The following is a 55,459-nucleotide window of genomic DNA, read 5'->3' as shown; positions in this document are numbered from 1 at the left end:
GTGGCCCTCAAGTCCCGGACCGCGCCCGTGGCGACCGCGGTGAGCGAGTCCGTGGGAGCGGCCACGCGCCTCCTCGGCTGGGGCGCCGAGAGGATCTACGCCAAGTACTGCTCGACCTTCGACTCAACCGACGAGGGGAACATCGGGCCGGTGCTCGACGCCCTGCGCTCGCTGCTCGAGGCCGACCGGGTCGTGGTCGTGCCCGCGTTCCCCGCCAACGGCCGCACGGTCTACCGAGGGCACCTCTTCGTCGGGGGTGACCTGCTCGAGGATTCCTCGATGCGTCACCACCCGTTGACCCCGATGACGCGGTCGCGTCTGCGCGACCTCCTCGCCCCGCAGACCGCGGCCGAGATCGGCGAGATCCCGCTGGCGACCGTGCGCCGAGGGGCCGGGCCGCTGCGCGAGGCCCTCGACGCCGCCGCGGCCGGCTACGTCGTGGTGGACGCCGTCGACGACGACGATCTGCGGACCATCGCCGCCGCCACGGCCGACGACCGCCTGATCAGCGGAGGGTCGGGACTCGCCCTCGGACTCGAGGGCCCCACCGGCGGATCGGGCGTCGACGCGGTCGGCTCGTACGCGGCCCGGCGACTCGTCGTCTGCGGGTCGGCGTCGGCGACGACGCGCGGTCAGATCGCCGACGCCGCCGGTCGTCATCCGGTCCGCCGGGTCGACGTCGCCGCGGCGACAGCCGACCCCGCGGCCGAGGCCGCCGCCCTCGCGACCTGGGTCCGCGGGCTCGCCCCCGAGGCCGTGCCGGTCGTCTACTCGGTCGGCGAGCCAGCCGACGTGCGCTCCGCCGACTCCCTCCCGGGAGCGGCCACGGCGGTCGAGACCGTCCTGTCGACGCTGGTCGCCGGACTCGTCGATCACGGCGACGTCGACCGGGTGATCGTGGCGGGCGGCGAGACCAGCGGGGCCGTCGTGCAGGCTCTAGGCGTCGGCGTGCTCGACATCGGACCGCAGCTCGCGCCGGGCGTCTGCTGGAGCGCAGCCACCACCCGCTCCGGCCGCGACGTCGCCCTGGTGCTGAAGAGCGGCAACTTCGGCGGCGTGGACCTCTTCTCGAGCGCCTGGGGCGCTCTCTCGCCCGAGGTCGGCGCGTGAGCGACGCCGGGCCGACGCGGGACGTCGATCGCCGCGACGACGCGGATCGCCCGGCCGACGCCGACCGACGGGCCGACATCGACCGCCTGGTCGCGGCAGGGCGGGCGCTGGTCGACGCCGGTCTCAGCCCGGGCAGTTCGGGCAACCTCAGCCTGCGGTCCGGCGGCCAGCTGCTCATGACGGGCACCGGCACCAGCCTGGGTTCGCTCGGCGGCGACGACCTGGCCGTGCTCGGCGCCGACGGTCGTCCGATCGTCGACGCCGAGGGGCAGCCGCTCGGGCCGCGTCCCTCGAAGGAGGTCGCGCTGCACGTCGCCCTGCTCGCGAAGAACCCCGCCCACCGGGCCGTCGTGCACGTCCACTCGCCGTACGCGGTGGCCCTCTCGTGCCTCGAGCCGTGGGCCGACCACAGCGCCGTGCCCCCACTGACGCCCTACTCGTTGATGCGCCTGGGTCAGGTGCCGCTCCTCGGCTTCGTCGCACCCGGCGATCCGGCCATGGGGGATCTCATCACCGACAGCCCCCACCCGTTCCGGGCCGCCCTGCTGTCGAACCACGGCGCCGTCGTCGGAGCCGAGTCGATCGAGGCCGCCGTGTCGAGCGCCGTCGAGCTCGAGGAGGCCTGCCGCGTGACGCTGCTCACGCAGGGCGGGGCGCGGAGGCTGATCGCGCCCGAGCAGGTGCGGGCGATCACGGCGTCGTGGGGCACGCCGTGGACCGATGCCGCCGCACTAAGCTGACGCCGCGAGAAAGGCCGGGACGATGCCGCAGACGACACCCCTGATCCCCGAGCAGCGCCGCGAGAGCATCGTGGGCCACCTCGAACGGGAGCGGGTCCTGAGTTATCACCAGCTCACCGATCTGCTCGGGGTGAGCCAGATGACGGTGCGCCGCGACGTCGCCGTCCTCGAGGAGCAGGGCCGGGTGTCGGCGACGCCCGGCGGGGCCAAGCTGGCGTCGCGTCTGCTGGTCGAGCCGAGCCGAGCCGAGAAGGAGGCGGCCGACGTCGCCGAGAAGCGCGCGATCGCGCGGCGGGCCGCCGAGCTGGTGCACGACGACATGACCGTTTACCTCGATGCCGGCACGACGATCCAGGCCATGCGCCCGTTCCTCGACGACGTCGCCGGCCTCACGGTCGTCACGAACGACCTCGTGACGGTCGAGGCGTTCCTCGACCACCCGAGCGCGGACCTGATCTGCGTCGGCGGGCGGGTCGAGAAGTCGAACCGGTCGACGATGGGCCGGCTGACGCGTCTGATGCTCGACGAGCTCTCGCTCGACCTCGCATTCATCTCGTCGAGCTCGTGGGATCTCTCCCACGGGGTGACGACGCCGGTCGAGGCGAAGATCGACGCGAAGCGGGCCGCCGTGGCCGCGTCGGAGTCGTCGGTGCTCGTGGCGGACAGCTCGAAGTACGGCCGGTTCGCGAAGTACCGGGCGCTCCGACTCGACGAGCTCGACCTCGTCGTCACCGACGCGGGACTGACCGACGGCGTCGCCGGCACGGTCCGCGACGCGGGCGTCGACCTCGTCGTCGCACCGAGCTGAGGCGCACCCGCCCTCACACCGCGAGCGGTCGCCGCGCCTCGATCAGGTGCCGCGTCGAGTACGCGACGAACCGCTCGCCGCCCCGGAGCTGCGCGTCGAGCTCGACGAGCCGGTCGCGGTACCGCTCGACGCTGAAGTCGGGAACCCACCACACGCATTTCCGCAGGACCCAGACGACCGCTCCGACGTCGGAGAACTCCATGCGGCAGGTGGCCTCGCGCAGCTGCACGACCTCGAGCCCGGCCTCGCGCGCCTCGGCGGTCTCGGCCCGGGGGTCGCGGGCCCGGCGCTGCTCCGGCAGCGGCCCGAGGAAGTACTCGATGAGCTCGAAGGCGGAGGCCGGGCCCACGTGCTGTGCGAGGTACGCACCGCCGGGCGCCAGCACCCGGGCGATCTCGACCCAGTCGGGCCGGACCGGGTGCCGCGCCGTCACCAGCTCGAACGACGCGTCGGCGACCGGCAGGCCGCCGCCCTCGACCGTCTCGACGACGTCGACCCCGCGCGGCCCCAGGCGTTCGCGCGCCGCACGGGCGTTGGGCGGCCACCCCTCGGTCACGACCATGCGCGGAGGCAGCACGGGCGCCTCCGCGACGACCTCGCCGCCGCCCGTGTCGAGGTCGAGAGCGGACTCGACCCGGGCGAACCGCTCGGCCATCAGGTGCGCGTAGCCCCAGGGCGGCCGCTCCTCGGTCGCGCGGCCGTCGAGCCACCCGAAGCCCCAGCCCGTCACGTCGGCCGTCGCCGCCTCGCCCACCAGGTCGTCGAAACTCCGCATGCCGACATCCTGGCAGGCGCCTCCGGCGATGACATGCCGAGGAGGCGCGGCGTCCGTCCCCGACGCCCCGCGCCTCCCCGGCTCCCACGCACCGCACCGCACCGCACCGCACCGCACCGCACCGCGAAACGAGCACCGCACCGCGTCTAGTCCCGGTGCCGCGCTCGAAACGCGGTGCAACAAGCCCCGCGGCACACTGCACCGCGAAACGGACACCGCACCGCCAAACGAGCACCGCACCGCGTCTAGTCCCGGTGCCGCGCTCGAAACGCGGTGCGACAAGCCCCGCGGCACACTGCACTGCGAAACGGACACCGCACCGCGAAACGGACACTGCACCGCGAAGCGGACACCGCACCGCAGCTAGTCCCGGCGTGGTGCTCGAAACGCGGTGCGACAAGCCCCGCGGCACATCGCACCGCGAAACGAACACCGCACCGCAAAACAAGCACCGCACCGCGAAACGGACACCGCACCGCGTCTAGTCCCGGTGCGGCGCTCGGAACGCGGTGCGACAAGCCGCGCGGGGCCCGGCGTCAGTACTTGGCGGACTGCCCGCCGTCGATCGGCACGACCGCGGCGTTGACGTAGCTGGCGTCGTCCGACAGCAGGAACGCGACGACCGAGGCGATCTCGGAGGCCTCGCCGTAGCGCTTGGTCGGGTTGATCTGGATGAACTGCTCCGCCGCGCCCTTGGGGTCCTCGGCGTCGAGCTGGCGCATCGAGGCCTCGACCATCGGGGTCCAGATGGCGCCGGGGGCGATCGCGTTGATGCGGATGCCGAACTGGCCGTACTCGACGGCCGAGTTGCGGGTCAGGCCGACGACGCCGTGCTTGGCGGCGGCGTAGCCCGACTGGTTGCCGACGCCGCGGATGCCGCCGACGCTGGCGGTGTTGACGACGGTGCCGCCGTCGCCCTGGGCGCGCATGACGCCGAGCACCTTCTCGAGCCCGAGGAACACGCCGCGCAGGTTGATCGAGACGACCTTGTCGAACTCGTCGGCGCCGAAGTCCTCGGTGAGGTTCTGCTTCCCTTCGATGCCGGCGTTGTTGAAGAAGGCGTCGATGCGCCCGAAGCGCTCGACGGTGGCGTCGACGTAGCGTGCGACGTCGGTCTCGCTCGACACGTAGGCGACGATGGTGAGCACGTCGGCACCGGGCACGGCCTCGAGCACGGCGGCCTGCGAGTCGGCCAGGCCCTTCTCGGAGACGTCGACGAGGGCGAGCTTCGCACCCTCCTCGGCGACGCGGACGGCGGCGGCCCGGCCGAGGCCCGACCCTCCGCCGGTGATGAGGACGACCTTGTCGGTGAAACGCTCCATGAGCTGGCTCCGATTCTCTCGGTGACACGTCGGCACCGACTCGACGCCGGAGCCCGGTCGCACGTCCTTGCGCGACCGTTTCAGGCTACACCTGTCGTATTACTGCCCCCTGGGCGCGGGGGACCGAGCGAGCCGAGGAGGCGCGGTGCGAGACCTCCCGCACCGCGCCTCCTCGGCTGATCGCCCGCGCTCGGCGCCGCTCTCGCCCGGGGAGGCTCCACCCTCGATCACGACACCGACCCGCCGCCGTGCTGCGCCGGCCTCTCGGCCCGGCGTTCCGCACGTCGCCTGGCTCGGCGTCTCGCCCGCTCCGCACCCCGCCGCCGGGCCGCGCGCGTCTTCCGACGATCGGCGTCGGACGGGAGCCATCTGCGGCGCGACGCCTCCGCGCCGATGCCGAGGAGGAGGAACCCGGTGCCGACGAGCAGCTCGAGCCCGAAGGTCCACGCCCGCCTCTCGACGATCCGCCGGTCGGCCTCGCCATCGAGGACGACGTGAGTCGGATCCGCCGGGTCGAACCGGAGCGGGACCCTGTCGCCGACCGCCCAGTACGTCTCGTCGCGGACCTTGTAGGCGGTCCACTCCTTCGTGCTCTCCGCGCCGTCGAGCACCTGTTCGGTGACGGGGTAATAGACCGTCGGGCCGCTGCCGTACCGGGATCCGGGGTCGTGGGTTCGCATGACCTCGACGACCGTTCCCGTGCCGGTCTCGCCCGCGTCGACGAGCGTGTCCGAGGAGTGTCGGGCGAGGGCGGCCCCGGGGAGCATGATGACCCCCGTGGCGACGAGCGCGATCCCGATGACGAGAGGCAGGATGAGAGCGAGCTGCAGCCATTCGGTCGCCGTCCGCTTCGGACGCGGCCGCTTCGCGCGCGTCGTGCGTCGGCGAGTCGGTCGACGGCTCTTCCCCCGTGGTGCCCCCATGCGCTCAGTCTGCCGCACGGTCGCGCGGTGGCCCCGGCCATCGGGAGCATGAGCGGGTCCACGTGCCCCTGGACGGGCGCGCGAAGCGCGGGGCCGCGGGGGTTCGAGTCCCCCCAGGGGCACATCGGCGCGCAGCGGCGTTGGAAGTGCCCCTGAACGGGCGCGCGAAGCGCGGGGCCTCAGGGGTTCGAGTGCCTCCAGGGGCACATCGGCGCGCAGCGGCGTTGGGGTGCCCCTGGAGGGACTCGAACCCCCAACCCTTTCCTTAGGACGGAACTGCTCTTCCATTGAGCTACAGAGGCTGACCCGGCGAGTCTACCGAACCCGCGCCTCCTGACGCCCGCCGACCAGGGCTCCGCCCCGCGCCGCACCCCGGCATGAGCACGGAACCCCCGCACGACGAGGTTCTCCGCTCACGCCGGGGTTCGATCGACCCCCGCCCACACGATGAACCCCGTTCGCGACCATGAACCTCGCGAAAACGGGGTTCATCGTCGCGAACGGGGTTCATCGTCGCCCGACCGCCCCTCACGCAGCAGCCAGGAACTCGTCCCACTCGCGCTGCGGCCGCTCCACCCCGCGCACGACCCAGCCGACCCCGTGCGGCGCCTTCGGCGTCCAGCGCAGCACCCAGCCCATCTCGGCCGGCGTCCGGTCGCTCTTCAGGTTGTTGCACTTGAGGCAGCAGGCCACGAGGTTCTCCCAGCTGTCGGCCCCGCCGCGCGATCGCGGCTGGACGTGGTCGATGGTCGTCGCCGAGCGCCCGCAGTAGGCGCAGTGGTGCGCGTCGCGCCGCAGCACCCCTCGCCGGGAGACCGGGATGGTCCGCCCATGCGGGATCCGCACGTACCGGGTCAGCACGATCACCGACGGACGGTCGTAGGCGATCGTCGCCCCGAGCACCGGATGGTCGGCGTCGGCCGACACGACCGTAGCCTTCTGGGTCATGACGAGCACGAGGGCCCGCCGATCGGACACCACGGCCAGCGGTTCGAAGCCGGCGTTGAGGACGAGAGTGCGCATGCTTTCCCTTTCGAAGCACCCTGGACGGCTTCCAGGGATTCGATCCGTCTCGCAGCAGCCGGGCCCAGCAGTGCCCTGCGCACGAAAAAAGCACCGCCCCGAAGGGCAGTGCTCTAGCGTGCGGCGGGGTGTTGTCGTATGTGCTCGTGCGACCGCTCACCCATGGTGCGAGTGGCGGGCGTGCGAGGCATGTGACTCTCCTGGTCTCAGCGGTACTCCGAGATGGCCAGGTTAACCCCGGAAGAGCCGTGCTGCCAAGGGGCAGTACGGCTCTTCACAGAGTGTCGATGCGTCAGCCGAGGAGGCGCGGGTCGTCAGACCCCGAAACGCACGTAGTGCACAGCACTCGTCCACAGCGGACGGACGCTGACCACGCCGCCGGGCTTGGGCGCGTCGAGGATCATGCCGTTGCCGGCGTAGAAGCCGTCGTGCGAACCGTCGTTGAAGATGATGACGTCGCCGGGCTGCGCCTCGGCGGCCGAGATCGGGGTGCCGAGAGCGCCCTGCGCCGGCACCGAGTGCGGAAGCGAGATGCCGTACTGCGCGTAGACGAACATGATGAAGCCCGAGCAGTCGAAGCCCGCCGGGGTGGCCCCGCCGTAGACGTACGGCGTGCCGAGGTACTGCAGCGCGGTCTGGTAGACGGCGTCGAGGCTGAACTCGCCGGGCGTCGCCGTCGTGCCGGTCGCCGCGGCGGTACCGGTCGACGCGGAGGCGTCGGTCGTGGACGCGACGTAGTCGGAGGCGGTGGGTCCGGTGTAGCTCGCGTACTGCTCGGCGAGCTCGGCCCGCTCGGCCTCGCGCTGGACGGCTTCGGCGGCGGCCGCAGCGGCCTGGTCGAGCGTGGCCTGCGAGGTGGCGGTGTAACCGTCACGACCGGTGTCGGCCGCAGCGACACCGTCGGCGACCGAGACGGTCTGGGCGTCGGCGGTGCGCGACTGCGAGATCGCGGCGGTGGCGGTCGAGCCGGCATCGGTCGACGCGGGCGTCTGCGCGAACGCGGGGAGGGCCATCGTGCCGAAGAGCCCGGCGGTGAGCGTCATGACCGTGATCGAGACGGCGGTGCGCTTGCGGCTCGAGCGGCCACGAGGTGCGGGCGCCGCGGCAGCGGCTCGACGCAGGGAGGAACGAGTGGGGAGGTCGGCCGGCGTGGTCGGGGCAACAGGGGTCAGCTGCCCGCTCGTGGCGCGATCGTGGGGAGGTCGGGTCAAGGCGGTGGTTCTCCTGCGTCTCGGCAGCACTAGGGAGCTGCCCCATCCGTTCGTCAAGATCAACGACTCACGGCAAGAGACGGGATGGAGGAGACGTCTTGCCACGGATCCCCCGGCCTGCTTCCTGGCCTGGGGGACCCTGCGACTGTACCCGAGGGAGGGCCTGAAGTCATCCTTCAGAGGGATATTTGTAACAAATAGGTAACTGCCCGACCGGCACCCGACCGAGACCCGACCGGATGCTGGAGGTCAGCTCGAGACGTAGATGTGCTGAGCGACCTCGTTCGGCAGCTCGAGCCCCTCGTCACGACCCTCGACGTGGACGAAGACGTACGACCCGGCCGACGTGACCGTCGCCGTGTTGCCGGGGGTGACGCCGGCGTTCTGCAGCTGCTGCAGCAGCTCGGGCTCGAACTGCACGGGCTCGGCCAGCCGACGGACGGGCCGGGTGACGCCGTCGGGGTTCTCGGCCAGCACCTGAACCAGGTTGACGACGCCGTCGAGGAACCGGCCCGCGGGCGAGTCGCCGAGCTCGTCGAGACCAGGGATCGGGTTGCCGTAGGGCGACTCGGTCGGGTGGTCGAGCATCTCGAGGAGACGGCGTTCGACCTGCTCGCTCATCACGTGCTCCCACCGGCAGGCCTCGTCGTGGACGTAGGCCCAGTCGAGGCCGATCACGTCGGCGAGCAGCCGTTCGGCCAGGCGGTGCTTGCGCATCACGTGCGTGGCCTTGCTGCGACCGTCGTGGGTCAGCTCGAGGTGCCGGTCGCCCGACACCACGACGAGACCGTCGCGCTCCATGCGGGCGATCGTCTGCGACACGGTCGGGCCGGAGTGGCCGAGACGCTCGGAGATGCGCGCGCGCAGCGGCACGATGTTCTCTTCTTCGAGGTCGAGGATCGTGCGCAGGTACATCTCAGTGGTGTCGACGAGATCGGTCAACAGGGGCCTCCCAGTGGAACGCGTGGACTACCCGGCAAGCCTACCGGCTGGACGCTGGGCGTCTCGCCGCGTCACTAGGATCGACCCATGGCGGACATCACGATTCCCACGGACCTCCTGCCCACCGACGGCCGATTCGGCTGCGGCCCGTCGAAGATCCGCGGTGCGCAGCTCGAGCACCTGGTCACCGCGGGGGCGTCCCTCCTCGGCACCTCCCACCGCCAGGCCCCGGTCAAGGACCTCGTCGGCCGGGTCCGCGCCGACCTGGGCGAGCTCTTCCGCATCCCCGACGGCTACGAGGTGGTGCTCGGCAACGGCGGCTCGACCGCCTTCTGGGACGCCGCCGCGTTCGGCCTGGTCGAGAAGCGCGCCGAGAACCTCTCGTTCGGCGAGTTCGGCTCGAAGTTCGCCAAGGCGAACGCCGCTCCCTGGCTCGAGGCTCCCCACGTCATCACGGCCGACGGCGGTTCTCTCGCCGAGGTCGAGGTGATCGAGGGCGTCGACGTCTACGCCTGGCCGCACAACGAGACCTCGACCGGCGTCATGGCCCCGGTGACCCGCGTCGCCGGAGACGCCGGCGCCCTGACCGTGGTCGACGCCACCAGCGCCGCGGGTGGGATCGACTTCGACGCCTCGCAGGCCGACGTCTACTACTTCGCCCCGCAGAAGAACTTCGCCAGCGACGGCGGGCTCTGGCTCGCGCTCTTCTCCCCCGCGGCCCTCGAGCGGGTCGAGCGGATCGCGGCGAGCGGCCGGTACATCCCCGAGTTCCTCAGCCTGAAGAACGCCGTCGACAACTCGCGGCTGAACCAGACGCTCAACACGCCCGCCCTGACCACGCTGCTGCTCCTCGAAGACCAGACCCGCTGGATGCTCGAGAACGGCGGCCTCGCCTGGGCCGACGCGCGCACCCGCGAGTCGTCGTCGGCGCTGTACGACTGGGCCACCGCCTCGGAGTACGCGACCCCCTTCGTCGTCGACCCGTCGCACCGCTCGCAGGTCGTCGCCACGATCGACTTCGCCGAGTCGATCGACGCGGCCGCCGTCGCGAAGGTGCTCCGGCAGAACGGCATCGTCGACACCGAGCCGTATCGCAAGCTCGGCCGCAACCAGCTGCGCGTCGCGACCTTCGCGGCCATCGAGCCCGACGACGTCCGCCGGCTCATCCGCTCCATCGAGCACGTGGTCGGAGCGCTCTAGCCCGGACGCCCCGCACGACGGACGCCCCGCCACGACGAGATCGTGGCGGGGCGTCCGTGTCGTTCAGGGACCGGAGCCGAGGAGGCGCGGGTCGTCCCTCGCGGGCCGGGTCGCGTCAGCGACGGCGCCGCTCGAGCGGGTCCTCGTCCTCGCCGTCCCAGTCGTCGGCGTGCGAGTCGTCGTCGAGGTCGGCCTCGGGATGCGCGCCGGGAACGACCGGGGCCTCGTCGGCCTCGTCGTCGGCGGCCGGCTGATCGAGGTCGTCGATGTCGACGCCGTCGACGTCGCCGCCGTGCACGATGCTGCCGCGCGGAGCGTCGTCGTCCGACTCGTCGTCATCGTCGTCGTCGGAATCGTCGTCGTCCGACTCGTCGTCGTCCTCGGAGTCATCGTCCTCGTCGTCGCCGGACTCGTCGTCGTCCTCGTCGTCGGAGTCGCCCTCGGAGCCGTCACGCGCCTCCTGGGCCTTCATCTCGGCGAGGCGGTCGGCCCACGGCACCCAGTCGGGTGCGATGAGCGCGGTGTCGCCGGGCAGCAGCTCGGCCTCGAGCACCGAGGGCTCCTCGCCGTCGAGGTGAGCGACGCTGACCGTCCAGTGCCAGCCGGGGTAGCCGGGCAGCAGGGTCGCGAACCGGACGGACGTGACGCCGGGCTCGTCCTCGATCGCCTCGACCTCGGCGCCGATGGTCTCGTCCGGGGTGATCTCGAGCAGCGCGCGGCGGGCCAGCTCGGAATAGGGCGTCGTCACGGCGTCAGGCATCGAACGAGTCGGCGACGGTGCGGAGCAGCACGGCGATGCGCGCGCCGTTCTGCGGGTAGCGGCCGTGACGGAGGTCTCCGCCGGCCTTGTCGAGCACCTTCACGAGGTCCTCGACGATGACCGCCATGTCGTCGGCGGACCGACGGCTCATCTTCGCGAGACTCGGCGCGGCCTCGAGGACGCGCACGGAGAGCGCCTGAGCGCCCCGCTTGCCGTCGGCGATGCCGAACTCGAGACGGGTCCCCGCCTTGACACCCACGGTGCCGGCGGGCAGGGCCGACGCGTGGAGGAAGACTTCTTGACCGTCATCACTGCTGATGAAGCCGAAGCCCTTCTCGTCGTCGTAGAACTTGACCTTGCCGGTGGGCATGACTGGACTCCTAGAAGAGGTGTGGTGAAAGCGACCTCAGCTTAGAGCGCGAGGTCGGGGCGCGCCCCCGCTATCCTGGGCAGGTGGCCGAGAAGACCGAGAAGAGCACGCCGACGAGCGTCCATCGTACTGAACGCGTGCTGATCTTCATGATCGCCGCGATCGTCGTGCTGTCGATCGCCTCGTTCGCGGTCATCTTCATCGCCCGCGTGACCGGTGCCGTCACCGACTTCACGACGGGCGCATGGCCGGCGATCAGCGTGTTGCCGCTCATCGGGCTCCCCCTCGCCATCCTGCTGATCATCGCCTACGTCGTCGCCAGTGGCGTGCGACGTGTGCGAGAGAACCGGGGCACCACACGGTAGACGCAGCGCCCGGCTGCGCATTCTTCGGAGGTCGACCCCAATGACCAGTGCACTCGATCTGGCCGGCGTGCTCCGCGGCGCCCCGGCGGACGATCTCGTCCGCCGCCTCTCGGTGAGGCTGCTCCGCCCGTCGTCCGTCCACGACGCCTTCGACCTCGCCGACGCCCTGCTCGAGCCGGCCTCGGTGCGCGACGTGCTGTCGCGTCTCGATCGCACCGAGCTGCGCGTGCTGCAGGCCGCCCGCGTGCCCGCCGACGTCGCCGGCATCGCCGCCCGCCTCGACGACGGCGAATCGGTCGACGCCGCCGTCGCCCACCTGGTCGAGCTGTTCCTCCTCGTCCCGTCCGGCGATCTCGCGCTGAGCGACACCGTGGTCGGCACCCCCGACGCCGTCGGCGAGCGCCTCGACGACGACCCCCTGCTCGCGGCCGACCGTCTCGCGGCCGAGCGTCCGCCCGTCGTGCTCGAGGCCGTCGACGAGGTCGACCGCGACGCCGTCGACGCCCGCTCGGCCGAGCGCCTCTACGCGATCGTGATCGAGGTCGCCGAGATCCTCCGCGCTCTCGAGCAGTCCCCCGCCCGCGAGCTCGCCAAGGGCGGACTGGCTCTGCCCGAGACCCGCCGCCTGGCCGAGGCGGCCCGGGTCGACGTCGACGACGTCTCGACGCTGCTGGGCATCACCACCCGGGCCGGACTCGCCCAGACCAGTCCCGACGGCTGGGTGGTGACGCCCGAGGCCGCGCCCTGGCTCGCCTCGTCGTGGCCCGATCGCTGGCAGACGCTCACCGCCACCTGGCTCGACTCGCTGCCGCCCGAGATCGTCGCCGTCCTGTCGCAGCGCGTCGAGACCTCGTGGGGCGAGCCGCTGCGCGAGTTCACGCTGTGGTCGTACCCGGCCGGCGCGGCCTGGGTCCCGGACCGGCTCGCCTCGTTCGCCCGGGCGGCGGAGCTGCTCGGGCTGAGCTCGGGCGGCGTGCCGACGTCGGCCGCGCTCGCCCTGTTCCACGAGGGCGCCGACGCCGCCCGTGAGCGGGTGGCCGAGCTGCTGCCCGACGCCATCGAGCAGGTCTACCTCCAGCACGACCTGACCGTGGTGGCGCCCGGCCCGCTCTCCCCGGCGCTCGACGCGCGCCTCCGGGTGATCGCGACCGTCGAGAGCGCGGGCCTCGCCGCGACGTACCGCATCACCGAGGGCGGCGTGCAGCGGGCGCTGAGCGAGGGCGAGACCGCCGAGAGCCTGCGCGACTTCCTGAACGGGATCTCGGCCACCGGGATCCCTCAGCCGCTCGACTACCTCGTGCAGCAGTCGGCGGAACGGCACGGGCGGTTCCGCGTCTCGAGCGTCGATCCCGGCACGCCGGGCCTGCCGGCCGAGGCGATCACCCTGATCGAGGCGGACGACCACGCCGGCGTCGACACCCTCGAGGTGGACCACGCCCTGGCCCCGCTCGGACTGCGCCGCGTCGACGGTCTGCGGATCGCCAGCCGGTTCGAACGCGACACCGTCTTCTGGGCCCTGAGCGACGAGCGCTACCCCGTGGTCGTGCTCGACGGGTCCGGCACGTCGGTGGCCCCTCCGGTGCGACGCCGCCCGCGTCGCCCGGTGCCTGTCCCCCCGCGCGACACCCTCCGCGAGATGGTCGAGCGCCTCACCGCGGACGCCGACGGTTCGACCGAGACCACCGACCGCGCCTGGATCGCCCGTCAGCTCGACGCGGCGGTCAAGGGCCGACTCACCGTCACCATCGCGATCGCGATGCCCGACGGCTCGACGTCGAGCCTGCAGATGGAGCCCACGGGCGTCGGCGGCGGCCGGGTCAGAGGGCGCGACAAGAAGTCCGACGTCGAACGCACGCTGCCGCTGTCGCACGTGGTCTCGGTGTCGAGCGCGAGCTGAGGGAGCAGGCCGACCCGCGCCTCCTCGGCCGCCCGATCGCCCCCATGCCACCCGCCTGAGGACGACCGCAGGAGGCGCGCCTAGACTCGTCCCTCATGACCGGCCCCCTGATCGTCCAGAGCGATCGCACCGTCCTGCTCGAGGTAGCCCACCCGCAGGCCGAAGACGCACGCCACGACCTCTCGGTGTTCGCCGAGCTCGAGCGGGCCCCCGAACACGTCCACACCTACCGCATCACGCGACTCGGGCTGTGGAACGCCCGCGCCGCCGGCCACACCGCGGAGGACATGCTCGGCACCCTCGAGAAGTACTCGAAGTTCCCGGTGCCGCAGAGCGTCACGGTCGACGTCGCCGAGACGGTGGCCCGCTACGGCCGCATCGTGATCGAGCGCGACGGCGACACCCTCGTGCTGCGCGGCACCGACTCGACGGTCCTCCGCGAGGTCACCCGGGTCAAGAAGATCGGCGAGCTGCTCGGCGTCCGGCGCAGCGACACCGAGTGGGAGCTCCTCCCCTGGGCTCGGGGCGAGGTCAAGCAGCAGCTGGTGAAGCTGGGCTGGCCGGCGGAGGACCACGCCGGCTACACCCCCGGCACGCCCCACGCGATCGACCTCGACCAGACCGACTGGCAGCTGCGCGGCTATCAGCAGCAGGCCATCGACAACTTCTTCGACGGCGGGTCGGGCGTGGTGGTGCTGCCCTGCGGCGCGGGCAAGACCCTCGTCGGCGCGGGTGCCATGGCGGCCGCCGGCACGACGACGCTGATCCTCGTCACGAACACGGTCTCGGCCCGGCAGTGGCGCGACGAGCTCCTGAAGCGCACCTCGCTGACCGAGGACGAGATCGGCGAGTACTCGGGCTCGGTCAAGGAGATCAAGCCGGTCACCATCGCGACGTACCAGATCCTGACGGCCCGCCGCGGGGGCAAGTACACGCACCTGTCGCTGCTCGACGCCCTCGACTGGGGTCTCGTGGTCTACGACGAGGTGCACCTGCTGCCCGCCCCCGTGTTCAAGCTCACCGCCGAGCTGCAGGCCCGGCGCCGGCTCGGTCTGACCGCGACCCTGGTGCGCGAGGACGGCCGTGAGAGCGACGTGTTCAGTCTGATCGGCCCGAAGCGGTTCGACGCCCCGTGGAAGGAGATCGAGGCGCAGGGCTACATCTCGCCGGCCTCCTGCTACGAGGTGCGCGTCGACCTGCCCCAGGAGGCGCGGCTCGAGTACGCGGCCGCCCCCGACGACGAGCGCTACCGGCTCGCGGCCACCGCCGACGCCAAGCTCGACGTCGTCCGCGACCTCGTGGCCCGGCACGACGGCGAGCAGATCCTCGTGATCGGGCAGTACCTCGACCAGCTCGAGCAGCTCGCCGCGACCCTCGACGCCCCGACGCTGACCGGCGGCACCCCGATCGACGAGCGCGAGCGGCTCTACCAGGCGTTCCGCGACGGCGAGATCAAGGTGCTGGTGGTCTCGAAGGTCGCGAACTTCTCGGTCGACCTGCCCGAGGCGACCGTCGCCATCCAGGTCAGCGGCTCGTTCGGTTCGCGACAGGAGGAGGCGCAGCGCCTCGGACGCCTGCTGCGGCCGAAGAAGTCGGGCCTGCCGGCGTCGTTCTACACGCTGGTCAGCCGCGACACCGTCGACCAGGACTTCGCGCAGAACCGCCAGCGGTTCCTCGCCGAGCAGGGCTACAGCTACACGATCCTCGACTCGCCGGCCCTCGCCGCATGAGCGGGCCCGCCGACCCGCGCGACCCGTCCGACGACGGCGACCCGCGCCTCCCGGGCGATGCGCGCCTCCCCGACGACCCGCGCCTCCCCGACGGCTCGTCCGACCTGCCGCTGGGCGACGACGACCTCTGGCGCGACAGCCTGCGCCGGGTGTTCGCGGCCGACCAGGCCCCCTTCGCGACCTTCGGCCCGCTGGTGGCCTCGCTCGACCACGACGCGATGGAGTTCCGCGGTCAGAACGCCCGCCTCGCCGACTGGGACCCGTCGATCGTCGTCTCCGTCGAGCGCACCTACGAGGTGCAGGGCGGGCTGCACGCGGGCTCGTACCTCAGCGTGGTCACCTGGAGCCCCGACCCCGAGGTGATCGAGCGCAGCGACCTGCTGGCCGGCTCGCCGGTGAAGGACCACCTCTTCGCCGGCCTCACGGCGATCGGCGCCAGCGACGACGCCCAGGAGGCACGGGTCGTCGCCGCGACGGTCGAGGAGTTCCCGGGGTGGCAGATCACCCGCGCCTCCGGATACACCGCGGTGCTCGAGCACCGCGAGGGCGTGGCCTTCACGCTCGCCGTGCCCGACGAGCTGCTCGAGCTCACCACGCGCATCGCCCTCGTGCCGAACGTCGAGTGGCCCGACCCGGCGTCCTGAGGGGCGACGTGGCGCTGGCGTGCGGCTGACACGCGTTCCGCTCACAGGAAACGCCGAGGAGGCGCGCAGATACTTGGCGCATGAGTGACGGCCCCAAGATCCTTATCGTCGACGACGAACCGAACATCCGCGACCTGCTGACCACGAGCCTGCGCTTCGCGGGATTCGCCGTCCGCGCCGTCGGCAACGGAGCACAGGCGATCTCCGCCGTGCTCGAAGAAGAGCCCGATCTGATCATCCTCGACGTGATGCTCCCCGACATGAACGGCTTCGGCGTCACGAAGCGCCTGCGGTCGTCGGGCTACACCTCGCCGATCCTGTTCCTGACGGCGAAGGACGACACCGAGGACAAGATCACCGGGCTGACCGTCGGCGGCGACGACTACGTCACCAAGCCGTTCAGCCTCGACGAGATCGTCGCTCGCATCAAGGCGATTCTGCGTCGCACCATGAACGAGGACGAAGACGCGATCATCCGCGCCGGCGAGCTCACGATGGACCAGGACACCCACGAGGTCACCATCGGCGAGACCGCGATCGAGCTCAGCCCGACCGAGTTCAAGCTGCTGCGCTACCTCATGCTCAACCCCAACCGCGTCCTGTCGAAGGCCCAGATCCTCGACCACGTCTGGGAGTACGACTTCAACGGCGACGCCGGGATCGTCGAGAGCTACATCTCGTACCTGCGCCGCAAGCTCGACCAGTTCTCGGCCGAGCCGATCATCCAGACCAAGCGCGGCTTCGGCTACATGCTCAAGGCCTCCAAGAGCTAGAGCAGGGTCGCACCGTCACGAACGCCTCGGCTCCCAGGCGTTCCCGGTACTCTGACGCCCCTATGCACGCACGCCTCTCGCAGTGGTGGAACGAGATCTCCATCCGCACGAAGATCACCGGCATCACGGTGACCCTGGTGACCCTCGGCCTCCTCGTGGCCGGTCTCGGCACCATGACGGTGCTCAGCACCTACCTGTACGGGCAGGTCGACACCCAGCTGAAGACCTCGGCCGACAGCTTCACCGGCGCCTCGCGCAACGGCGACTCGTGCACCATCAACTTCGGCGACAAGTCGAGCTATCTGGCGATCCTCAACCCCGACGGATCGATGATCTGCGACACGAGCGACCTCCTCGAGGACGGCGTCGGACCGGTGCTCGCCGGTGTCACGGTCGCCGAGAGCGCGGGCGGCGAGGCGCAGAGCGTCGACAACCGCACGCACGATCAGGAGTGGCGCGTCTACGCCGTCGTGAAGCCCCTCACGCTGACCTCGACGAGCGGCGCCACGCAGACCATCGACGCGACGATCGTCACCGGCACGAACCTCGCGGCGACGAATGCCACGATCGGGCGCTTCGGCGGCATCTTCCTGGGCTTCGGCGTCTCGGTCGTCGTGCTCGGGGCCGCCCTGACCCGGCTGCTCGTCACCTCCACCTTCTCGCCCCTCCGCGACGTCGAGGCCACGGCCGCGCGCTTCGCCGACGGCGACTACAGCCAGCGGCTCGACTCGACGACGCCGAACACCGAGGTCGGCCGGCTCAACCGCTCGCTGAACACGATGCTGAACCGCATCGACGACGCCTTCGACGACCGTGCCAAGACCATCGACCAGATGCGGCGATTCGTGGGCGACGCCAGCCACGAGCTGCGGACCCCGCTGGTCAGCCTCCGGGGCTACGCCGAGCTGTACCGCATGGGCGCGTTGACCAAGCCGGAGGACGTCGCCCAGGCGATGGACCGCATCGAGAAGGAGGCGATCCGCATGGGGGTGCTCGTCCAGGACCTCCTGCAGCTCGCCCGCCTCGACGAGTCGAAGCCCCTCGAGCTGGGCCCCGTCGACCTCGTGCAGCTGGCCCGCGACTCCGCCCTCGACACCATGGCGTCGAACCCCGACCGCGACATCGAGGTCGTCGTGCTCGACCCGGTGCCGCCCAGCGAGCCGGTGCGCGACCCGTCCGAGACGGGCGAGCTCGTCGAGTCCGCCGAATCGGAGCCCGACGCCGGTGGGACCGCCTCCGCGCCCGCCCCGTCGGCCGTCCCGTCGACGTCCGCCTCCTCGCCGGCACCCGTCGCCGGCGCGACGGCCTCGTTCGCCGGGGCGACCCTCGCCCGCCTGCGCAGCCTGCGCGCCCGCGGGGTCCGGGGTGCGGACGGCAGCGCTCCCCTGCCCATCGCCGAGCAGACGCCCCACGACGAGGCGCCGGCGGTCATCCTGGGCGAGGAGAACAAGATCCGTCAGGTGATCACGAACCTGATGGGCAACGCCATGCGCTTCACCGAGTACGACAGCCCCATCGAGATCGTCGTGCAGTCCGACCCGAGCCGCGCTCTCGCCACGGTCGCGATCGTCGACCACGGCGAGGGCATCCCTCCGCAGATCCGCGAGAAGATCTTCCAGCGCTTCTGGCGCGCCGACTCGTCGCGCACGCGGGACACCGGCGGCAGCGGGCTCGGGCTGGCGATCGTCTCGGGCATCGTCGCGGCGCACGGCGGCACCGTCGACGTGTTCGACACCCCGGGAGGCGGTGCGACCTTCCGTGTCGCGCTCCCCCTGCTGCCCGCTGCAGCCGCCTCCGCGCCCGCCACCGCCCCGCAGCCCGCGTAGCAGCCCGCCGCGCCCTGCGCTGCTCTGCTCTGCTCTGCGTCTCTTTGCGCCGCACCGCGCCACACCGCACCACTAGGTGGGCACTGCACCACGAAGTGGGCACCGCACCACGAGAAATCCTGGCGCTGTGCCCACGCCGTGGTGTCGTGCGGTCTTGCGATGGGCCGTGCCGCCCCGCCCGCCGTCGCCGAAGGCCACCTCGCGTCGACTGTCGCCCCGCCCGCACCGCGCCACACCGCGCTACGACGTGGGCACCGCACCAGGAGAAATCCTGGCGCTGTGCCCACGTCGTGGTGTCGTGCGGTCCTGCGCCGTCCCGCGCCCGGCCGCAGCCGCCCCACCCCGCCCTGCCCTGCCCTCCGAGCGCCACCCACGCTCACGCTGAACGCCCCGGGTACGCCGAAGGGCGGCTCCCCCGGAGGGGAACCGCCCTTGAGCGTGTGCGCGGCGCGAGCCGCGCGGTGCGGACTAGAAGTCCATGCCACCCGAGGGGTCGCCGGCCGGGGCCGGGTTCTTCTCGGGCTTGTCGGCGACGACGGCCTCGGTCGTGAGGAACAGACCGGCGATCGACGCGGCGTTCTGCAGAGCCGAACGCGTGACCTTGGCGGGGTCGATGATGCCGGCGGCCAGCATGTCGACGTACTCGCCGGTGGCGGCGTTGAGGCCCCAGCCGATGTCGAGTCCGCGGACCTTGTCGGCCACGACGCCGGGCTCCATGCCCGCGTTGAAGGCGATCTGCTTCAGCGGAGCGTCGATGGCGACACGCACGATGTTCGCGCCGGTCGCCTCGTCACCCGTGAGGTCGAGGTTCGCCAGAGCGGTCTTGCCGGCCTGGATGAGGGCGACGCCACCACCGGCGACGATGCCCTCTTCGACGGCTGCCTTGGCGTTGCGCACGGCGTCCTCGATGCGGTGCTTGCGCTCTTTCAGCTCGACCTCGGTCGCAGCGCCGGCCTTGATGACGGCGACGCCGCCAGCCAGCTTCGCGAGGCGCTCCTGGAGCTTCTCACGGTCGTAGTCGCTGTCGGTCGCCTCGATCTCGCTGCGGATCTGACGGACGCGTCCGGCGATCTGCTCGGGGTCGCCCGCGCCCTCGACGATGGTCGTCTCGTCCTTGGTGATGACGACCTTGCGGGCACGACCGAGGAGGTCGAGCGTCGCGTTCTCGAGCTTGAGGCCGACCTCTTCGGCGATGACCTGACCACCGGTGAGGATCGCGATGTCCTGCAGCTGCGCCTTGCGGCGGTCGCCGAAGCCGGGGGCCTTGACGGCGACCGACTTGAAGATGCCGCGGATCTTGTTGACGACCAGCGTGGCCAGGGCCTCGCCGTCGACGTCCTCGGCGATGATCAGGAGCTGCTTGCCCGACTGGATGACCTTGTCGACGATCGGCAGCAGGTCCTTGATGTTCGAGATCTTCGAGTTGACGATGAGCACGTAGGCGTCTTCGAAGACGGCCTCCTGGCGCTCGGGGTCGGTGACGAAGTACTGCGACAGGTAGCCCTTGTCGAAGCGCATGCCCTCGGTCAGCTCGAGCTCGGTGCCGAAGGTGTTGCTCTCCTCGACGGTGACGACGCCCTCCTTGCCGACCTTGTCGATCGCCTCGGCGATGAGCGCGCCGATGGTGGGGTCCGCGGCGGAGATCGACGCGGTCGCGGCGATCTGCTCCTTGGTCTCGATGTCCTTCGCGTCGGCGAGGAGCTGAGCGGAGACCGCGGCGGCGGCCTTCTCGATGCCGCGCTTCAGCGAGATGGGGTCGGCACCGGCGGCCACGTTGCGGAGGCCCTCGCGGACGAGCGCCTGAGCGAGGACGGTCGCGGTGGTCGTGCCGTCGCCGGCGACGTCGTCGGTCTTCTTCGCGACCTCTTTGACGAGCTCCGCACCGATCTTCTCGAACGGGTCGTCGAGCTCGATCTCCTTGGCGATGGAGACGCCGTCGTTCGTGATGGTGGGAGCGCCCCACTTCTTCTCGAGCACGACGTTGCGACCACGCGGGCCGAGCGTGACCTTCACCGCGTCGGCCAGGATGTTCAGGCCACGCTCGAGGCCACGACGGGCCTCTTCGTCAAAAGCAATGATCTTAGCCATGTGTGTTTTTCGTCCCTCCCGGACGTCATGAAGCAGAAGCTTTGGCACTCACGTGTCGCGAGTGCCAGCAACGATTCTGGCACTCACCAGGTGAGAGTGCAAGTGACGGAGGAACGCCGTCCGACCCGCCGACGGACGACGACGCCGCCCCGGTTTCCCGGGGCGGCGTCGTCCTGTCGCGGAGGCGTGCCCGAGCACGCCGGGCGGCCTCAGGCGAGTCGGACGGACTCCGCCTGCGGGCCCTTGCTGCCGGTGCCGACGTCGAAGACGACCGCCTGGCCCTCCTCGAGCACCTTGTAGCCGCTCATGTCGATGGCCGAGTAGTGGACGAAGACGTCCTGTCCGCCTCCCTCGACCGTGATGAAGCCGAAGCCCTTCTCGGCGTTGAACCACTTGACGGTTCCGTTGGCCATGTTCTCGCTCCCCTTGTTGCTCGTTGCTGTGATGGTGCGGCGCGTGCGTTGATGCCAGAGCCGGGTCTTCAACGCAGTGACCTGCGCACCCCGACGGGGCGGCGTCACTCGTGCGGGAACACGCGGTCAGCGAGCCGGAGGGGGCGACCAGTTCCAGATCTTAACGGGGCGGCCGGGCCGAGGAGAAGGCTCTCACCAAGAAGGTGAGTCGAAATCACCCGACTTTAAACACGCGCGTAACACGGGAGCCCCGAGGAGGCGCGGATCGGGACCGTCCGCCGCCGCGCCTCCTCGGGCGGGCCGTCTCAGGGGGTGTAGTCCGTGCCGAGCACGACGGTGACCGAGGCGTTCGGGAACGCGGCGCTGGCCGACGTGGCGCTGATGCCGAGAGCCTGGGCGAGGCCGAGGGCCACGCCCTCGTCGGCCGGGTCGGCGTAGTAGACGGTCGAGGTGGGCGCGCTGGTGTCGCCGGCGTTGCCCTGGGTGGCGACCGTCCAGCCCGCCGTGGTCAGCTCGGTCGTGGCCGCGCCCGCGAGACCGGCCGTCGACGTGCCGTTGAGCACGGCGATCGTGACCGACGGATCGACCTGCGTGGGGTCGGTGACCGGCGCGACCGTGTCGGCGGGCGTCGACTCGGGGGTTTCCCCCGCCGCGTCGGTCGTCCCGCCGGACGCCTCGGCCGAGGTCGCCTGCGAGGGGTTGGTGAACTGGAAGCTGTCGTTCAGCACGGCGAGCGCCACGACCCCGCCGCCGACCAGCAGGCCGGTGGCCAGCGCGGCCCAGGCGAAGACGACCCAGCCGCGTCCGCGCCGGGGCCGCGACCGGTGGGCGCCGACCCTCTCGAGGTCGTGGGGCAGGTCGTCGAAACGGTCGCGGGGAAACGTCGGCATGTGCGGTGGGTCTTCCGTGGTGTCAGCGGGTCGGCGGCCCGAACGAGCGTGTCGCACGGGCGTGCGAGCGCGCGTCGCGCAGACGCAGCAGGCGCCCGACGAGCATGGGGGCGTAGGCCAGTGCAGCGGGTCGGTCTATGAGCGAGTTGAGGAGTTGCTGGTAGCGGGCGGTCGACAGGCCCAGCTCGCGGCGGATGATCGCCTCTTTGCGGCGGCCCGCGTCGGGAGCGGACTGCTCGAGGTCGAGGATGGCGCGGTCGCGTTCCGAGAGGTCGACGGCACGCACCTTGTCGCCCGGAGTGCCGTTCTCGGTCATCACCCGCCCTCTCGATCGTGGTCATCCTACGGGTGGCCCGCCGATGGGCCAGGAGGCGGGGCGCGGTTCGGAGCGAGCCACCGCCCGGTCGGCCGACGTCAGACGGGCAGCATCCGCAGACGGGTGCCGTGGGCGTCGCCGACCCCGATCGCCCGTCCGTCGAGGGCCAGGGCGGCGAAGTCCGCGCCGGGCGCCAGGCCGTCGGGCACCTCGGCGACCACGTCGTGCAGCAGGTCCCGTCGTTCGTACGAGACCCACCGGGCGTCGAGGGCGCGGACGGCGTCGACGAACGCCTGCCGACGACGACCGGGCAGATAGACGAGCGTGCCGGTCGAGACCACGACGAGCTGCGCCTCGGGCGGGGCGCCGGCGGCCAGGTCGCGGAGCGCGTCGACCGCGTCGCCGCGGACGATCCGAGGAGGCGCGCTCCGGGCGATCGCGACGGCCCGCCTCAGCAGCTCCACCCGTTCCGTCGGCCCGGGCGGCAGCAGGGTCTCGAGCCACGAGACGGCGGCGGGGTCGGTGACGTCGACGGGGTCGAGGTCGATCCCCGCCCGCCAGACGACCGGCGGCAGCTCGACCCGGCCGGGGAGCGGTCCGTCGACGTGGAGATCGATCGCCACCGGGCTGTCGGGGTCGCCCCAGGCGAGGCTGCGGAGGCGCTCGTCGCCCGGCCCGTCGGGGTCGCGCACGCTCGCACGGAAGGCGAACCGGTCGGGCAGCAGGCAGAGTCCCGCCGAGGCTCCGATCTCGAGCAGCGCGATCGGACCCTCGAGGCGCGCGAGCGCCAGCGAGACCGGGCCGAGGCGCCGCACGTCGTTGACCTGCGTCTGCCGCCGACCGAGTTCGGCGACGAACGCGTCCCCGTGGGCGAGCAGCCAGTCGCGGAGAACGGGCCACGGTTCGAGGGGCGCCCCCAGCCAGCGGCACACGGCGAGCACGAGGGCGGGCTGGCGCCGAGCCTCCGGGGCGCGCTCGACCAGGCGGAGGGCCTCGGCGTCGGAAGCCAGTCCGAGCGACCAGTCGACGTAGAGCGCCGACCCCTCGCGCTCGGCGGCGACGGCGTGGTCTCGGAACCGGTCGGCGAGGAGCATCTGGGAATTCTAGGCAGACGCCGACCTCGCGCAGGAATGAGTGTCGGGGGGACCGTGTTGAATGGAGGAGTCCCCGACGAACCAGGAGTCAACCGTGTCGTACAAGGTCGAGAAGTCCGAAGAGCAGTGGCGAGCCGAGCTCGGCCCCGAGCAGTACGCCGTGCTGCGCGAGGCTGCGACAGAGCGCCCGTGGACGGGCGAGCTGCTCGATGAGAGCCGCGCCGGCGTCTACGCCTGCGCCGCCTGCGGCGCCGAGCTGTTCAAGAGCGGCACCAAGTTCGACAGCAACTGCGGCTGGCCGAGCTTCTACGAGTCCGTCGACCCCGAGGCCGTCCAGCTCATCGACGACGACAGCCTCGGCATGGTGCGCACCGAGGTCCGCTGCGCGACCTGCGGCTCGCACCTGGGCCACGTGTTCCCCGACGGCTTCGGCACGCCGACCGGCGACCGCTACTGCATGAACTCGGTCTCGCTCACCTTCAGCGAGGGCGACGCGGCCGAGAAGACCGCCGAGTGATCTCATGAGCACGGTGTCGGCGGCGGCGGCACGGCGTCGCTCGCGTTCGAAGGTGACCGACGAGGCCCCCGACCACGAGCAGCTCCTCGCCGCGGTCGAGGCCGCGGCCACCGTGGCCGACCACTCGTCGATGCGGCCGTGGCGTCTCATCGAGCTGCGCGGCGACGACCGCCTGGTGATCGGCCGGTCGCTCGCCGCGGCGAGCGGTGCCGAGGGTCGCGACGCCGAGAAGCTCGAGCAGAAGTCCCTGCGCGCACCGCTGGTGCTCGCCGTGGTGTCGTCGCCCTCTCCGAGTCGCAAGGTGCCCGAGTGGGAGCAGGAGAGCGTCGCCTCGGGCGTCGCCCATCTGCTGTCGCTCGTGCTCGACGACCTGGGCTGGGGCGTCATGTGGCGCACGGGGGTCTTCACGCGCGCCGCCGAGGTGCAGGCCGCCCATGGCCTGACCGGCGACGAGAAGCTGCTCGGCTGGCTCTATATCGGAGGCCGCGACCCTCGTCGCGACGACGACAAGCCCCGCAAGCGGGTCGACGCGAGCAGGCACCTGAGCGCGCTGCCTCGCGACTGACGGATGACGACCCCGGCGCCGAGGCGCCGGGGTCGTGCCGTCACCAGGTCTTGTGGCTGTTGCCGACGACCGTGATCGGGAGCCAGAACGAGCCCGTCATCGCCACGATGCCGGCGAAGAAGATGATGGCGTTCGGCTCGCCCGAACCGAACGAGTAGGCGAACAGCGCGAAGCTGACGAGCAGCAGGACGATCGAACCGATGGCGGTCAAGATGTTGGTCATGGGGGCTCCTCGTGATCCGGGCCGGGTCGCGGCCGACGCCGCGCACCCCCTACTTCACCACTCTTCCCCTCCCCCGCGCCAATCGCCGCGCACCTCGTCCCGCCCTCGACACCCCCGCGACCGAGAGGACCCGCCCGTGACATCGATCCGTCCGGCGACCGCAGCCGACACCGACGCCGTCGTCCTGCTCTGGCAGGAGGCCGGTCTCACCCGGCCCTGGAACGACCCCGTCGCGGACATCGGGCGCAAGCTGCAGGTCGACGACGGCCTCTTCGTCGTCGCCGAGGACGCCGACGGCGCCATCGTCGGCACGGTGATGGCGGGGTACGACGGCCACCGCGGCTGGATCCACTACCTCGGCGTCCGCTCCGACCAGCGGGGCACGGGCCTCGGCGCGACCCTCGTCGGGCAGGCGGAGGACGCCCTCCTCGCCCGGGGCTGCGCGAAGGTCCAGTTGCAGGTGAGACCGGAGAACACGGCCGTCCTCGGCTTCTACGAACGGCTCGGCTACGCGCCCTACGACGCGATCAGTCTCGGCAAGCGCCTCATCGTCGATCGTGGGGCGCCGACCATCCGCGACGGTCGACCGGGTGACGAAGGCGCTTGCGTCGAGCTCTGGGTGGCCGCCTGCGCCGCACGCGACGGCCATGCCACCGACGGCGTCGCGGAACGTGCGCGGGCCCGGTTCCCCGGGGCGATCGCCTGGCACGTCGCCGACGGCGGCGACGGCCTGGAGGGCTTCGCCCTGGCGACGGCCCCCGGCAGCGGTCTGCCGTCGGATCCCGTCGAGGCGCCCGTGCTCGGTCTCCTCGCCGTGGCCCCCGACCGCCAGACGAGGGGGCTCGGGACCGACCTGCTCCGCGCCTCCGTCGACGAGCTGGCGGCCCTCGGCCACCCGCGAGCGGTCCTGCACGCGTTGACCGACAACACGAGGGCCGTCCGCCTGTACGAACGCGAGGGCTGGCGGCCGTTCGGCGAGCCGACCGAGCACCCCCTGCTGCACCGGCCGATGCTCACCTACGTCCGCGAGCTCCCGATCCCTCGATCTCGAGCGGATCCCGGCCGGGGGGATTGACAACCACGCCGGCATCGGCTTGTAAGCTGTCGAGAGCCAGCCGCCTTGGCGCAGTCCGGTAGCGCAGTGCTCTTGTAAAGCGAAGGTCGTCGGTTCGAATCCGACAGGCGGCTCCACCCCGAAGGCCCCGATCGTCCGACGATCGGGGCCTTCGTGCGTGGCGGCCCGTGATGGCCTCGAAACGAAACCTGTATGAACTCCGACAGCGAGCCGAGGGCGGGGTACATCGCGGGGGACAGACGCCGCTTAGCTCCCCACAATGAGGGCGACCCGACTTGGGGATGACGGGAATCCGTCCCCCATGTGCACACTTGATGCACCCCGAGGAACCCGAAGCTCCGCGGGGTGCTGTACCCCGATGAGCGATCGTCGGGTCGAGTCCCCTCCATCCCCCCGATGCACCCCGCTTGCCCTTCCGACATCCCAGGGAAGGGTCACCGCGACATGGTCACACGGACATCCACACGAGCGCTGTCGATCGGCGCGACGATCGTCGCGAGCGCACTGCTCGCGTCCGCTCTCGTCGCCACGAGCGCGCAGAGCGCCTCGGCCGCCACCGGCTCGATCATCGCCGGCAAGAAGGCGACCGACGCCGCCGCCGCGTCGACGACGCTCCTGAACGGCCACCTGGCCGGCTGGACGCAGATCTTCAAGGACGACTTCACCACGCCGGTCGCCGCCGGCGGATTCCCCGGCCCCTACGCCAAGCAGTGGATGACCTACGACGGCTTCGGCGACACCTGGAACATCGGGCGCTACGACGCCAAGATCCTCTCCGTGCACGACGGCGTGCTCGACATGAACCTGCACACCGGAACGGACGGCGTCCCCCGCGCCGCCGCGCCGATCCCCCTGATCGACGGCAAGTGGGGCGGGACCACGTACGGCCGCTACAGCGTCCGCATGAAGTCCGACGCCCTGCCCGGCTACGGCACGGCGTTCCTGCTCTGGGACGACGACAACGTCTGGGAGAACGGCGAGATCAACTTCCCCGAGGGCAGCCTCGACGGCTCGACCCAGGCCTTCAACCACAAGCTCGGCGAGCCCTGGATCACCGAGATGGGCGTCGACACGAAGACGTCGTACACCGGCTGGCACACGTACACGATCGACTGGCTGCCCGACAGGATCACCTACCTGCTCGACGGGGTCGTCGTCGCCTCGACCACCACGAACGTCCCCAAGACCCCCATGCACTGGGTGCTGCAGACAGCCACGAACGGCAGCAAGCCGGCCGCCTCGACCAAGGGCCACCTGCTCGTCGACTGGGTCAGCCAGTACAAGTACACGCCGGGCAGCGCGGCGACGGTGAACCTGCCGACCACGCCCGCCCCCACGACGCCCACCCCGGCGAAGCCCGCCACGCTCACCACGGCCACGCCGCAGATCACCGGCACCCTCACCGCCGGTGCGACGCTGACCGCCAAGCCCGGCACGTGGACCTCGGGCACGGCCTTCAGCTACCAGTGGAGCCGAGGAGGCGCGGCGATCGCCGGAGCGACCGGCCAGACCTACAAGACCACGGCAGCCGATGCCGGTCGCACCCTGACCGTCACGGTGAAGGGCACGAAGTCCGGCTACACGGCGGCGGCGACGACGTCCGCCGCGGTCGCCGTCGCGGCGGCTCCGCTCGCCAGCGCCACGCCCACCGTGACGGGTACGCCCACCGTCGGCGGCAAGGTCGGCGCCAAGACCGGCACCTGGACGAGCGGCACGTCGTTCAGCTACCAGTGGAAGCGGAACGGCCAGGCGATCTCCCGCGCGACGGCCTCGACCTACGTGCCCACCGCCTCCGACGCCAATCGCGCGATCACGGTCGTCGTGACCGGCACGAAGGCCGGACACACCGCCGTCGCCCGCACGTCGAGCGCCGCGACGATCAAGCCGTCGACCCTGAGGACCGGGACCCCCGGGGTGAAGGGCTCGACCAAGGTCGGCAGCACCCTCACCGGTCAGCGCGGCACCTGGACGACCGGCACCACCTGGACCTTCCAGTGGACCCGCGACGGCTCGTGGATCAAGGGCGCCACCGGCACCACCTACCGCACCACGTCGGCCGACGTCGGCAAGAGGATCGGCGTCAAGGTGACCGGATCGAAGCCCGGCTACACGACCGCGTCGCGCTGGTCGGCTCCGGTGACCATCCGGCGCTGATCCGACTCGAGACCCACCAGGAGGGCCCGGAGCCCGTCACCCAGCTGGGCGCGGGCCTCGGGCCCGAGGTGTTCGAGCAGGGCGGACTCGGCCGCGAGCTGGGGGCCCAGGACGGTGTCGAGCACCTCGCGGCCCGCCGCGGTCGGGGCGACGAAGTAGCCGCGCAGGTCGTCGGGGTTGTCGAGGCGCTCGATCCGGCCGGCCGCCGTCAGCACCCGGATGCGCTTCGTGATGGCCGGCGGCGAGAGCAGGGTCTCGTCGGCCAGCCGCGTCGGCGAGGTCGGCGTTCCGCGACGCACGAGCGCGGCCAGGAGGTCGAAGTCCGCCCGGCTGAGACCGTGCTCGCGCAGCAGCTCGTCGCTCTGCCGCTGCACGATGCGGGCGATCCGGTTGACACGGCCCACGACGAGGATCGCCTCGACGTCGAGGTCGGGGCGGAGGGACCGCCACTGGTCGTGGACGGCGTCGACGGCATCTCGCATCCGTCGATCCTACTGTTCGTTCACTGGTAAAGTATTCTCGACGACTGATTCACCCGTGAAGCACCTCGACGACGAGCGCACGACGGACGCTCTCGAGAGGACCCCATGACCGACGCCGCCCGCGGCTCCCTGCTCCCCCGCCCCGCCGACCTGTTCCGGTTCGGGCCGCACGACGCCGCGCACCTCCCCGCGGCGCGCGTCGCCGTCTCCGTCGTCGCCCCGCTCGCTGTCCTCGCCGCCCTGGGCCACCTCGAGTGGGCGCCCTACGCCACCTTCGGCGCGTTCGCCTCGGCCTTCGGTCGGGGGCTCCCGCGTCTGCAGCGGATCGGCATGCAGCTCGAGGCCGGCGTCGGGCTCGTGCTCTGCGTCGTGCTCGGAGCCGCGCTCTCGGCGCTGGCCACCCCCGCCGTCGGGCTCGTCCTCGCCGTCGCCGTGGTCGCCGGGCTCGCCTCGCTCGTCTCCGACCTGCGCCGATGGAGCCCGCCCGGGCCCCTCTTCTTCGTGTTCGGCCTCGGCGTCTGCGCCTTCGTCCCCGCCGACGGGGCGTCCGTCGCCGCCGCAGCCGTCGTGGCGCCCGCGAGCCTCGCGCTCGCCCTCGCCGCATCGCTCGCCGGGGCGCTCACCCCGCGCGGCCGACGGGCCCTCGCGACGGGGACGGGACGGGTCTGGAGGCGCGACCCGCGCCTCCTCGACCGTCGTCGCACGCTCGTGCACGCGGGCATCTGCCTCGTGGCCTCCCTCGCGGCCGGGCTGATCAGCGTGGCCGCGGGGTTCGAGAACCCCTACTGGGCGATGGTCTCGGCCGTCGTGCCCGTGGTGGGGAGCGCGACGGCGACGCAGCTCGTGCGAGCCGGCCACCGCCTCCTCGGCACCCTCGCCGGGGTCGTCCTCGCCGCCGGCCTGCTGGCCCTCGAGCCGGACACCCTCTGGCTGATCGTCCTGTTCGGGGTGCTGCAGTTCGCCGCCGAGCTCGCCGTCATGCGCAACTACGGTCTGACCCTGCTGTTCGTGACGCCCATGGCGCTCGGCATGTCCGCCCTGGCGGGACCGGTCGACGTCGGCGAGCTCGTCGTGTGGCGGAGCGTCGACACCGTGGTCGGCGTGGGGGTCGTCGTCGTGCTGCTGCTCGCGACCCACCGGCTGCGGACGTCGCGGCGGCCGCGCCGAGCCGACTGATCGAGCGGTCGAGCGGTCGAGCGGTCGTGCGGTCGAGCGGTCGTGCGGCGGAGGATCAGCCCTGGCGGGCCCGGGCGCGCCGGTCGTCGCGCGACCACCAGACGAGATCGGCGACGCCCTGGGCGACGAGCAGCAGGGCGACGAACAGGACGACGACGCTCACGAACTCGACCGGCTCGCCCGAGGTCAGGGTCGCGATCTGGACCACCAGGCCGAAGAGTCCCAGAGCCACCTCGAGCACGGGAGGGAGCACGGTGCCCGTCTTGGTCAGGATCCAGAAGGGTCGACGCAGCTCGCTCATGCCACGACAGTACCCGGCCCCGGGTGCGACGACGCCGGGCGGCTACCCTGGCCGGATGCGAGAGAAGACGGTGCAGATCGACCCCGACGTGCCGAACTGGCTGCTGACCAAGCGCGGCGGGCGCGTCCTGCCGATCGTGACGATCCTCTGCGCGCTCATCGTCGTCGCGAGCATCGTCGCCGCCCTCGCGGTGGGCGGCGGATCGATCACCGTCATCACGGTGATCGTCGTGCTCGCCGCGCTCGGCGCCGTCGCCTGGGCCGTCGCCGACCTCGTCTGGTGGACCCGGGGCGGTCGCCGGACGATCGTCCGCCTCCCCCGCGACCCGCGCGGGTGACCCGCGCGGTGCCCCGCGAGGGCTGCCGTGCGCGACGCATCCGCCCTTGGAACATGCCCCGATCGGCATGTCTGTGCCCCACGAACCTGGCAACCACCCAGCGACGAGGGCCGTAAACTCGTCAGGATGCACCGACCCTGGTGCCACGACCTCCCGGCCCCGACCGACACGGTTCGGTCAGGTGCGCCGGTCAACGCCTACCCCAGACAACTCGACAGGGAGTTCCGGTGAACGGAAACGCCACGACCCGGCACAGCAACGCGGCGTTGCTGTCCGTCGCCAGCACGATGGCGGACCGGGTCACCACCTCGGCCAGCATCGACGAGAAGCTCCTCCCCGTGCTGAAACGACTCAAGATGCCCACGGGCCTGCTGCAGCGCGTGGCCGGCGTGCACGAGCGCCGCAACTGGGGCCCCGATCAGAGCTTCGACGACGCGGCCATCGACGCCGGGAGGCGCGCCCTCGCCGAGGCCGGCGTGCGACCCGATCAGGTCGGCCTGCTGATCAACACCTCCGTCACCCGCCCGCACCTCGAGCCGTCGGTCGCCGTCCGTCTGCACCACGGGCTCGGCCTGCCCTCGTCGGCCACGAACTTCGACATCGCCAACGCCTGCCTCGGCTTCGTCAACGGCATGACCCTCGCCTCGCAGCTGATCGACGCCGGCCAGATCGACTACGCCGTCATCATCGACGGCGAGGACGCCGACGACGTCCAGGTCAACACCATCGACCGCCTGCTCACCGAGGGCTTCGACCGCGACGACTTCATGAGCGAGTTCGCCAGCCTCACCCTCGGATCGGGCGCCGCCGCCGCGGTGATCGGCCGGGCCGACCGGCACCCCGAGGGACACCGCATCCTCGGCGGGGTCACCCGGGCGGCCACCGAGAACTACGACCTCTGCGTCGGCAGCGTCGACGGCATGTTCACCGATGCCAAGGCCCTGCTCAAGCGCGGCATGGAGCTCGTCGTCTCGGCCTGGAAGGAGGCGAAGCGCGACTGGAACTGGCAGGGCATGGACCGCTACGTCATGCACCAGGTGAGCGACGTCCACACGAGCGCCTTCGTCAAGGCGGCCGGCATCGACCGCAAGCGCGTGCCGCTGACCTACCCCACGCTCGGCAACGTCGGCCCGGCGTCGATCCCGATCACGCTCGTCGAGGAGTCCAAGACGCTCTCGCGCGGCGATCGCGTGCTGCTGATGGGAGTGGGCTCGGGCATCAACACCGCGATGATGGAACTCGCCTGGTGAGTCGCCTCCCCCGCGCCGCGCGCTCGACGTCCCCCGCGATGCTGCCTCCGGCCGGGCTCGACGGGCTCGACCCGTCGTGGTCGCGTCTGGTCGACGTGCCCTACGGGCTCGGCTCGCACCGCGCCTCCCGACGCTGGCACGTCCTCGACAACGGCGACGCCCTCGCCGAGCTCGACGTCCGACCGGTCGGCACCATCCTCTGCGTGCACGGCAACCCCACCTGGTCGTACCTCTGGCGGTCGCTCGTCGCCCGCACGGTCGAGACCGCGGCGGCCGGCGGACCGGCCTGGCGCGTCGTCGCCGTCGACCAGCTCGACATGGGCTTCTCGGAGCGAACCGGCTCGCCGCACCCGCTGGCCCGGCGCGTCGCCGATCTCGGCGATCTCACCGACGCCCTCGAGCTCACGGGCCCCGTCGTCACACTCGGGCACGACTGGGGCGGCGTCGTCTCCCTGGGCTGGGCCGTCGACCACCCCGAGCAGCTCGCGGGTCTGATGCTGCTGAACACGGCGATCCACCAGCCCGAGGCCGACCCGATCCCCGCGCCGCTGCGGCTGACCCTCGCTCGCGGCGTGCTCGGTCGCGCCACCGTCGGCACCACCGGGTTCCTCGACGTGACGCTCGCCCTCGGACACCCCGCGCTCTCCCCCGCCGTCAAGGCCGGATTCCGCGCCCCCTACCGCACGGCCGCGCGGCGCGGCGGCATCGGCGGCTTCGTCGCCGACATCCCCGTCGACGAGCACCACGAGAGCGCCCCCGAGCTCGACCGCATCGCCACGGCCCTGCGCGAGGTCGCGGTGCCGAGCCTGATGCTCTGGGGCCCGCGCGACCCGATCTTCAGCGACCGCTACCTCGACGACCTGATCGACCGACTGCCGCATGCCGACGTGCACCGCTTCGAGGGCGCGGGTCACCTGATCGCGGAGGACGTCGACTACGCCGGGGCCGTGCTCACCTGGCTGGACGACCGTCTGCCCGGCGGTTCCGCACCCGAGAGCGATGCCGACGACGACGACGCGACCCACGGGCTCGTCGGTCCGGGCGCCGTCGGGGCGTCCGCCGCCCGTGCGGCCGTCGACGCCGGTGCCGACGAGGCGACGGCCGCCGCGGCAGCCGCCTCCGCCGAGCACCTCGCCGAGGAGGCGCGGGGCGACTCCTCCCAGGACCGCCCGCTCTGGTCGTACCTCGACTCCCTCGCCGACAGTCCCGACACGGCGCTGATCGAGATGGTGCCGACCGGCGCCGAGGGGCCGCGCTCGGTCAGCTGGCGCCTCCTGTCCCGTCGCGTGCACGAGATCGCCCTCGGCCTGCGCAAGCACGGCGTGCTGCCCGGCGACCGGGTGTCGCTGCTCGTGCAGCCCGGAGCCGACCTGACCGCCGTGCTCTACGCCTGCATCCGGATCGGCGCCATCGTGGTCGTGGCCGACGCCGGCCTCGGGGTCCGCGGTCTGACCCGCGCGGTCCGCGGCGCCTGGCCCGACCACGTCATCGGTCAGCTGCCGGGGCTCACCGCCGCCCGCGCCCTCGGGTGGCCGGGCCGCGTGATCTCGACGACGCGCCTCCCCTCGGTCACGGCCGCGACGCTCGGCGTCGAGACGTCGCTGCCCGCGATCGCCGAGCTCGGACGTCGGGCGCACGAGGCCCTCGCCGAGCTGCCCGAGTCGCCGACCGGCGACGCCGAGGCGGCCATCCTGTTCACCTCCGGATCGACCGGTCCGGCCAAGGGCGTCGTCTACCGTCACGGCCAGCTGACCGCCCTGCGCGACGCCCTCGCGGCGCAGTACGGCGTCGGCCCCGGCACCGGGCTCGTCGCCGGCTTCGCGCCGTTCGCCCTGCTCGGCCCCGCCCTCGGCGCGACCAGCGTCACCCCCGACATGGACGTCACGAAGCCGCGCACCCTCACGGCGCGCGCCGTCGCGGCGGCCACCGCCGCGGTCGACGCGACGGTGGTCTTCCTGTCGCCCGCCGCGCTGACCAACGTCGTCGCGACCGCCGGCGGACTCGACGACGGCGACCGCCGCGCCCTGGCCGGCGTCGAGACGTTCCTCTCGGCCGGCGCACCCGTCTCCGAGGCGCTGCTCGCCGCCGCCGGCGAGCTCATGCCGAACGCCACGCCGCACACGCCCTACGGCATGACCGAGGGCCTGCTGATGACCGACATCACGCTCGAGGGCGTCCGCGCCGCCTCGGCGGACCGGGCGGCGGCGACGGCCGGTGGCGTGCGCGACGCGGGAGGGGTCTGCGTCGGGCTGCCGGGGGCGACCACCGCCGTGCGGATCGCCGCCCTCGACGAGGCGGGTCGCGCCTCCGGCGGGTTCACGACCGACACCGACGTGACGGGCGAGATCGTCGTCTCGGCGCCGCACGTCGAGGACCACTACGACCGCCTCTGGCTGACGCACCGCGCCAGCCGGCGGGGGTCGACCCGGAGCACCCGCTGGCACCGCACCGGCGACGTCGGCCACCTCGACGCTCAAGGGCGCCTGTGGGTCGAGGGTCGTCTGCCGCACGTGATCACGACGGCGCGCGGGGTCCTGACCCCGGTCGCCTCCGAGCAGGCCGTGGAGGCGCAGCCCGGGATCGCCCGGGCGGCCGTCGTCGGCATCGGACCGGCCGGCACGCAGCAGGTGGTCGTCGTCGCCGAGACCGTCCCCCCGGTCCGACGCGCGGGGCTGGCCTCGGCGTCGACCGCCGCCGCGGTGCGAGCGGCCGTCGAGTCGGCCGGCGGCCACCGGGTCGCCGCCGTCCTCGCGGTGCCGACGCTGCCGACCGACGTGCGGCACAACAGCAAGATCGACCGGTCGGGCCTGGCGGCCTGGGCCTCGTCGGTTCTCTCGGGCGGACGGATGCGCCGCCCGTGAAGGTGCTGGTCACCGGCGCGAGCGGCCTCCTCGGCGGCGCCGTCGCCCGGACGATCGCCGCGACGGGGCACGAGGTCTCGACGTTCCAACGCCGCCCCTCGGGCGTCGCCGGGGTGCGTGACGTCCTCGGCTCGATGACGGACGCGGGCTCGATCGCCGCGGCCGTCGCCGGGCATGAGGCGGTGGTCCACCTGGCCGCCAAGGTCTCGCTGACCGGGGCGCCGGCCGACTTCGAGGCGGTCAACGTCGGGGGCACGCGGTCGCTGATCGAGGCGATGCGCGCCTCCTCGGTGCCCCGTCTCGTGTTCGTGTCGTCGCCGTCGGTGGCGCACGCCGGCTCGTCGATCGTCGGCGACGACGCCCTGCCCGCCTCGCCCGCCGAGGCCCGAGGCGACTACGCCCGGACCAAGGCCGTCGCCGAACGCCTCGCCCTGGCCGCGGCCGACGACGACCTGCGCGTCGTGGCCGTCCGCCCGCACCTGGTGTGGGGACCCGGCGACACGCAGCTCGTCGAGCGCATCGTCGACCGGGCCCGCTCGGGCCGGCTGCCGCTGCTCGACCACGGAGCCGCCCTGATCGACTCGACCTACGTCGACAACGCCGCCTCGGGCATCGCCGCCGCCCTCGAGCGCGTCGACGCCGTCAGCGGCGGGTCCTACGTGATCACCAACGGGGAGCCCCGCACGGTCGCCGACCTGATGGCCGGGATCTGCGGCGCGGCCGGCGTGCGTGCGCCGCGCCTGCGCGTGCCCGCGGGTGTCGCACGGGCGGCGGGGTCGCTCGTCGAGAGGGTCTGGGCCGTCCGACCGGGCACGGACGAGCCGCCGATGACCCGGTTCCTGGCCGAGCAGCTGTCGACCGCGCACTGGTTCGACCAGCGGCGGACCCAGCACGATCTGCGGTGGACGCCGGCCGTCAGCGTCGACGAGGGCCTGCGGCGGCTCGCCGACTGGTACGCCGCGGGGCAGCCCGCCGTCTGAGCCGTCCGCCGCGGCCGGCCGCCGCACCGCACCGCACCGCACCGCGTTCCGTACACCGCACCCGGACTAGCCGCGGTGCAGCGCCCGAAACGCGGTGCACACGCCCGACCGCCCACCGCACCACGTCCCGTACAACGCACCCGAACTAGCCGCGGTGCGGTGCACGAAACGCGGTGCAGACGCTAGGCCGCGGACCGCACCGCGTTCCGTGCAACGCACCAGGACTAGGCGCGGTGCGGTGCGGTGCACGATCCGCGGTGCGGACGCTAGGCCGCACACCGCACCGCGTTCCGTGCAGCACACCCGGACTAGGTGCGGTGCAGCGCACGAAACGCGGTGCAGACGCTAGGCCGCACACCGCACCACGTTCCGTACAACGCACCAGGACTAGTCGCGGTGCGGTGCAGCGCACGAAACGCAGTGCAGACGCTAGGCCGCACACCGCACCACGTTCCGCACAGCGCACCCGGACTAGGTGCGGTGCGGTGCACGAGACGCGGTGCAGAGCAGAGCAGGGCAGGGCAGGGCAGAGCAGAGCAGAGCAGAGCAGAGCCGGGGCCCGCCCGGCTAGATGACCTGCGCGCTCCACGGGTCGGGGTTGCCGAACCGGTGCGCCGTGATCGCCACGGCCTGCTCGCGGAGGAACGGCAGCAGCTCGAGCCGCCCCGTCGGCGTGACCGGCGCCGCGAACACGGCCACGGCCGGGTCGCCGCCGAGGGCGTCCGCCAGGGCCGAGGAGGCGCCCGTCACGTCGCCCCCGTCGGTCACCAACCGCACGCGCTCGGTCCGCAACCCGCCCGACCGCACCCGGTCGTGCCAGGCGGCGTCGCTCTCGTTCCGCACGTCCGACGCGCGGAGCCCCAGCGCCGAGACGAGACCGGCGGGCAGCTCGATCGACGTCGACACCGTCAGCGGCGCGCCCGACCGGAGGCCGGCCAGCAGCACCCGCACCACGTCGGCCGGGGCGGCCCCGTCGGCCGCGCGGACGGTCACGGGCAGCGGCCGGTAGCGCAGCAGGTCGCGTTCGAGCCCGAGGTCGCTCACGTCGCGGGCGACGCCGAACTCGGTCGCCCAGAAGTGCTCGTCCGACGCGGCGGCGGCCATCAGCTCGTCGTGGGCCGTGGCGCCCGACGCCCCGAGCAGCGGGGTCGCGGCCTCGAGGGCGGCCAGGGCGGCGCGACCGGGGCGCGCCTCCTGAGCCTCGGAGAGGGCGGTGGGCCGCCATGACCCGAGGTGCACGAGGTAGTTCGGTCCGCCGGCCTTGGCTCCCGCGCCGACCGACGACTTCTTCCAGCCGCCGAAGGGCTGGCGGCGCACGATCGCCCCGGTGATGCCGCGATTGACGTAGAGGTTGCCCGCCTCGACGCGGTCGAGCCAGGTGGAGAGCTCCGCGGGGTCGAGGGTGTGCAGCCCCGCGGTGAGCCCGTAGTCGGTCGCGTTCTGCAGCTCGATGGCCTCGTCGAGCGTCGAAGCGGTCATGATGCCGAGCACGGGGCCGAAGTACTCGGTCAGGTGGAACTCGCTGCCGGCGGCGACGCCGGCGCGGACACCGGGCGACCAGAGCCTGCCCGAGTCGTCGAGCCGCCGGGGCTCGACCAGCCACGACTCGCCCGCGCCGAGCGTGGTGAGCGCTCGTTCGAGCTTGCCGTGTGCGGGCTCGATGATCGGACCCATCTGCGTCGTCGGGTCGGACGGCAGCCCGACGCGCATCGTGGAGGCGGCGTCGACCAGCTGGCGGCGGAACCGCTCGGAGGTCGCGACCGAGCCCACGAGGATCACGAGGCTCGCCGCCGAGCACTTCTGCCCGGCGTGGCCGAAGGCCGACTTGATCACGTCGGAGGCGGCCAGGTCGAGGTCGGCGCTCGGGGTGACGATGATCGCGTTCTTGCCGCTGGTCTCGGCGAGCAGGGGCAGATCGGTGCGCCAGCTCGTGAACAGCGCGGCGGTCTCGAAGGCGCCGGTGAGGATCACGCGGTCGACCGACGGGTGCGAGACCAGGTGACGCCCGAGGTCGCCCTCGTCGACGTCGACCAGCTTCAGCACCTCGGGCGGCACGCCGGCGTCCCAGAGGGCCTGCACCATGACGGCGCCGCTGCGCTTGGCCTGACCGGCCGGCTTGATGACGACGCTGCTGCCCGCGGCGAGCGCCGCGAGGGTGGAGCCGGCCGGGATGGCGAGGGGGAAGTTCCACGGCGGGGTGATCAGCGTCAGTCGCGCGGGCACGAAGTCGGCGCCGTCGACGGCGTCGAGCTCCTCGGCGAGGTGGGCGTACCAGGTGGCGAAGTCGATGGCCTCGCTGACCTCGACGTCGCCCTCGGCGACGGTCTTGCCCGTCTCGCTGGCGGCGACCTCCATCAGGTCGGCTCGACGGGCCGAGAGCGTGGCGGCGGCGGCGCGCAGGACGGCTGCGCGACCCGCGCCTCCTCGGGCCGCCCAGGCGGCGGACGCCTCGACGGCGTCGGCGACGATCGCGTCGAGCGCCCCGGTGTCGGTGACGCGGGCGGCCTCGATCAGGTCGACGCCGAGGCGGGAGTCGGCCGAGCGGGCGGCGATCCCGCGGCCCCAGGCGCGGTTGGCGGCGAGGGCCGGGTCGGTGTCGGGCTCGTTGTCGAACCCGCTGCCGGCCGCGCGCGGCTGCAGGGCCTGGGCGGGGTCGAGGCGGCTCTGCACGCGGTGCGGTGCCGGCACGGCTCCGTCGATCTCGGCCAGCGAGGCGAGGAACCGCCCCTTCTCGCGCTCGAACATGGCCTCGTTCGAGGCGAGCTCGAAGACGGCCGACATGAAGTTCTCGCTCGAGGCGTTCTCCTCGAGGCGGCGGATGAGGTAGCTGATGGCGACGTCGAACTCGCGCGGGTGCACGACGGGCGTGTAGAGCAGCAGCCCGCCGACGTCGGCCTTGACCAGTTCGGCCTGCCCCTCGGCCATGCCGAGCAGCATCTCGAACTCGACGCGGTCGCTCACCCCGCGAGCCTCGGCGAGCAGGTGGGCGAAGGCGATGTCGAACAGGTTGTGGCCGGCGACGCCGATCTTCACGGCTCGGGCGCGCTCGGGGGTGAAGGCCCAGGCGAGCACGCGCTTGTAGTTCGTGTCGCTGTCCTGCTTGGTGCCGTAGGTGGCGAGCGGCCACTCGTGCACCGTGGCGTCGACGGTCTCCATGGCGAGGTTGGCGCCCTTGACGACGCGCACCTTGATCGAGGCCCCACCGGCATCGACGCGGGCCGTGGCCCACTCGGTCAGGCCCTGCAGAGCGCCGAGGGCGTCGGGCAGGTAGGTCTGGAGCACGATGCCGGCCTCGAGACCGCGCAGCTGCGGCTGGTCGAGGAGGCGCGTGAAGACCGCGATCGTCAGGTCGAGGTCGCGGTACTCCTCCATGTCGAGGTTGATGAACTTCGGCTTCGGCGAGCGGGCGGCCAGCTCGTAGAGCGGGGTCAGCTTCTCGACGACGCGCTCGACGGTCTCGTCGAAGGCCCACATCGAGAGCTGGCTGACGATGGACGAGACCTTGATCGAGACGTAGTCGACGTCGTCGCGGGCGAGCAGGGCCCGCGTGCCCGCCAGGCGGTGCTCGGCCTCGGCGTCGCCGAGCACGGCCTCGCCGAGCAGGTTGAGGTTGAGGCGGGTGCCCTCCTTCCTGATCTTCGCGATCGCGGCCCCGAGCCGGGCCGGGCGGGCGTCGGCGATCAGGTGGCCGACCATGCCGCGCAGCACGCGGCGGGCGATCGGCACCACGACGCCGGGCAGCACGGGCGCCATCACGCCGCCGAGGCGGACGGCGCCGCGCATGTGCCACGGCAGGAAGGACGGGGCCTGCTTCGCCAGGGTCGACAGGTTGCGCGCGGCGACGCCGAGGTCCTCCGGGCGGACGACCCGGTCGACGAACCCGATGGTGAAGGCGAGACCCGACTCGTCCTTCAGCACCTGGGCGAGCAGGTGGGCCGAGCCCGTGCTCGGGGCGCTCGACGCCTCGTGCGCCCAGCGGCGGGCGAGAGCGACGGCGTCGTCGCCGAGGCCGGCGGGGAGGTCGGCGTCGACGGTCGGCGCGGGGGCCGGGCCGGTCGCGCCGACGGGGAACTGTGCTGCGGTGGACGGCCCCGCCGTCTCGTCGATGGTGGTCATGGGACGAATGTAGGGCGGAACTTGCCACCTGGCAAGGTTTGAAATGAGACCGTAACGCGGCTCGCGCCGGACACGCGCCGACCACCCGCCGGACACCCGCCGCGCACGGGAGGCGCACGGGAGGCGCACCGGAGGCGCACCGGGCGGAAGCACCGTCGCCCCCTGGCGGCGGAGCCCGCCGAGCGGTACCTTGGGCGCGTCCAGGAGGCCACCGATGGCGATGATCGAAGCTCACGGCCTGACCAAGACCTACCGGTCGAAGTCGGGTCCCGTCCACGCCCTGACCGGCTTCGACCTCTCGGTGCCCGAGGGCACGGTGCAGGCGCTGCTCGGCCCGAACGGCGCCGGCAAGACGACCGCCGTCAAGATGCTGACCACCCTCGAGCGCCCCGACGAGGGCACGGCCACCATCGCCGGGCTCGACGTGGTCGCCGACGCCCAGGCCGTCCGACGCTCGATCGGCGTCTCGGGTCAGTACGCCGCGGTCGACGAGAACCTCACCGGGTTCGAGAACCTCGACATGATCGGGCGCCTCTACCACCTCGGCCCGCGGGTCAGCCGCGACCGGGCCCGCGAGCTGATCGACGTGTTCGACCTCTCCGCCGCCGGCGACCGCCCGGTCAAGGGCTTCTCGGGCGGCATGCGGCGTCGCATCGACCTCGCCGGGGCGCTCGTCACGAACCCGCGCGTGCTGTTCCTCGACGAGCCGACCACCGGCCTCGACCCGCGCAGCCGGCTCGCCCTCTGGGACATCATCACGAGCCTCGTCGACGGCGGCACCACCGTGCTGCTGACCACGCAGTACCTCGAGGAGGCCGATCGTCTGGCCGACGACATCTCGGTGATCGACGGCGGCGCCGTCATCGCCGAGGGGACGGCCGACCAGCTCAAGGCCCAGGTCGGCGGGCACCGCCTGGTCGTCGCCCTGGTCGACGAGGCCCGCGCGGACCAGGCCGTCGAGGTGCTCCGCCGCCACGGCGACTCCGAGCCGTCGATCGGGGCCGACGGCCGCCAGCTGGAGGTCGCCGTGACCGACGGGCCGACCGCGCTGCAGCGCACCCTGGCCGACCTCGGCGCCGCGGGCATCGAGCTGCACGACGCGGGCATGCGCCGCCCCACGCTCGACGACGTCTTCCTGCAGCTGACCGGCCACCGGGCCGCGGACGACGGGGCAGACGGGGCCGACGGCGAGACGGGCGGACCCGGCGCGGGCGGCGATGGCGACGACGAGGTCCCGACCGGGCGCCGCACCCGACGCCGGAAGACGAAGGAGGCGCGCCCGTGACCGCGACGACGACCCTCGCGCACACGCTCACCCCGCAGGCCGAGACGGGTGTCGGCACCTGGGCCTCCGACGGCTGGGCGGTGACGAAGCGCAACCTGATCAAGGTGAAGCGCTCGCCCGACATGCTGATCTTCGCCGTGCTGCAGCCGATCATGTTCGTGCTGCTGTTCAGCCAGGTCTACGGCGGCGCGATCGCCGTGCAGGGCACCGACTACACGCAGTTCCTGATGGCGGGGATCTTCGCGCAGACCGTCGTGTTCGGCTCGACGTTCTCGGGTTCGGCGATGGCGCAGGACCTGAAGGAGGGCATCATCGACCGGTTCCGCACCCTGCCGATGAGCCCCTCGGCGGTGCTGATCGGCCGCACGAACAGCGACCTCGCGCTCAACACGATCTCGATGGTGATCATGATGCTCACCGGCCTGCTGGTCGGCTGGCGGGTGAATGCGTCGCCCGCATCGTTCGTCGGCGGCGTGGCGCTGCTGCTGCTGTTCAGCTACTCGTTCAGCTGGGTGATGGCGCTGCTCGGCATGAGCGTGAAGACGCCCGAGACGATCAACAACGCGTCGTTCATGATCCTCTTCCCGCTGACCTTCATCTCCAACGCGTTCGTGCCGAGCGACACCCTGCCGACGCCCCTCCGGATCTTCGCCGAGTGGAACCCGGTCTCGTCGCTGGTGCAGGCCGCCCGCACGTCGTTCGGCAACCTCGGCGCCACCCCGGTGCCCGACATCTGGACCATGCAGCACCCCTACGCGACGGTGCTGATCGGCATCGGCGTGATGCTCGTCGTCTTCGTGCCGCTCTGCATCCGCAAGTTCCAGCGGATCAGCGCGAAGTAGCCCGAGGGCCGAGGAGGCGCGGGTCGGCTCCGGCGGTCCGCCTCGAGGAGGCGCGGATCGGCTACCGACCGCGCCGCGCCTCCTCGCGGACCGCCTCGTCGAGGTCGGCCGTGGGCACGCTCAGCACGCTGCCGATCACGAGCCGCATGAGGTCGGCGACCTTCACGGAGTCGCGCTCGTAGAGCCACTGCAGCTGCAGGCCGTCCTGCACGGCGAGCACGACCCGGGCGGCCCCCTCGGCGGTGTAGCCGGGGCGCAGCCAGCCGCGGTCGGCGGCCACCGAGAGGTAGGCCGTGGTCGAGCGGATAATCCGCTCGTAGTAGTCGCGGTAGTACTCGTGCGCCGGATGCTCGGTCGAGACGGCCTCGGCCGACGCGGTGATGAACAGCGAGATGACGACGGGCACGTCGACGTTGTACTCGGCGAGCTCGACGAGCTCGTCGACGCGCATGCCGCCGGCGTCGTCGAAGTGCCGACGCAGCCGCTCGTCGCGGCGGCGGAGCACCGCCATCAGCAGCTCGTCCTTCGTCGGGAAGTAGTGCATCAGCGACTGGTGCGAGACGCCGCACTGCCGGGCGATCTCACGCAGGGACGCTCCGTGGAACCCCACCTGGCCGAAGACCGGCAGCGCCGCGTCGAGGATCGCCTCGCGCTTGGCGATGCCCTTGCGATAGCGCCCCGGCGTGCGCACGGGCGGGCGAGCGACCTCGTCGCTGCTCGTCTCGGGCTCGGGGGCGTCCATCGGGGCCAGCCTAGGTCGTCCGCCGGGCGTGTGACGCCGGGCCCGCGACGCCCGGGCCGGGCCTGCGACTCCCGGGCCGGGTGCGGACCCGGTGTCGCGGGCGACCCGAGGCATAGAGTCGAGCGGTGCCGTGGACGCTGCTGAGGATCCCCGCCTTCCGGGCGCTGTGGACCGGGCGTCTGCTCTCGTGGATCGGCAGCGGGCTCGCGCCCCTCGCGATCGTCTTCGCCGCGATCGACCTCGGGGCCGACGCCGTCGACCTGGGTCTCGTCGTCGCGGCCCGGTCGGTGCCGAACATCGCGCTGGTGCTGGTCGGCGGCACGCTGGCCGACCGGTTCTCGAGACGGGCCGTGGCCGTGACGTCGTCGCTGCTGTCGGCCGGGTCGCTGGCCGTCGCCGCGGTCCTGATGCTCACGCAGACCGAGACGCTGCTCACGCTCGGCGCGATCGGCGCCGTCAACGGGGCCGCGGCCGCGTTCTCCGGCCCGGCGACGATGTCGCTGGTGCGCGACACCGTGCGCGACGAACGGCTCACCGACGCGACCGTGCTCGTCCGGGTCGGTGCGAACGTCGGCCTCGTCGTCGGCTTCGCGGTGGGCGGGGCGGTGGTCGGCACGCTGGGCTCCGGGATCGCCCTCGCCATCGGGGCGGCGGTGTTCGCCGCGGCCGGGCTCGTCTTCGTCCGGCTCCCCCGGGACGCCGCCCGCGCCTCCGGCGGGAGCTCCGTGCTGGCCGACCTCGGGAGCGGTCTGGGCTTCGTCTGGCGGACCCGCTGGCTGACCTCGACGGCGGCGCTCGCCTTCACGTTCCAGTTCGCCTTCGCCGGCGGCGTCCAGATCGTCGGGCCGCTCGTCGCCGATCAGACCTTCGGACGCCTGCTCTGGGGCTTCGCCGGGGCCGTCCAGACGCTCGGCCTCATCGCGGGGGCGTTCTGGGCGGGTTCCCTGCGGGGGCGCCTGCGGCTCTGGATCGCCTGCCTGGGGGCGGCCGGCCTCGCCGCCCCGCTCCTGCTGCTCTCGTTCGCCTTCGCCACCGACCCCGTGGTGTTCGATCCGCTGCACTGGTTCTTCTGGATCAGCGTCGGCCTGTTCGTCGCCAGCGTGGGGCTCGAGGTCTTCACCGTGCCGCTCGACGTCGCGATCCAGCGGCAGGTGCCGGGCGTCTACCGGGCCCGCGTGTTCTCGGTGCTGACCCTGGCGTCGCTGGCGGGGATGCCGATCGGCGAGGTGGTCGTCGGCCCCGTGGTCGAGCTCGCCGGCACCTCGGTCGCGCTCGTGTCGCTGGCCGCGCTGATCGTCGCCGTCGCGGTGATCGTCGCCCTCGGCTCACGGGTGAGGGCCGTCGACGCCGCACCGTGACCGGTCCCCGCCCGGACCGGGAACGCCCCTCGTCGCAGGACGAGGGGCGTCAACGGACCCGGCGCACGCGCGCCGGGCGGAGCGAGGGAGGCGCGGCTCAGCTGTACTCGCCGCGCTCGATGGCCTCGGCGTACTTGCGCACGTCCGGGCCGGGCTCGTAGTCGATGAAGCGGTCCTTCACGGCGTCGTTGATCGCCTTGAAGGACTCCTCCCACGATTCGCCCGAGTGGGCGGCGGCCGCGTCGCGCACGGCGTCGCGGAGCACGTTGTCGGCGTCGGTCAGGATCTTGTCGCGGGCTTCGTCGTTCCAGCGGACGTCGGCGAGGTCGGCCATGGTGTTCTCCTTCTGGGGTGCGGGCGGCGGGTGGTGGGGGTCAGCTCTTCTTCGCGGACAGCGACGATCCCTTGTGGGCCGCCTTCGATCCGCTCTTGTCGCTCTCGACGATGAAGTAGGGCTCGTCGCCGGAGGCCGTGAACTTCTGACCGTCGAGCTGGAACTCCTTCTCGCGCTTCTCCACGACCGTGCCGTGGGTCTCGCCCTGCGGGGTGTTCCAGGTGACGTGGTCTCCCTTGCTGAACGTCATCGCGCCTCCTTCGTCTGCGCCGGCCGCCGTCGGCCGGTCGTCGATGCGATCGTGGCGTGGACGCTACGCCGCGGCGGCCCGAAGCCCGCTCAGCCCCGAGGGGTAGGGGCTCGACGGCCGCTCCTGTACCCCGATGCCGTACCCCGACGGTCAGCGTCCGCGACGAGGGCGGCTGCGACCCGTGCCGCGCTGCGGACCGCGGCCCTTGGGCGGCGTCCGCTTGGGCTTGGCCCCGCGGGGGTCGGGGGCCGAGCCCTTCGTGGCGGGAGCCGCCTGCTCGGGTTCGTCGCGCCTCCGCGACCTCGAGCTCCGGGCCGTGCGCCCGCGCACGACGCCGATGAAGTCGTCGGCGTCGTCGTCCGTGGTCTCGGCAAGCCAGACCAGCGCGACCGTGGTCGGCTCGAGGTCGGAGACGAACCGGTAGGTCAGCCCGCCGCGCGAGTGCAGTCGCGCGATCGACTGCGGCACGACGGCGACGCCGGACCCGGTCGCCGCGACGTCGATCGCCTGAGCCGCCGAGAGCGCCGGGTCGAGATCGTGCCGGGTCTCGCCGGCGAGGTCGGCCGAGGTCAGCTCGTGCTCGATGCCGAGCTCGGCCAGGGCGTGGTCCTTCGACAGGACGGCCACGGCGCGCTCGTCGTACAGCCGGATCACCGAGTGCTCGTCGCCCGTCGCGAGCGGGAGCCGCGCGAGCACCATGTCGACGGGTGCGTCGCCGGAGAGCGCGGCGAGCGCCTGCTCGGCCTCGACCTCGACGATCTCGAGCGGGAGGTCGTCGCGTCGCTCCTCCCACAGGCGGGACCACTTCGACAGCGTGACCCCGGGCACGAACCCGATGCGGAAGGAGGCGCGGGTCGGCTCGGTCGTCATCGGCCCAGGCTACCGGGGAGGTCGTCCCGGCACCTGCCCGGCCCGGTGCAACCGGTACCCTTGCGGTCATGACCCCGAAGACCCCGCAGACCCTCAAGCCCTTCACGGCCGCGAAGAAGCTCGGGGTGCACCTGCCGGCGACGCCCGAGTCGTTCCAGACCACCCCCCTGACGCGCGACGAGTTCGCCGCGCTCAGCGCCGAGCCGCCCGAGTGGCTGGCCGAGCTGCGCCGCACCGGCCCGCACCCCCGCCCCGTCGTCGCCCAGAAGCTCGGCGTCACGATCTCGGGCCTCGCCCGCGCGGGCGTCGACGACGCCCTGACCACGGACGAGATCCACGCGCTGCTCGAGGAGATGCCGGCCTGGCTCGTCACCGAGCGGGCGAACCTCGCCGAGGTGCGCGAGGAGGAGCAGCGCGTCAAGGACCGCGACGCCGGACGGGCGCTCCTGCGCGCCGAGCGCGAGCGCGCCGAGGCCGCCGACCAGTCCTGAGGCTCGCACCGGGCGTATCTTCTGACGCATGTCATTCAACGACGACGCCCGCATCGACAGCAGCAAGGTGAAGCGGCGGGGCCGCGGTCGCACGACCGGCGTCGCCGCCGGCGGTGTGGGCATCGTCGCCGTGATCGTCGTGGCGCTCGTCAACCAGTTCACCGGCGTCAACCTCAGCGGCCTGCTCGACGGGCAGTCGCTCGGCACGCCCCAGCAGGTCGAGTCGACGGCGCTCGAGGGCTGCACGACCGGGGCCGACGCCAACGCGAGCATCGACTGCCGCATGGCCGGAGCGGCCGACTCGCTCGACACCTACTGGGCGGCCGAGGCGCCGCAGCTCGGCATCGGCGACTACGCCACCCCCGAGTTCTTCCTCTTCACGTCGTCGGTCGACACCGGCTGCGGCGGCGCGACGAGCGCGACCGGCCCGTTCTACTGCCCGCCCGACCGGGCCCTCTACGTCGACACCGACTTCTTCGACCAGCTGCGCGAGCAGTACGGCGCGAGCGCCGGCCCGTTGGCGCAGATGTACGTGGTCGGCCACGAGTGGGGCCACCACATCCAGCAGCTGAGCGGCGCGTTCGACCGCGCCGACCGCAGCGCCACCGGGCCCGGGTCGGACACGATCCGCCTCGAGGTGCAGGCCGACTGCTACGCCGGGGCCTGGGTCGGCTCCGCCTCCACCGTGACGGACGACTCCGGCACGACGTTCCTCGAGCCGGTCACCGACGCGCAGATCGCCGACGCCCTCGACGCCGCCGCCGCAGTGGGCGACGACCGCATCCAGGCGGCCTCCGGCGGCCAGGTCGACTCCGACACCTGGACGCACGGTTCCGCCGAGCAGCGCCAGCGCTGGTTCGACACCGGCCGGGCCGGCGGGGCCACGGCCTGCGACACGTTCGGGGTGTCCGCCGACGCGCTCTGAGACGCGACTCCCCGTCGCGGACGACACCGCGCCTCCTCCGATCCCCGCCCTGCGGACGGACGGGCCCCGGGAGGCGCAGAATCAGTCAACGCCACGAGGAGGTAGGCCATGAGTCGCTCAGGGAAGACCGTCGAGTTCGATCGCTACGGCGACGTCGACGAACTGCACTTCGTCCCCCAGGAGATGCCCGTGCCGGGCGACGACGAGGTCGTCGTCGAGGTCGTCTGCGCGGGTCTCAACCACATCGAGAACTTCATCCGGCTCGGCGACTTCGCCGACCGGCTGCCGCTCGAGTTCCCCGCCCGGCAGGGCTCGTGCTTCGCCGGGATCGTCAAGAAGCGCGGCTCGGCCGTGCGGGACTTCTCGGTGGGCGCCGAGGTGATCGGTCACGCCATCGGCGGCGGCGCGCACGCGACCTTCGTGACCGTCCCGGCCTCGTCGATCGTCACGAAGCCGCCGCACGTGTCGTGGGAGGTCGCCGGCGGGCTCTACCTCGCCGGGGTCACCGCGTACGACGTCGTGCGCTCGCTGCACCTCGGCACCGGGGACGTCGTCGTCATCACGGCCGCCGCGGGCGGGGTCGGTCACATCGAGTGCCAGCTGGCCCTCGCGGCGGGAGCCAAGGTGATCGGCACCTGCAGCCCGCCGAACCACGACTACCTGCGATCGATCGGCGTCACGCCGATCACCTACGGCGACGGCCTGCAGCAGCGGATCGAGGAGGCGGCCGGTCGCCCCGTCACCGCGTTCATCGACAACTTCGGAGGGGACAACCCCGACCTGGCCGAGGCCCTCGGGGTCGCGCCGTCGCGGTTCAGCTCGAGCGAGCACCGGCTCGACCTCGAGGTGCGCTACATCCGGCCGGAGCGCGACGACGCCGAGCCCGCGATGATCCTCGCCGCCCTCGCCAAGCTCATCGCCGAGAACAAGGTGCGCGTGCTCATCTCGGGCTTCTACCCGTTCGACTACATCGCGCAGGCCTTCGACGACCTGGCCGAGAAGCACTCCCGCGGCAAGGTCGTCGTGGGCATGCAGCCCGTCGAGACCGGGGCCCGCTCGCACTGGTACCTGTCGGGCAAGGCGCGGAGCACCCACGAGGCGAGCGCCTGACGCCGCGCGCGACCCGCCGGCGCTAGAGGCTCGGCGAGCGCAGCAGGGCGCCCGGCGCGCGCACCGTGGCGGCCGCGACGTCCATCGCCCGCTCGAGCGCGTCGGCCCAGTCCACCGAGCCGGGCTCGCGACGGTCGACGAGCAGCGAGGAGACGATGGCGGCGAAGGTCGCGTCGCCGGCCCCCATCGTGTCGACGACCTCGCCCTCGGCGGTCGAGATGCCGCGCCGCAGCTCGGGCCGGCCGGCCAGCTGCAGGCTCGCCCCGTCGGAGCCCCGCGTCGCGAGCACTCCCCCGGCACCGGCGGCGAGCAGCGCCTCCTGCCAGTCCGACAGCCCGCCGTCGGCGACCAGCGCCGCATCGTCGTCGCCGACCTTGACCAGGAGGCACGCCGCGGCCACGCGGGCGAACCCGGCTCCGAAGGCGGCCGCCTGGGCGTCGCCGCCCGGCAGGAACCCCGGCCGGGGGTTGGGGTCGACGACCAGCCGTGACGGCGTCCTGCCGACCACGTCGAGCAGTCGGTCGGTCAGCACGGAGTCGTCGAACGGATACGAGCTGACGGCGACGAGCGGGGCCGCCTCGAGAGCGGTCAGCTGCTCCGCCGAGAAGTCGAGGCCACGCGCGACGGCCGCGTCGGTGAAGACGTAGGTCGGTTCGCCGTCGACCCGCAGCGACACCGCACGGCCGGTGCCGAGCGGGTTCACCGTGGCGATCAGCTCGACCCCGTGGTCGGCGAGGAACGCCCGGATCGAGTCGCCGTCGGCGTCGTCGCCGACCGAGGCGAGCAGCGTCGTCGGCACGCCGAGCCGGCTCAGCCCCACCGCGACGTTGAGCCCCGCTCCCCCGACGTGGTCGGTCGACCCGTCGTCGGTGCGGAGCTCGTCGATGAGGGCGTCGCCGAGAACGGCGACCCGACCGTCGGTGGTGGGCATGGGGCACCTTTCGTCCCTGTGTCGGCACCGGTGCGGTGCGCGCCGGCAGATCACCCTATTCCCGCACGCGGCGAGGGCGCACGCCCCCAGTACGCTTGCCCCCGTGAGCGAATACGCATTGGCCGTCGACGTGGGCGGAACGAAGGTCGAGGCGGCGCTGGTCGCCTCCGACGGAGCCCTGCTCGATGGAAGCCGCGACCGCCGCCCGACCGGCGCCGGGTCGACCTCCGACGAGCTCGCCGAGGCCGTGCGCGCCGTCGTCGCCCACGCCCTCGCGGCCCTTCCCGACGGCGACACCCTCGTCGGCGCGGGCATCGGCAGCGCCGGCCCCGTCGACCTCGTGCACGGGACGGTCTCGCCGATCAACCTGCACGCCTGGCGCGGCTACCCGCTGCGCGAACAGGTCGCCGCCCTCGCCGCCTCGGTGCTGCCCGACGCCGCGCCCGTCACCCTCCGGCTCGACGGCGTCAGCCTGGCCCTCGCCGAGCACTGGGTCGGAGCCACCCAGGGCGTCGACAACGCCCTCGCCATCACCGTCTCGACCGGCGTCGGCGGCGGGCTCATCGTCAACGGGCGGCTCCTGTCGGGAGGCACGGGCAACGCCGGTCACATCGGCCAGATCCAGATCGCCGACCGACCCGCCGGGGAGAGCGCCTGGGCCGCCACCCTCGAGGTCATCGCGTCCGGCCCCAACGTCGTCGCCTGGGCGCGTGAGCAGGGCTGGCAGGGCGAGCGCGGCGAGGACCTCGCGGCCGGCTACGTCGCGGGCGACGAGATCGCCGTCGCGGCCGTCCGGCGCTCGGCGAACGCCGTCGGCGAGGCCGTCTCGTCGGTCACGACGCTGCTCGATCTCGACGTGGTCGCCATCGGCGGCGGCTTCTCGCGCGTCAGCGACGACTACCTCGACCTGGTGCGCGCGTCCGTGCAGGAGGCGCCGGTCAACGAGTACGCCCGTCGCGTCCGCGTCGTCCGCTCGGGCCTCAGCGACGAGAGCCCGCTCGTCGGGGCCGCGGCCCTCGTCTGGCAGGCCGACCTGCTCGGCTGAGCCGCGCCTCCTCGGGGTCCCGGATCGCTGGGAACGGCTGTCGGGCGTTCGGCCTAGGGTGGAGACAACCCCACAACGTCGTCGGTATTCGGCGCGCCCCGAGGCGCGCACCCACCCACCACACGGAGGTATCCCATGCCCACCACCGTCCCCGTCCTGCTGACGCCGTCCGCCGGCGCCCCCTTCGAGCACTCCACCGTCGAGCTGCGCGACGTCGGCCCGAACGACGTCCAGATCGACATCGCGTTCGCCGGCATCTGCCACAGCGACATCCACCAGGCCCGCGAGGAGTGGGGCGAGGCCATCTTCCCGATGGTCCCCGGCCACGAGATCGCCGGCATCGTCACCGAGGTCGGCTCCGACGTCACCAAGCACCGGGTCGGCGACCGCGTCGGCATCGGCTGCTTCGTCGACAGCTGCCGCGAGTGCGAGAACTGCCTCGCCGGCGAGCAGCAGTTCTGCGTCAAGGGCAACGTCGCGACCTACAACGGCCGCCAGTACTCGGGCGAGCCCACCTACGGCGGCTACGCCAAGCAGATCGTCGCCGACGAGAACTACGTGCTGTCGATCCCCGAGGGCATCTCGCTCGACGAGGCCGCGCCGCTGCTCTGCGCCGGCATCACGACCTACTCGCCCCTGAAGCACTGGGGCGCCGGCCCCGGCAAGAAGGTCGCCGTCGTCGGCATGGGCGGGCTCGGCCACATGGCCGTCAAGATCGCCCACGCCATGGGCGCCGAGGTCACCGTCATCAGCCAGACGCTCTCCAAGCAGGAGGACGGCCTCAAGCTCGGCGCCGACCACTACTACGCGTCGAGCGACCCCGAGACGTTCGGCCGGCTGAAGAGCTCGTTCGACCTGATCATCAACACGATCTCGGCAGACATGGACATCGACGCCTACGCCCGCACCCTCCGCCTCAACGGCACGATGGTGTTCGTCGGTCTGCCCGAGAACCCGCAGTCGTTCCGGGCCGGCTCGCTCATCGGCGGACGCCGCAGCCTCGCCGGCTCGAACATCGGCGGGATCCCCGAGACGCAGGAGATGCTCGACTTCTGCGCCGAGCACCGCATCGGCGCCGAGATCGAGACGATCAGCGCGGACGACGTCGACGACGCCTACGAGCGCGTCGTCGCCAGCAAGGTCCGCTACCGCTTCGTGATCGACACCGCCACGATCTAGCGCCCACCGCACGACGAAGGCCCCCACCCATCGCGGGAGGGGGCCTTCGTCGTACCGGCGCGAGGCGACGAGCGGCTAGCTCGCCGGGGTGTTGAAGCGGCGGAGCCAGCCGGCGAACTGGGCCAGCTCGTCGTCCGTCCAGCCCTCGACGTGGCTGCGGAACACGGCGCGGTTCTCGTGCCGCACCTCGAGCATGCGGCTGTCGGCGCGGGCCGTGCTGCGCAGCAGCATGACCCGGCCGTCGGCGGCGTCCGGCACCATGTCGACGAAGTCGGCCTCGCGCAGCAGGGTCACCTGGCGGCTCACGGCGCTCTTGTCCATCGCCATCGCCTTGACGATGTCGCCGGCCGTGCAGGGCTGGTGCTTCATCACGTAGCGCAGCACGTAGAACGCCGACGGCGGCACGTCGGGGTCGAAGCGCGAGGCCGCGGCGGCGATGGTGCGCTTCGCCTCGACCATCATCGAGCCGATCTCGTCCACCACGCTCGCCATGACGCCCTCGCGTCCGTCGTCGTCGGGGACCGGGAGGCGCGGCGCGTCGAGCACCGCGCCTCCGGTCGGGCCGTCATCGGTCGGCTGCGACATCCTTCTCCTCGACCAGGGACGAGAACACCGGGCTCTCGGCCAGTTCGTCGTCGGACACCGGGTGGCCCGCCACCTCGGCGGCACCCGTCGCGATGATCGTATCGATCGTTCCCGTGCCGGTCGCCGTGTGAGCGTGGTGACGGGGCTGCGCGTCGGCCCCCTCGTCGATCGGCGAGACGGGCGCCGCGGCGGAGGCGGACGCCGGGTCCGTCGCCGAGACGGGCGCCGGGGTCGACGCCGTGGTCGGCGCGCTCGACACCGCGGGCGCCAGGGCCGACGTCGCGGCGGCGCCCTTGACGGCGGGCGACGCCTGGTTGCCGTCGACTGCGGCCTCGGCTCCGGTGGAGCCCGTGGTGGGTCCGTCCGTCGCCGCGGCGGCACGCTGGATGCCGGTCTTGGTGCCGAGCTCGACGTTCGGCAGGAGGCAGACGAAGATGATCGTGATGATCGCCAGCGGAGCCGCGATCAGGAACACGTCGGCTACGCCCTGACCGTAGGCCGACTCGATGATCGTGCGGATCGGGCCGGGCACCGTGCTGAGGTCGGGGATGCTCGTGGTCGACTCGCCGCTGCCGAGCGCGCTGGGGTCGACCCCGGCGTCGGTCAGGCCGTCGCTGATGTAGCCCGAGACCTTCGTGCCGAGCACGGCGCCCATCACCGAGACGCCGATGGTGCCGCCGAGGCTGCGGAAGAACGCGACGCTCGAGGAGGCGGCGCCGACGACGCCGACGTCGACCGAGTTCTGCACGACCAGCACGAGGTTCTGCATCACCATGCCGATCCCGAGGCCCATCATCGCCATGAAGACCGAGACGATGAAGAAGTTCGTGTCGTACTCGATGGTCGACATGAGGAAGAGGCCGGCGGCGAGCAGGATCGACCCGACGATCATGTAGGGCTTCCACTTGCCGTACTTCGAGATGAGCGCACCGGCCACCATCGACGAGATGAGCAGGCCCAGCACCATCGGCAGGGTCAGGACGCCGGCCATGGTCGGCGACTGCCCGCGGGCGAGCTGCATGTACTGGCCGAGGAAGACGCTCGTGCCGAACATGGCGACGCCGACGCTGAGCGAGGCGACCACCGCGAAGGTGAAGGTGCGGTTCTTGAAGAGAGTGAGCGGGATGATCGGCTCCTTCGAGCGGAACTCCACGATCACCGCGAGCACGAGCAGGGCGGCGGCGCCGAGGCCCATCACCCAGCTGGTGACCGAGTTCCACTCGAACTGCTTGCCGCCGAGCGACACCCAGATGAGCAGCAGCGAGACGCCTCCGGCGATCAGGCCGGCGCCCCAGTAGTCGATGACGACCTTCTTCTTGGGCTTGGCGGGCAGGTGGAGCGTGCGCTGGATGACGATGAGAGCGGCGATGCCGACGGGGACGCCGACGAAGAAGTTCCAGCGCCAGCCGATGGTGTCGGTGAGCACGCCGCCGAGCAGCGGGCCGCCGATCGTGCCGACGCTCATGACCGCGCCGAGGTAGCCCATGTACCGGCCGCGCTCACGGGGGCTGATGATGTCGCTCATGACGACCTGCACCAGCGCGGTGAGGCCGCCGGCGCCGAGGCCCTGGAACACGCGGAACGTGATCAGGGTCGCGGTGTTCTGCGAGAAGCCCGCCGCGACGGAGGCGAGCACGAAGAGCACGAGCGCCACCTGCAGCAGCACCTTGCGGTTCGTGAGGTCGGAGAACTTGCCCCACAGCGGCGTGCTCACCGTCGTGGCCAGCAGGGTCGCGGTGATGACCCAGGTGTACGACGTCTGGCTGCCGTTGAGGTCGCTGACGATGCGCGGCAGCGAGGTCGACACGACGGTCGACGAGAGGATCGCCACCAGCATGCCCATCAGCAGGCCCGACAGGGCCGTGAGGACTTCGCGGTGGCTCATGCCGGGCGCTTCGCCCGGTTCGTGCTTCGCGACGTGCTTGCTGCCCGTGGCGGTCGTGGTCTGCGACAAGGTGCGCTCCGGTGGTTCGAGATGGTGGTGTCCTCGACCGCCATTGGTCGAATTCGTTGGTTGCAGAATGTCAACCATACGCGTTCGTTGACCATTTGCAACGATTTCGCTGCAGAACGTGCATCTTTTTTCTCCGGACATCCCGGGACTACGAAGGAGGCGCGGTGCGAGTCGACCTCGCACCGCGCCTCCTTCGGGCATCCGCTCTAGCGGACCTCTTCGCGCCTCTTCTGCCGGAACATCTCGGCCGGCTCGTGCTCGCCGTTCCAGACCTGCGTGATGCCCCAGACGACGGCCATCAGCGGCACGGCGATGACGGCACCGACGACGCCGCCGAGGATCGTGCCCGCGGTCAGGGCGACGAGGATGACGAGGCCGTGCAGCTGGAGGGTGCGGCCCATGAGGACCGGCTGCAGGAAGTTCCCCTCGAGCTGGTTGACGAGCACGACGATGCCGATCACGATCAGCGCCTGGACCGGGCCGAGCGCGACGAGCGCGACGAGGGCCGCCAGGATGCCCGCGGCCGTCGCGCCGACCAGCGGGATGAAGGCCGTGAGGAACACGATGACGGCGAGCGGGAGCGCGAGGGGCACCCCGACGATCCAGAGACCGACGCCGATGCCGATCGCGTCGACGGCGGCCACCGTCGCGGTGCCGCGCACGTATCCGCCGAGGGTCGTGACCGTCTTGTCGCCGATGCGCCGGGCCCGCGCGTAGTTCTCGCCCGTGAAGGGACGGAGCAGGAACTCCCAGATCGCGGGGCCGTCCTTGAGGAAGAAGAACAGCACGACGATCATGAGCACGAGGCCCGTGGCGAAGCTGCCGACCGCGGAGGCCCCGGCGAGCGCGCCCGAGCCGAACTGCGAGCTCGTCACGAAGTCGACGGCGGCGTTGCGGACGTCCTCGATCTGCTGGTCGCTGATGGAGAACGGCAGGGTCGTGATCCAGTCCTGCAGCTTGTTGAAGCCCGAGGTGGCCGAGTCGACCAGCGAGCTGGCCTGGTTCTCGACCGCCCAGACGATCAGCCAGCCGACGAGGCCGAGGATGATCAGCACGGCGAACAGGCAGATCAACGTCGCCAGCACCGACGGCACGCGGTGCTTCCGCAGGAACGACACCACCGGCAGCATGGCCGAGGCGAAGATCAGCGCGAGCAGCACCGGGAGGGTGACGAGGCTCAGGCTGAGGAAGACGTAGATGACGCCGATCGTGACGATCAGCACGGCGATGATCTGCACGGCGCGCGTCGCGAGCGTGCCGAACGCGTCGGCCCAGAGCGAGTGCCGGACGGCGGCGTCGTGCTTCGCCACCTCGGCGTCTTGGCTGCGGAAGAGTCCCACGGTGTCGTCCTCGTTTCTTGTGCTGCGGAGAGGGGCGCGGCAGGTGCGGCGGCTCACGGATCGGGCGTGATCGCCCGACCAGACAAGTGAACCCCGTCGCGAGCGTATCGGCCCGATCCGCCCCGCGTCGAGCGGGCACCGGCCTACGGTGGAGGGCATGCCCACCTCCGTCCTCGTCGTGTCCGACACCCACGTCCCGCAGAAGGCGCGCGCCGTGCCGTCCGAGGTGTGGATCGCGGTCGAGAGGGTCGACGTCGTCGTGCACGCCGGGGACTGGACCGGGGTCGAGCTGCTCGACCAGTTCGAGGCCCGCGCGCGCCTGCTCGTGGGCGTCTGGGGCAACAACGACGGCCCCGCGCTGCGCGAGCGCCTGCCCGAGGTCGCCCGGACCACGATCGACGGCGTGCGGGTCGCCGTCGTCCACGAGACCGGAGCCAAGGAGGCGCGGGAGACCCGGATGGACCGCGCGCATCCCGAGACCGACCTCCTGCTCTTCGGTCACAGCCACATCCCGTGGGACACCACGAGCCCGGCCGGGATGCGCCTGCTGAACCCGGGGTCGCCCACGGACCGGCGCCGCCAGCCCCACGCGACCTACCTGACGCTCACCCTCGACGACGGCGCCGTGCGCGACGTCGAGCTGCACGAGCTGCCCGTCAAGCGGCCGGGGGTCCTCCCCCACCCGCGGATGACGACCTAGCGCCCCCGGCGTCGCCGAGGGGCTCGCGTCACTCGGCGGGGGTCTCGGAGGGCGAGGGCTCGTCGGACGGTGTCGCCGACGGCGTGGCCGAGGCGTCGTCCGACGGGGTCGGCGTCGGGCTGGCCGTGCTGTTGTCGGCGTAGCTGTTGCCGGCCGCGGTCACGACGAAGTTGCGGAACTCCTCGTTGGTGAACGGCTGGCTGGCCTCGTAGCGCTGTCCGTTGACCAGCACGAGCGGGGTGCCGGGCAGCGCGTCGACGG

General features: G+C 72.3%; 54 protein-coding genes and 2 tRNA genes (2 of these 56 only partly in view). 29 read left to right on the top strand and 27 right to left on the bottom strand.

The window, feature by feature from the left end; genetic code table 11:
- The 3 genes in view from otnK to FFA01_RS02420 are tightly spaced (at most 22 nt apart) and all read left to right on the top strand, a layout consistent with a single transcriptional unit that may run on beyond the window.
- Nucleotides 1–1,110 carry the 3' portion of a 3-oxo-tetronate kinase gene (gene otnK, locus FFA01_RS02430; RefSeq protein ID WP_146852617.1) on the top strand. The gene continues 144 nt to the left of window position 1, outside the view, so the window shows 1,110 of its 1,254 coding nt (coding positions 145–1,254); its start codon lies off the left edge, out of view; its stop codon occupies nucleotides 1,108–1,110.
- Nucleotides 1,107–1,850: a class II aldolase/adducin family protein gene (locus tag FFA01_RS02425; protein ID WP_244289659.1), complete on the top strand. Its 744-nt coding sequence runs from the start codon at nucleotides 1,107–1,109 to the stop codon at nucleotides 1,848–1,850. Before otnK ends, FFA01_RS02425 begins: the two co-directional genes overlap by 4 nt.
- Before the next feature lie 22 nt (nucleotides 1,851–1,872).
- Nucleotides 1,873–2,658, top strand: a complete 786-nt coding sequence (locus FFA01_RS02420) for a DeoR/GlpR family DNA-binding transcription regulator (protein WP_146852615.1) — start codon at nucleotides 1,873–1,875, stop codon at nucleotides 2,656–2,658.
- A gap of 13 nt (nucleotides 2,659–2,671) precedes the next feature.
- Here FFA01_RS02420 and FFA01_RS02415 read toward each other — a convergent pair whose 3' ends face one another.
- The 7 genes from FFA01_RS02415 to FFA01_RS02385 form a co-directional block, all read right to left on the bottom strand.
- Nucleotides 2,672–3,433, bottom strand: a complete 762-nt coding sequence (locus tag FFA01_RS02415) for a class I SAM-dependent methyltransferase (protein ID WP_146852613.1) — start codon at nucleotides 3,431–3,433, stop codon at nucleotides 2,672–2,674.
- 536 nt (nucleotides 3,434–3,969) lie between these two features.
- Nucleotides 3,970–4,755: an SDR family oxidoreductase gene (locus FFA01_RS02410; protein ID WP_146852611.1), complete on the bottom strand. Its 786-nt coding sequence runs from the start codon at nucleotides 4,753–4,755 to the stop codon at nucleotides 3,970–3,972.
- 227 nt (nucleotides 4,756–4,982) lie between these two features.
- Nucleotides 4,983–5,678 carry a DUF3592 domain-containing protein gene (locus FFA01_RS02405; protein ID WP_146852609.1) on the bottom strand — a complete coding sequence of 232 codons (696 nt, stop codon included), beginning with the start codon at nucleotides 5,676–5,678 and terminating at the stop codon, nucleotides 4,983–4,985.
- A gap of 230 nt (nucleotides 5,679–5,908) precedes the next feature.
- A tRNA-Arg gene (locus FFA01_RS02400) sits at nucleotides 5,909–5,980 on the bottom strand.
- A gap of 226 nt (nucleotides 5,981–6,206) precedes the next feature.
- Nucleotides 6,207–6,701: an HNH endonuclease gene (locus tag FFA01_RS02395; RefSeq protein WP_146852607.1), complete on the bottom strand. Its 495-nt coding sequence runs from the start codon at nucleotides 6,699–6,701 to the stop codon at nucleotides 6,207–6,209.
- Between the two features lie 314 nt (nucleotides 6,702–7,015).
- Nucleotides 7,016–7,912, bottom strand: coding sequence for a C40 family peptidase (locus FFA01_RS02390; RefSeq protein ID WP_208720828.1), 897 nt, complete (start codon nucleotides 7,910–7,912; stop codon nucleotides 7,016–7,018).
- A gap of 249 nt (nucleotides 7,913–8,161) precedes the next feature.
- A complete protein-coding gene (locus FFA01_RS02385; RefSeq protein ID WP_146852605.1) occupies nucleotides 8,162–8,854 on the bottom strand; it encodes an iron-dependent transcriptional repressor DtxR in 693 nt (230 codons plus the stop codon).
- Between the two features lie 87 nt (nucleotides 8,855–8,941).
- On the opposite strand from FFA01_RS02385, the gene serC reads away from it, so the two are divergent.
- Entirely contained in the window at nucleotides 8,942–10,054 is a 1,113-nt protein-coding gene (serC, locus tag FFA01_RS02380) for a phosphoserine transaminase (RefSeq protein ID WP_146852603.1), read from the top strand.
- Between the two features lie 115 nt (nucleotides 10,055–10,169).
- On the opposite strand, the gene FFA01_RS02375 is transcribed toward serC, so the two are convergent.
- Both FFA01_RS02375 and FFA01_RS02370 read right to left on the bottom strand, forming a co-directional pair.
- Complete coding sequence (locus tag FFA01_RS02375; protein ID WP_146852601.1) at nucleotides 10,170–10,814, bottom strand: DUF3027 domain-containing protein; 645 nt, start codon at nucleotides 10,812–10,814, stop codon at nucleotides 10,170–10,172.
- On the bottom strand, nucleotides 10,807–11,184 hold the full coding sequence (locus FFA01_RS02370; RefSeq protein ID WP_146852599.1) for a cold-shock protein: 378 nt from the start codon (nucleotides 11,182–11,184) through the stop codon (nucleotides 10,807–10,809). The genes FFA01_RS02375 and FFA01_RS02370 overlap by 8 nt, the downstream gene beginning before the upstream one ends.
- A gap of 83 nt (nucleotides 11,185–11,267) precedes the next feature.
- Between FFA01_RS02370 and FFA01_RS02365 the strand changes: the two genes are divergently transcribed.
- From FFA01_RS02365 to FFA01_RS02340, 6 genes are all read left to right on the top strand, one after another.
- A complete protein-coding gene (locus tag FFA01_RS02365) occupies nucleotides 11,268–11,549 on the top strand; it encodes a hypothetical protein (protein ID WP_146852597.1) in 282 nt (93 codons plus the stop codon).
- 40 nt (nucleotides 11,550–11,589) lie between these two features.
- On the top strand, nucleotides 11,590–13,446 hold the full coding sequence (locus FFA01_RS02360; protein WP_146852595.1) for a helicase-associated domain-containing protein: 1,857 nt from the start codon (nucleotides 11,590–11,592) through the stop codon (nucleotides 13,444–13,446).
- Nucleotides 13,447–13,541: 95 nt separating this feature from the next.
- Nucleotides 13,542–15,176: a DNA repair helicase XPB gene (locus FFA01_RS02355; RefSeq protein ID WP_146852593.1), complete on the top strand. Its 1,635-nt coding sequence runs from the start codon at nucleotides 13,542–13,544 to the stop codon at nucleotides 15,174–15,176.
- Nucleotides 15,173–15,820 carry a hypothetical protein gene (locus tag FFA01_RS02350; RefSeq protein ID WP_146852591.1) on the top strand — a complete coding sequence of 216 codons (648 nt, stop codon included), beginning with the start codon at nucleotides 15,173–15,175 and terminating at the stop codon, nucleotides 15,818–15,820. Before FFA01_RS02355 ends, FFA01_RS02350 begins: the two co-directional genes overlap by 4 nt.
- Before the next feature lie 80 nt (nucleotides 15,821–15,900).
- Nucleotides 15,901–16,593 (top strand): response regulator transcription factor, encoded by a 693-nt coding sequence (locus FFA01_RS02345; protein ID WP_146852589.1) that lies wholly within the window; start codon nucleotides 15,901–15,903, stop codon nucleotides 16,591–16,593.
- Nucleotides 16,594–16,655: 62 nt separating this feature from the next.
- Nucleotides 16,656–18,419, top strand: a complete 1,764-nt coding sequence (locus FFA01_RS02340; RefSeq protein WP_146852587.1) for a sensor histidine kinase — start codon at nucleotides 16,656–16,658, stop codon at nucleotides 18,417–18,419.
- A 468-nt stretch (nucleotides 18,420–18,887) separates the two neighbouring features.
- Here the strand turns inward: FFA01_RS02340 and groL are convergent, their stop codons facing one another.
- From groL to FFA01_RS02315, 5 genes are all read right to left on the bottom strand, one after another.
- Nucleotides 18,888–20,507, bottom strand: coding sequence for a chaperonin GroEL (gene groL / locus FFA01_RS02335; protein ID WP_146852585.1), 1,620 nt, complete (start codon nucleotides 20,505–20,507; stop codon nucleotides 18,888–18,890).
- Between the two features lie 209 nt (nucleotides 20,508–20,716).
- Entirely contained in the window at nucleotides 20,717–20,920 is a 204-nt protein-coding gene (locus FFA01_RS02330) for a cold-shock protein (RefSeq protein ID WP_055800379.1), read from the bottom strand.
- Nucleotides 20,921–21,225: 305 nt separating this feature from the next.
- On the bottom strand, nucleotides 21,226–21,810 hold the full coding sequence (locus FFA01_RS02325) for a LytR C-terminal domain-containing protein (RefSeq protein WP_146852583.1): 585 nt from the start codon (nucleotides 21,808–21,810) through the stop codon (nucleotides 21,226–21,228).
- Nucleotides 21,811–21,832: 22 nt separating this feature from the next.
- Nucleotides 21,833–22,126 (bottom strand): DUF3263 domain-containing protein, encoded by a 294-nt coding sequence (locus tag FFA01_RS02320; RefSeq protein ID WP_146852581.1) that lies wholly within the window; start codon nucleotides 22,124–22,126, stop codon nucleotides 21,833–21,835.
- 98 nt (nucleotides 22,127–22,224) lie between these two features.
- Nucleotides 22,225–23,220: a DUF2332 domain-containing protein gene (locus FFA01_RS02315; protein ID WP_146852579.1), complete on the bottom strand. Its 996-nt coding sequence runs from the start codon at nucleotides 23,218–23,220 to the stop codon at nucleotides 22,225–22,227.
- A 94-nt stretch (nucleotides 23,221–23,314) separates the two neighbouring features.
- Here FFA01_RS02315 and msrB point away from each other — a divergent pair, with 94 nt between their 5' ends.
- On the top strand, nucleotides 23,315–23,737 hold the full coding sequence (gene msrB / locus FFA01_RS02310) for a peptide-methionine (R)-S-oxide reductase MsrB (protein ID WP_146852577.1): 423 nt from the start codon (nucleotides 23,315–23,317) through the stop codon (nucleotides 23,735–23,737).
- 4 nt (nucleotides 23,738–23,741) lie between these two features.
- A complete protein-coding gene (locus tag FFA01_RS02305; RefSeq protein ID WP_146852575.1) occupies nucleotides 23,742–24,302 on the top strand; it encodes a nitroreductase family protein in 561 nt (186 codons plus the stop codon).
- Nucleotides 24,303–24,342: 40 nt separating this feature from the next.
- Here FFA01_RS02305 and FFA01_RS02300 read toward each other — a convergent pair whose 3' ends face one another.
- On the bottom strand, nucleotides 24,343–24,525 hold the full coding sequence (locus FFA01_RS02300) for a hypothetical protein (RefSeq protein ID WP_146852573.1): 183 nt from the start codon (nucleotides 24,523–24,525) through the stop codon (nucleotides 24,343–24,345).
- Nucleotides 24,526–24,661: 136 nt separating this feature from the next.
- Between FFA01_RS02300 and FFA01_RS16445 the strand changes: the two genes are divergently transcribed.
- The 3 genes from FFA01_RS16445 (at nucleotide 24,662) to FFA01_RS02285 (ending at nucleotide 27,754) form a co-directional block, all read left to right on the top strand.
- Nucleotides 24,662–25,600, top strand: coding sequence for a GNAT family acetyltransferase (locus FFA01_RS16445; RefSeq protein WP_307725039.1), 939 nt, complete (start codon nucleotides 24,662–24,664; stop codon nucleotides 25,598–25,600).
- Nucleotides 25,601–25,639: 39 nt separating this feature from the next.
- Nucleotides 25,640–25,716: transfer RNA gene (locus FFA01_RS02290), tRNA-Thr, on the top strand.
- Between the two features lie 328 nt (nucleotides 25,717–26,044).
- A complete protein-coding gene (locus FFA01_RS02285; RefSeq protein ID WP_167627256.1) occupies nucleotides 26,045–27,754 on the top strand; it encodes a family 16 glycosylhydrolase in 1,710 nt (569 codons plus the stop codon).
- Here FFA01_RS02285 and FFA01_RS02280 read toward each other — a convergent pair.
- A complete protein-coding gene (locus FFA01_RS02280; RefSeq protein ID WP_146852567.1) occupies nucleotides 27,706–28,236 on the bottom strand; it encodes a MarR family winged helix-turn-helix transcriptional regulator in 531 nt (176 codons plus the stop codon). The genes FFA01_RS02285 and FFA01_RS02280 overlap by 49 nt on opposite strands.
- A 105-nt stretch (nucleotides 28,237–28,341) precedes the next feature.
- Between FFA01_RS02280 and FFA01_RS02275 the strand changes: the two genes are divergently transcribed.
- A complete protein-coding gene (locus FFA01_RS02275) occupies nucleotides 28,342–29,412 on the top strand; it encodes an FUSC family protein (RefSeq protein ID WP_146852565.1) in 1,071 nt (356 codons plus the stop codon).
- A 55-nt stretch (nucleotides 29,413–29,467) separates the two neighbouring features.
- Here FFA01_RS02275 and FFA01_RS02270 read toward each other — a convergent pair whose 3' ends face one another.
- Nucleotides 29,468–29,713 carry a hypothetical protein gene (locus FFA01_RS02270; protein WP_146852563.1) on the bottom strand — a complete coding sequence of 82 codons (246 nt, stop codon included), beginning with the start codon at nucleotides 29,711–29,713 and terminating at the stop codon, nucleotides 29,468–29,470.
- A gap of 55 nt (nucleotides 29,714–29,768) precedes the next feature.
- On the opposite strand from FFA01_RS02270, the gene FFA01_RS02265 reads away from it, so the two are divergent.
- The 4 genes from FFA01_RS02265 to FFA01_RS02250 all read left to right on the top strand — a co-directional run bounded on the left by FFA01_RS02265 (nucleotide 29,769) and on the right by FFA01_RS02250 (nucleotide 35,141).
- The gene (locus tag FFA01_RS02265; protein WP_146852561.1) at nucleotides 29,769–30,050 is read left to right on the top strand and encodes a hypothetical protein; all 282 of its coding nucleotides are present in this window, start codon (nucleotides 29,769–29,771) and stop codon (nucleotides 30,048–30,050) included.
- A gap of 227 nt (nucleotides 30,051–30,277) precedes the next feature.
- Complete coding sequence (locus FFA01_RS02260) at nucleotides 30,278–31,300, top strand: 3-oxoacyl-ACP synthase III (protein WP_167627255.1); 1,023 nt, start codon at nucleotides 30,278–30,280, stop codon at nucleotides 31,298–31,300.
- Between the two features lie 38 nt (nucleotides 31,301–31,338).
- Nucleotides 31,339–34,161, top strand: coding sequence for an alpha/beta fold hydrolase (locus FFA01_RS02255; RefSeq protein ID WP_146852722.1), 2,823 nt, complete (start codon nucleotides 31,339–31,341; stop codon nucleotides 34,159–34,161).
- Nucleotides 34,158–35,141, top strand: a complete 984-nt coding sequence (locus tag FFA01_RS02250) for an NAD-dependent epimerase/dehydratase family protein (RefSeq protein WP_146852559.1) — start codon at nucleotides 34,158–34,160, stop codon at nucleotides 35,139–35,141. The genes FFA01_RS02255 and FFA01_RS02250 overlap by 4 nt, the downstream gene beginning before the upstream one ends.
- A 567-nt stretch (nucleotides 35,142–35,708) precedes the next feature.
- On the opposite strand, the gene FFA01_RS02245 is transcribed toward FFA01_RS02250, so the two are convergent.
- Nucleotides 35,709–39,257 (bottom strand): proline dehydrogenase family protein, encoded by a 3,549-nt coding sequence (locus tag FFA01_RS02245; protein ID WP_146852557.1) that lies wholly within the window; start codon nucleotides 39,255–39,257, stop codon nucleotides 35,709–35,711.
- Nucleotides 39,258–39,471: 214 nt separating this feature from the next.
- Here FFA01_RS02245 and FFA01_RS02240 point away from each other — a divergent pair, with 214 nt between their 5' ends.
- Nucleotides 39,472–40,542 carry an ATP-binding cassette domain-containing protein gene (locus tag FFA01_RS02240; protein WP_146852554.1) on the top strand — a complete coding sequence of 357 codons (1,071 nt, stop codon included), beginning with the start codon at nucleotides 39,472–39,474 and terminating at the stop codon, nucleotides 40,540–40,542.
- On the top strand, nucleotides 40,539–41,384 hold the full coding sequence (locus tag FFA01_RS02235) for an ABC transporter permease (protein ID WP_146852552.1): 846 nt from the start codon (nucleotides 40,539–40,541) through the stop codon (nucleotides 41,382–41,384). Before FFA01_RS02240 ends, FFA01_RS02235 begins: the two co-directional genes overlap by 4 nt.
- Nucleotides 41,385–41,445: 61 nt before the next feature.
- Here FFA01_RS02235 and FFA01_RS02230 read toward each other — a convergent pair whose 3' ends face one another.
- Nucleotides 41,446–42,126, bottom strand: coding sequence for a TetR/AcrR family transcriptional regulator (locus tag FFA01_RS02230; RefSeq protein WP_167627254.1), 681 nt, complete (start codon nucleotides 42,124–42,126; stop codon nucleotides 41,446–41,448).
- Nucleotides 42,127–42,251: 125 nt separating this feature from the next.
- On the opposite strand from FFA01_RS02230, the gene FFA01_RS02225 reads away from it, so the two are divergent.
- Nucleotides 42,252–43,484, top strand: a complete 1,233-nt coding sequence (locus FFA01_RS02225) for an MFS transporter (RefSeq protein ID WP_146852547.1) — start codon at nucleotides 42,252–42,254, stop codon at nucleotides 43,482–43,484.
- Nucleotides 43,485–43,581: 97 nt separating this feature from the next.
- On the opposite strand, the gene FFA01_RS02220 is transcribed toward FFA01_RS02225, so the two are convergent.
- The 3 genes from FFA01_RS02220 to FFA01_RS02210 form a co-directional block, all read right to left on the bottom strand.
- Entirely contained in the window at nucleotides 43,582–43,818 is a 237-nt protein-coding gene (locus tag FFA01_RS02220; RefSeq protein ID WP_146852545.1) for a hypothetical protein, read from the bottom strand.
- A gap of 40 nt (nucleotides 43,819–43,858) precedes the next feature.
- Nucleotides 43,859–44,068 (bottom strand): hypervirulence associated TUDOR domain-containing protein, encoded by a 210-nt coding sequence (locus FFA01_RS02215; protein ID WP_146852543.1) that lies wholly within the window; start codon nucleotides 44,066–44,068, stop codon nucleotides 43,859–43,861.
- 150 nt (nucleotides 44,069–44,218) lie between these two features.
- On the bottom strand, nucleotides 44,219–44,938 hold the full coding sequence (locus FFA01_RS02210) for a LysR family transcriptional regulator substrate-binding protein (protein WP_146852541.1): 720 nt from the start codon (nucleotides 44,936–44,938) through the stop codon (nucleotides 44,219–44,221).
- Nucleotides 44,939–45,006: 68 nt separating this feature from the next.
- Between FFA01_RS02210 and FFA01_RS02205 the strand changes: the two genes are divergently transcribed.
- From FFA01_RS02205 to FFA01_RS02195, 3 genes are all read left to right on the top strand, one after another.
- On the top strand, nucleotides 45,007–45,429 hold the full coding sequence (locus FFA01_RS02205) for a DUF5997 family protein (protein WP_146852539.1): 423 nt from the start codon (nucleotides 45,007–45,009) through the stop codon (nucleotides 45,427–45,429).
- 28 nt (nucleotides 45,430–45,457) lie between these two features.
- On the top strand, nucleotides 45,458–46,354 hold the full coding sequence (ypfJ, locus tag FFA01_RS02200) for a KPN_02809 family neutral zinc metallopeptidase (RefSeq protein ID WP_146852537.1): 897 nt from the start codon (nucleotides 45,458–45,460) through the stop codon (nucleotides 46,352–46,354).
- A gap of 108 nt (nucleotides 46,355–46,462) precedes the next feature.
- Nucleotides 46,463–47,464: an NADP-dependent oxidoreductase gene (locus FFA01_RS02195; RefSeq protein WP_146852535.1), complete on the top strand. Its 1,002-nt coding sequence runs from the start codon at nucleotides 46,463–46,465 to the stop codon at nucleotides 47,462–47,464.
- Nucleotides 47,465–47,486: 22 nt separating this feature from the next.
- On the opposite strand, the gene FFA01_RS02190 is transcribed toward FFA01_RS02195, so the two are convergent.
- Nucleotides 47,487–48,395: a PfkB family carbohydrate kinase gene (locus tag FFA01_RS02190; protein WP_146852533.1), complete on the bottom strand. Its 909-nt coding sequence runs from the start codon at nucleotides 48,393–48,395 to the stop codon at nucleotides 47,487–47,489.
- Nucleotides 48,396–48,498: 103 nt separating this feature from the next.
- Here FFA01_RS02190 and FFA01_RS02185 point away from each other — a divergent pair, with 103 nt between their 5' ends.
- Nucleotides 48,499–49,440 (top strand): ROK family protein, encoded by a 942-nt coding sequence (locus tag FFA01_RS02185; RefSeq protein ID WP_146852531.1) that lies wholly within the window; start codon nucleotides 48,499–48,501, stop codon nucleotides 49,438–49,440.
- A 135-nt stretch (nucleotides 49,441–49,575) separates the two neighbouring features.
- Nucleotides 49,576–50,619: an NAD(P)-dependent alcohol dehydrogenase gene (locus FFA01_RS02180; protein WP_146852529.1), complete on the top strand. Its 1,044-nt coding sequence runs from the start codon at nucleotides 49,576–49,578 to the stop codon at nucleotides 50,617–50,619.
- Between the two features lie 75 nt (nucleotides 50,620–50,694).
- Here FFA01_RS02180 and FFA01_RS02175 read toward each other — a convergent pair whose 3' ends face one another.
- The 3 genes from FFA01_RS02175 to FFA01_RS02165 form a co-directional block, all read right to left on the bottom strand.
- A complete protein-coding gene (locus FFA01_RS02175) occupies nucleotides 50,695–51,204 on the bottom strand; it encodes a MarR family winged helix-turn-helix transcriptional regulator (RefSeq protein WP_146852527.1) in 510 nt (169 codons plus the stop codon).
- On the bottom strand, nucleotides 51,185–53,089 hold the full coding sequence (locus tag FFA01_RS02170) for an MDR family MFS transporter (RefSeq protein ID WP_146852718.1): 1,905 nt from the start codon (nucleotides 53,087–53,089) through the stop codon (nucleotides 51,185–51,187). Before FFA01_RS02170 ends, FFA01_RS02175 begins: the two co-directional genes overlap by 20 nt.
- Nucleotides 53,090–53,364: 275 nt before the next feature.
- Nucleotides 53,365–54,498, bottom strand: a complete 1,134-nt coding sequence (locus tag FFA01_RS02165; RefSeq protein ID WP_244289657.1) for an AI-2E family transporter — start codon at nucleotides 54,496–54,498, stop codon at nucleotides 53,365–53,367.
- Between the two features lie 157 nt (nucleotides 54,499–54,655).
- On the opposite strand from FFA01_RS02165, the gene FFA01_RS02160 reads away from it, so the two are divergent.
- Nucleotides 54,656–55,198 carry a metallophosphoesterase family protein gene (locus FFA01_RS02160; RefSeq protein ID WP_146852523.1) on the top strand — a complete coding sequence of 181 codons (543 nt, stop codon included), beginning with the start codon at nucleotides 54,656–54,658 and terminating at the stop codon, nucleotides 55,196–55,198.
- 28 nt (nucleotides 55,199–55,226) lie between these two features.
- Here FFA01_RS02160 and FFA01_RS02155 read toward each other — a convergent pair whose 3' ends face one another.
- On the bottom strand, nucleotides 55,227–55,459 hold the 3' end of the coding sequence (locus FFA01_RS02155) for a DsbA family protein (RefSeq protein WP_146852521.1). Its footprint extends 754 nt past the window's final position; 233 of the gene's 987 nt are visible here — the last part of the coding sequence; its start codon lies off the right edge, out of view; it ends in the stop codon at nucleotides 55,227–55,229.

Origin of the sequence: Frigoribacterium faeni (genome assembly GCF_007988805.1) — a bacterium.
Classification (GTDB): Bacteria; Actinomycetota; Actinomycetes; order Actinomycetales; family Microbacteriaceae; genus Frigoribacterium; species Frigoribacterium faeni.
This window is presented reverse-complemented; position numbering and strand designations above follow the sequence as displayed.

Bases quoted from the DNA above. Each gene is read 5' to 3' on its own strand.
- FFA01_RS02175 (WP_146852527.1), bottom strand. From the start codon at position 51,204: ATGTCGCAGCCGACCGATGACGGCCCGACCGGAGGCGCGGTGCTCGAC.
- FFA01_RS02275 (WP_146852565.1), top strand. From the start codon at position 28,342: ATGACCGACGCCGCCCGCGGCTCCCTGCTCCCCCGCCCCGCCGACCTG.
- FFA01_RS02300 (WP_146852573.1), bottom strand. From the start codon at position 24,525: ATGACCAACATCTTGACCGCCATCGGTTCGATCGTCCTGCTGCTCGTC.
- FFA01_RS02255 (WP_146852722.1), top strand. From the start codon at position 31,339: ATGCTGCCTCCGGCCGGGCTCGACGGGCTCGACCCGTCGTGGTCGCGT.
- FFA01_RS02415 (WP_146852613.1), bottom strand. From the start codon at position 3,433: ATGCGGAGTTTCGACGACCTGGTGGGCGAGGCGGCGACGGCCGACGTG.
- FFA01_RS02355 (WP_146852593.1), top strand. From the start codon at position 13,542: ATGACCGGCCCCCTGATCGTCCAGAGCGATCGCACCGTCCTGCTCGAG.
- FFA01_RS02370 (WP_146852599.1), bottom strand. From the start codon at position 11,184: ATGCCCACCGGCAAGGTCAAGTTCTACGACGACGAGAAGGGCTTCGGC.
- FFA01_RS02330 (WP_055800379.1), bottom strand. From the start codon at position 20,920: ATGGCCAACGGAACCGTCAAGTGGTTCAACGCCGAGAAGGGCTTCGGC.
- FFA01_RS02350 (WP_146852591.1), top strand. From the start codon at position 15,173: ATGAGCGGGCCCGCCGACCCGCGCGACCCGTCCGACGACGGCGACCCG.
- FFA01_RS02180 (WP_146852529.1), top strand. From the start codon at position 49,576: ATGCCCACCACCGTCCCCGTCCTGCTGACGCCGTCCGCCGGCGCCCCC.
- FFA01_RS02230 (WP_167627254.1), bottom strand. From the start codon at position 42,126: ATGGACGCCCCCGAGCCCGAGACGAGCAGCGACGAGGTCGCTCGCCCG.
- FFA01_RS02340 (WP_146852587.1), top strand. From the start codon at position 16,656: ATGCACGCACGCCTCTCGCAGTGGTGGAACGAGATCTCCATCCGCACG.
- FFA01_RS02245 (WP_146852557.1), bottom strand. From the start codon at position 39,257: ATGACCACCATCGACGAGACGGCGGGGCCGTCCACCGCAGCACAGTTC.
- FFA01_RS02285 (WP_167627256.1), top strand. From the start codon at position 26,045: ATGGTCACACGGACATCCACACGAGCGCTGTCGATCGGCGCGACGATC.
- FFA01_RS02405 (WP_146852609.1), bottom strand. From the start codon at position 5,678: ATGGGGGCACCACGGGGGAAGAGCCGTCGACCGACTCGCCGACGCACG.
- FFA01_RS02395 (WP_146852607.1), bottom strand. From the start codon at position 6,701: ATGCGCACTCTCGTCCTCAACGCCGGCTTCGAACCGCTGGCCGTGGTG.
- FFA01_RS02240 (WP_146852554.1), top strand. From the start codon at position 39,472: ATGGCGATGATCGAAGCTCACGGCCTGACCAAGACCTACCGGTCGAAG.
- FFA01_RS02195 (WP_146852535.1), top strand. From the start codon at position 46,463: ATGAGTCGCTCAGGGAAGACCGTCGAGTTCGATCGCTACGGCGACGTC.
- FFA01_RS02305 (WP_146852575.1), top strand. From the start codon at position 23,742: ATGAGCACGGTGTCGGCGGCGGCGGCACGGCGTCGCTCGCGTTCGAAG.
- FFA01_RS02160 (WP_146852523.1), top strand. From the start codon at position 54,656: ATGCCCACCTCCGTCCTCGTCGTGTCCGACACCCACGTCCCGCAGAAG.
- FFA01_RS02190 (WP_146852533.1), bottom strand. From the start codon at position 48,395: ATGCCCACCACCGACGGTCGGGTCGCCGTTCTCGGCGACGCCCTCATC.
- FFA01_RS02360 (WP_146852595.1), top strand. From the start codon at position 11,590: ATGACCAGTGCACTCGATCTGGCCGGCGTGCTCCGCGGCGCCCCGGCG.
- FFA01_RS02375 (WP_146852601.1), bottom strand. From the start codon at position 10,814: ATGCCTGACGCCGTGACGACGCCCTATTCCGAGCTGGCCCGCCGCGCG.
- FFA01_RS02270 (WP_146852563.1), bottom strand. From the start codon at position 29,713: ATGAGCGAGCTGCGTCGACCCTTCTGGATCCTGACCAAGACGGGCACC.
- FFA01_RS02170 (WP_146852718.1), bottom strand. From the start codon at position 53,089: ATGAGCCACCGCGAAGTCCTCACGGCCCTGTCGGGCCTGCTGATGGGC.
- FFA01_RS02345 (WP_146852589.1), top strand. From the start codon at position 15,901: ATGAGTGACGGCCCCAAGATCCTTATCGTCGACGACGAACCGAACATC.
- FFA01_RS02265 (WP_146852561.1), top strand. From the start codon at position 29,769: ATGCGAGAGAAGACGGTGCAGATCGACCCCGACGTGCCGAACTGGCTG.
- FFA01_RS02280 (WP_146852567.1), bottom strand. From the start codon at position 28,236: ATGCGAGATGCCGTCGACGCCGTCCACGACCAGTGGCGGTCCCTCCGC.
- FFA01_RS02315 (WP_146852579.1), bottom strand. From the start codon at position 23,220: ATGCTCCTCGCCGACCGGTTCCGAGACCACGCCGTCGCCGCCGAGCGC.
- serC (WP_146852603.1), top strand. From the start codon at position 8,942: ATGGCGGACATCACGATTCCCACGGACCTCCTGCCCACCGACGGCCGA.
- FFA01_RS02215 (WP_146852543.1), bottom strand. From the start codon at position 44,068: ATGACGTTCAGCAAGGGAGACCACGTCACCTGGAACACCCCGCAGGGC.
- ypfJ (WP_146852537.1), top strand. From the start codon at position 45,458: ATGTCATTCAACGACGACGCCCGCATCGACAGCAGCAAGGTGAAGCGG.
- FFA01_RS02325 (WP_146852583.1), bottom strand. From the start codon at position 21,810: ATGCCGACGTTTCCCCGCGACCGTTTCGACGACCTGCCCCACGACCTC.
- FFA01_RS02320 (WP_146852581.1), bottom strand. From the start codon at position 22,126: ATGACCGAGAACGGCACTCCGGGCGACAAGGTGCGTGCCGTCGACCTC.
- groL (WP_146852585.1), bottom strand. From the start codon at position 20,507: ATGGCTAAGATCATTGCTTTTGACGAAGAGGCCCGTCGTGGCCTCGAG.
- FFA01_RS02210 (WP_146852541.1), bottom strand. From the start codon at position 44,938: ATGACGACCGAGCCGACCCGCGCCTCCTTCCGCATCGGGTTCGTGCCC.
- FFA01_RS02420 (WP_146852615.1), top strand. From the start codon at position 1,873: ATGCCGCAGACGACACCCCTGATCCCCGAGCAGCGCCGCGAGAGCATC.
- FFA01_RS02205 (WP_146852539.1), top strand. From the start codon at position 45,007: ATGACCCCGAAGACCCCGCAGACCCTCAAGCCCTTCACGGCCGCGAAG.
- FFA01_RS02220 (WP_146852545.1), bottom strand. From the start codon at position 43,818: ATGGCCGACCTCGCCGACGTCCGCTGGAACGACGAAGCCCGCGACAAG.
- FFA01_RS02410 (WP_146852611.1), bottom strand. From the start codon at position 4,755: ATGGAGCGTTTCACCGACAAGGTCGTCCTCATCACCGGCGGAGGGTCG.